Genomic DNA, 57,671 nt, shown 5'->3' with positions numbered 1-57,671 from the left:
TCTCCTGTCGTGCTGCAAGAACAGAAGCCTTCATACGGTTCCGCTTGAGTTCAAACAGAAGAACAGATTTATGATCTTTGCGTTTCCTGGCTTCTGTTGCTTTCTTGCCAATATCAGTATATTCCGCAAGCAAAGGTGCGAATTTCTTCTGACTCTTGTCTGCTTCCGTTTTCAACCTGTCGAGCTTCTCCTTGTCTATATGCTGTACTTGAATATTGATTTCTTTTAGCTTCTCATTGTTTTGCTTGCGCAGTACCTGAATTTGCTGCTTATCCTGTTTGTTGGTTAATTCTAAAGCGGAAAAGCTATCATGCAATTGATCAATGCTTGTTAACGCACTATCCCACCCAGTATCTGAAGCTTCTACAAATGGGGGTCTAACCAGGAACAGCAAGAAACATAAAATTAGAACTACTAGACCGACCTTATATCGGTTAAATGCACCTCTTCTTTGCAACAAATCAATCATCTCCCTAATCTCATATGATCTTATCTTCAAAAGAAGCGCAAAAAAGCACCCCACAAGAAAGGCTCGATAGCCAATCCTGCGAGGTGCTTCTCCCGCACTCTTTCGATTTGTTAATAGTATATATTCGATGAGATGGAATGTCAACTAATTTTCGGAACGTGTGTTCTCATCGTTATTTCCTACATGGTTTGGAACGGAATTTGATAAAAGACGTTACGATCAGAATAAGCAGGACTGCAAGGCAAGTCCCTATGCTAATTCGGTTCTGACTGTCTAACAGGAACATGGTTGCAATAACAGCGAGACACAAAACTACAAATCCTGTTACAAAAGGATATCCCCAAACCTTGAAGGTAGGCTTAACAGGATATTGCTTACGCAGCTTCAACTGGGATAAAGCGATACAAATCCAAACCAAAATCACAACGAATCCCGGAACAGCCATCAAAATACGGAAAAGCTGATCTTGTGCGATTAGCCCCAACAAGGAGCCGGCAAGCAAAATGACCGCACACAGCAAAAGCGTATTTACCGGACTACCCTTCCGGTTCGTCTTGGCTAGTGATATAGGAGCTTCTCCTGCTGCAGCCATGGAATATAGCATTCGTGATGCACCGTAAATCCCAGAATTGGCCGCCGATAGAACAGCCGTGACCAGGATGAAATTCATAATATGAGCTGCGCCCGACAGCCCGGTCGCTGAAAGCACTTGTACGAATGGACTGCTCTCCGATCCCAACTGATTCCATGGAATTAAACCGCAGATAACCAGAATCGGCAGGGTGAAAAACAGAATGATTCGTAAAATAAAACTACGAACCACCTTGGGTAATAAACGTTCAGCGTTCTCCGTTTCATTAAGAGTCAATCCGATCAGCTCAGACCCACCGTAGGAGAACATTACGACAAGCATTGCAGATAATACTGAAGTCCAGCCATTCGGAAAAAACCCTCCGGAATTCGTGAAATTTTGCAAATAAGGCGTATTATCACTTGGAATAATACCGAATATCAGACATCCACCCAACACGATAAAAATGATAATCATGGCAATTTTAATGCCCGCCAGCCAAAATTCAAATTCTCCAAAGGTACCTACGCTCATCAAATTAATAATAATAATAAAGGCGGCACAGACCAGACTTAGCAACCATAACGGCGCATCTGAGAACCAGTATTGCAGAAAGCTGCCCGCAGCAATAACCTCTATAACACATACAGACAACCACATAAAGCAGTACATCCAACCCATAGTGAATGAGACCTTTTCTCCGAACGCTTCTCGGATAAAGTCCTTCATATTCCGATTTGGATATACAGTCGCCATTTCTGTCATTGCAGCCATAACGACTAGCAGCAGCAATCCTGCAACTACATAGGATACGATAACCCCCGGACCTGCCAGTCCGATCGTTTCGGCGCTGCCTTTAAAAATTCCTGTTCCGATCACGCCGCCCATAGCCATAAAACTGATATGTCTAGGTTTTAATTTTTTTTGTAATGATCCCTCTGTTTGTCCCATCCATATCCTCCTGATGTGCAATTCATGTATGTTATTTAAAACGCATATACCAGTATAACCTTATTTGCAAATTTGTGAATATGCAGGATGTCGGATGATGTCAAAATGTAAACAAAATTTGCGTCCGTGTGATAGGTCTTTTAAAATGAATCAAATTTAAAATCTTGATCTAAGGCAATACATAATAACCATATATTCTTTCAGCGACTGGCTTATACACTTCCCATCGATATTCAAAATCAAATAAATCTTTGATTAACGTCCGATCCCATAATAAATTATCGAGCGGAGCGAGTATACTAGGTCTCTTATCGGTTGTGTTATGTTCTATGGCCTTATGTAGAATGTTGATGTCTATGGATCGTATAAAAAATGGATATTGGAGTCCCTCCACTTTAACTTCAATAATCCACTGTTCATCCATTAATTTCTCAAAAGCTTGGTTTCTCTGAAGACTTATTTGTCGATGATCAATTCTTAGAGCGTGGTGATGTTTTCATGGGACATTTCAAATAAAATATCCCGTTAAGTCAGTGACTTAACGGGATCAATGAATTCGTTGTACGTTCCATATCTTTCGAGTTCTTACTGTATAATCTTGCTCGCCACAAACACAAGGTCCTCAATATCAATCTTCAAGTCTTTGTTCACATCCATATGTTTGACGCGTTCCCAATCCGGGCTTGTGGAAGTTGTACCGTAATTCGCTGCGATCATCGCTAAATCTCCGATACTTACCTTGCCGTCCTGGTTCACATCACCCGGAATGCCTGGATGGACGATCTCCGGCTTGATCTGAACAGAAATCGCAATAGGAGATGCCTTGGTTTCCTTTCCGGTATCATCGCCCAGTATGGCATCTTTGACTGAGATGGATGCTGCAGCGGCTTCTTCAACCCTGGCTGCCTTGAACTTCAGCTTCAATAGCTGTACATCACCCTTCATGCCAATTTCGGTTCCGTTACTTGCTATAATGAAGCGCAGTTTGCCAGGCTGGTCTTTGACGGTCGACACGAGACTGATTCCATCCTTAGCTGGTTCGGCAGAGATAAATTTGAACAACTTCGAATCGTACTCCATCGTCATGTCCAGCGCGTATACGCTCTGGGTTACGTCGCGAAGTCCGAACTTCATACCGAACTCCTTGCCGGATTCAACGCTGCTATCAGCCGTAAGTGTTGTTTCGGGTTGGTTGGATCCGGGTTCTTTGGCGTATGCCGTACTGTACTTGAGACTTTCATCAGATCCATCGCTTTGCACCGTGTAATAGATTCTTCCTGCTGCCAGGCCGAAATCCAACCCTTCAATCGTTAAGGTACCGTCTTTGGGAGCAACTTTCTCCGTTAATGCTTCCTTCGCATCCAATGATTTGTATAATCGAACCGTCTGACCCTGACGAACGCGTTCCAGTACAACTTGATCCTGAGCCCCTTCCAGATTCTTAGCGGTTACGAAATGCATCATGATGTTCTCGGTTTTCGGCAAAGCTCCCCGCTCGAACATCTGCCATTCATAGATACGGATCGCTCCCCATGGGGATGAACCGCTATTGTATACTTGAAGTTTGAATTCACGGGCTGTCACAGGCTGATCCAGGATAATATCTGTCACTGCGCTGTGATTATCACGGATCCGCTTGGCGCTGATCCAATTTCCTGATTCATCCTTGTACAGCAGCTCGAAATCAATCGTGTTCATGTCCTTGGCTTCACCGCCATATTCGGCATGCTCCACACGCCAACGGCGAATGGTCTTCGTCTCGCCAAGATCAATCGACATGTAACCGCTCTGTTTATTCGTAGCGCACCACTTACTGTTCCCTGTCTCTGTTCCATCCAGTGCCTTCGCAGCTGGCTCAGCTTCATTCTCAGCCGATACCCCTGTTACTTTGGCGTGCAGCGCGACATTCGGCGAGGACGAATGGTCACTGATTTCCGTCGCTGAAGTGTCTATGCCCCACTGGAATGCCACTCCAGTTGCTGTACCACGTTTATAGTCCTGATTCACTGGAACAATTTGTAGCGTTGTAATATTATCTGGCGAAGCATTCGCAGCCGTTCTCGTCATATTCGATGCATAGAAGTGGGTATTCGGCGTGACACCTAGGAGTGTTGCAGCCCCATCCGCATTCTTTTGATAAATTTCGTAATGGAGCACGTTCGGCTTCGGCGACCAGCTCATTCGAGCTTCTGCATCATAGGCGGTCCGTATCAGTTGCTCATCAATCTTGACGTTCTCCGGTGCGGATATTATTGGTGCGGTTGCATCATAGACAGAAATTTGGCCTAAATGAATCGCAGTATTCTCCAGGTTATCGGTATTACTAACACGAAGACTTAGGGCATACGCAGTTTTCCCCGATTCTCCGCCCAGGTCGATAACTGTCGATTGCCATCCTTCACCGGTCTTCGGCAGCGCATAATACTTCATCTGGTCCTGTGCATAATCCGCACTGTAAGCCACGCCAAGCGAAACATCGGCTCCCGCCTTGTTCTGATACACCAGTCGAACCCTTGTCTTGTCTCTGACCGGAAGCTTGGTGCTGTACAGCATGACGTCATTCACGGAAGCCGCATTTAATGGACCGCTGAATTTGAGCGAATTCCCGCCGTTATAAGCCATATCAAAGTCATAGGATACATTGATTCTGCTGCCAACACTACGAATCCACCAGCGCCAGGTTGGCATAATATCTTGCACGGAGCGGTTGTTCCACTCTTGTGAACTGGCTATTTTTCCATCGGCAAAATATTGTTTTCCGTGTCCGCTATTAAAATTGGTTGTAAAAGGTATCTCTTGAATGACCGATGAATCGGTCACAAATCGGGCCATCCCTTTCCAATTGGATGAATCGTCGGCAAGCGTTGGATCCCCTTGCGGACCTGTCCATAAATATTTCTCTTTCTCATGAAAGTCTGCTGGATTTGCGGCTAATCCCATCGTGGAGTTCGGTGTATAGAGGGCGATCGAAACTTTGGGCTGTTTCTGCTCATTGAGGAGTGGCGTTGTATTAATATTGGTATTATACGAATTCTGTTGGATTTCAAAGCCTGCATAAGCGTCATAAGGATCACGGTTATGACTTTTCATGGTGCTAACGGTTGTATTGATCTGACTCGTCCCCCAGTTGTAGTTCAAGAAGAACTCGTCAACCGCATACGCCCCATCGGCAGCTGGCTTCACATACATATCGTTATTGCTGTTGACTGCATTCTGGTAGGATACGTTACCATTATTGGACTGAGCATCATACCAGCTAAACCGAAGGTTCGATTTCCGCTTGACGTACCGCATCATTTCATTCATACGCTCTGCCGTCGCCTTGCTCACACCATAGGTCTCTTGGTTCACGAAATAACCGTCGAACCCGTAGTATTGAGCGACTTCGATCATTTTGTCGGCCACGGGGAACGTTCCATCCGGATTTTGCTGTGTGAACGCCGTCACCTCAGCCAGTGCGCCTAGGGTTCCGGACCCCCAAGGGAAGCCCACTGTTGCGTAGACAGGTACGCCATTACGATGCGCAGCATCGACGATGTCCGGGGATGGGATGGCGAAAATGCCTTCATTGGTTCCTGCCCAATAAATATAGGAATCTAACAGCTGCCAGTTATCAAATGCATAGACATTGAACTCATTGCTGCCGACGGAGCTTGCTTCATCATGATTCCATGTGGTGATTGCAGCCGAGGTAATGCCTGCCTGTGGATGTGCAAGTGGGTTTATCTGAGAGCCTTTGAATCGTTTCGTGTTCAAGGGGATGCTTGCGCGGTTCAAATCTGCGTCTGGATCGGTGTTAGGAGACCATCGAAGTAGGGTTTCAACTCGGAAAGCCGGTGCTAATGGCTGAAGGCTCAGCCGATCGGCATAATTCTCATTAATGACATCCGTTCCGTCTCCATTCACTGCGGCATAAGCCTCGGGTGTTATCATACTAACGACAAGGGGGAGTAGTAATACAAAAGATAAAATACGCTTATATCTAGCATTTTTATTTTTCATGTATTCCTCCTAGAATTGTATAATATGCTTCCAACACATCGAATCAATATGTACGAGCAGATTGTTCCTCCCTTCTATCGGCCTTAGCTACATATTAATCGATGTAAGCACTTTCATCTACCCAAAAATTTGTAGACATTACACTTTTTCCATATAAAAGAGCCCCTTCCAACGTTGAGGCTCCTCTTGTACGCGTATTCTCGGAATAACGATACACAGGTATCCATTGACTCCCACAAGACTTCGATAGAGCCCATGTTGCACGTCGACAGCAAAGGATTCCTGTAACACGTACATGAATGAGCCCCGAATCAATCCGGGGCTCTCGTTAACTGATCTTATCCTAGCATAGCAGCTTGCCGCTTGTAATGATCTTCCAACACCAAACATGCCATCGCTTCGACGACGGGCACAATCCGCGGACAAATGCATGGATCATGTCTACCTTCCGTCTTAATCTCTTGTTCCTCTCCCTTGACGTTGATCGTTCTCTGAGGTACAGAAATCGACGAAGTCGGTTTAACGCTGATCCGAAATACGATCTCCTGCCCGGTGCTAATCCCACCAATAATTCCGCCGGAATGATTACTTAGAAAGCCGCCGCTGCTCATCGCGTCATTATGCTCACTTCCCAGCATGGAAGCTGCGGCGAATCCCGCTCCGAATTCGATGCCTTTGACCGCGCCAATCGAGAGCATGGCCTTGGCGAGCTCGGCATCTAACTTATCGAATACTGGTTCCCCAAGACCGGGATTCACCCCACGAATCCGGCATTCTACGATGCCTCCGCAGCTGTCGCCAATCAGAGCCAACTGCTCAATCTTGCGAACCATTTCAGCACTTGCTATGGGATCACAGGCGCGCACAGCATTCTGTTCAATAGCTTCTTCGTCGAATGTTTGGCAAGCAATGCCCCCGATCTCTCGAGTATATGCCACCACCTGTACTCCTCTGTTCTCTAGCAACTTACGGGCCACTGCACCACCAGCAACTCTCGCAGCTGTCTCTCGGCCCGAAGCGCGTCCACTCCCCCGATAATCCCGAATACCGTATTTCTGCAAATACGTAAAATCCGCATGACCTGGTCGAAAGGCGTGCTGGATATCATCGTATGCACTAGGATTCATGTCGTGGTTATGAAGCATGACCGCGAGCGGTGTTCCCGTTGTTCTGCCTTCGAATACACCAGATAGGATCTGGACAATATCATATTCTTTGCGAGGTGTTGTCACGGAAGATTGACCAGGCTTTCGTCTGTCCATCTGTCGCTGAATATACAACTCGTCGATCTCGACGCCAGGCGTCACACCATCCACGATGACACCGACCGCCGCACCATGAGACTCGCCAAAGGTTGTTATTTTGAATATTTCACCGTAAGTGTTCCCTGCCATTTGCAATACGCCTCCTTGTTCAATACGCGATGTCTACGCCGAGTGCAGACAATCGTTCAAAATAATCTGGACAGGTCTTCGACACGCACCCTGGATCCGTAATCCGTATATTTGGTACCCTCAGACCAATCAAGGAAAGCGACATCGCCATCCGATGGTCGTCATGCGAATCTAGCAAAGCCGGATTCGGCTGGCCTGGATATATGGTTAATCCATCGTGATGCTCCTCTACCCGAATACCGAGTTTGCTTAGCTCCTTACAGATCGCGGCAATACGATCACATTCATGATGCCTAATATGCGCAGCATCTTTCAGTGTAATCGGTCCATCGGCAAAAGGAGCCATCGCTGCGATCGTTAGCGTCTGATCCGACCACTTCTTCATGCTCAGGGTAAAGCCGCCTTTGAGCTGGCTCGGCCCTTGCACTTCGACAAAGCTGTCGCCACGGAGAACGCTGCATCCCATAAGCTCTAATGCATCTAAGATTTCAATGTCTGGTTGACTCGCGTTCGCTGCGTTCACCCCTTCAATCCGAACGCACCCTGATGTCAGTGCTGCGGAGGCCCAGAAGTAACAGCATGTAGAAATGTCTGGCTCAAGCAAATAAGCCTGCCCTTGATAATGTCCTGTAGGAATCACGATGGATTGCCCGTCATTGGATATTTCCGGTGTTATCCCAAAGGAAGCCATCATATCGAGTGTCATTTGGACATAGTCCCGTTGAACGACTTCACCATCAATGTGTAGGGTGATCTGTTCAGAGGCATATGGAGCGGCTAATAGCAGCCCGCTTATAAATTGGCTGGATGTAGAGCCTGGCAGATGGACTTCACTACCTTGTAGACCTTTTGCTTGGAGCGTAAAGGGTAGACAGCGTTCGGACTGCTGATAATCAAATTGCGCACCTAAGGTCGTCAAAGCACTTAACAATGGAGAGAGCGGCCTTTCGCTCATTCGTTTACTCCCTTTCAAGGTCCAGGCTCCATGACCTACGGCTAGCGCTCCCGGCAAAAATCGTGCCACCGTTCCTGCAGCACCGACATAGAGTTCACCAGCATTGTTCGGCCAGACCCCTCCTGTGCCCTCGACATAAGCGGTCTCACCATCTATGACGACCTTTACACCAAGCTTCGTTAACGATTCGATGCACCAATACGAATCATCGCTTTTTAAGATTCCATGAAGTTGTGATTTTCCGTCAGCTAGTGATGCAATGATCAAAGCTCGATTCGTAAGACTTTTACTCCCAGGTACACGAATGCTCCCATTCACGGGTGATTTAGGAGGATTGATCTTCACTTCCTGTTTATCGTTGTGGGTCGACCACGGGGAACGCGCTTCCCAGTCCGGCTGATTCAATATCATTTCCGTCCACCTCTTTTGTTTTATCGGTTAATACCAATTATAATAAGGAAGATGTAATAAGTGAAATCGGAATTTTAACATATTGTCATAGAGGTGATCTATATCATGATAAATCTTGAATGGTATCGCATCTTTCTGCATACAGCCCAATGTAGAAATTTAACGAAAGCCGCGCAGCAGCTCCATATTACGCAGCCCTCTGTGAGCTATGCGATAAAACAAATGGAAGAGGCGCTCGGACTGAAATTGTTCCATCGACAATCCAAAGGCGTGGAACTCACGGAAGAAGGACGTGCATTGCTCCAATATGTGGAACAGTCGCTTGCGATGCTGGATTCAGGTCAGAAACATCTTCATAATCTAAAGCAGCTGCACGAAGGAGAAATCCGTATCGGGGCGAGTGATTCACTTATCAAACATCTGCTGTTGCCGCAGTTGAATGCTTTTCATCAGGCATATCCGGGCATTCGCATTCGTCTTTCTCATGGGAAGACACCAGAAATCACGCAGCGCCTAATAGAAGGCGAGATCGACTGTGGCGTCTTGCACATGCCGATTCAAGAGCCAAAGCTGCATATTCAACCGCTGGCTGTGCTGGAGGATTGTTTTGTCGTTGGGGAGGCGTATCAGGAGCTCGCAGGTCGATCGCTTACAACGGAGGAACTTGCAGCGCTGCCGTTAATTCTGCTATCTCCGGGGAGCAGTACGAGGATATTCATCGAACAATGGTTTGCGGATAGAGGGCGTTTGGTCAAGCCAGATATTGAGCTCGGGAGCGTTGACTTACTCGTTGAATTTGCAAGATTAGGTTACGGGGCCGCTTTCATTAGTCGTTCATTCGTACATGAAGAACTTCTACGTGGAAAGCTGTTTGAACTGAGGCCCATTGACCCCCTCCCTCCTCGTAGCATAGGCTTTGCAGTGAGACATGATATGAAGTTATCCGTAGCAGCCGACATTTTCGTAGCGCTTCTTCGTAACTCTTCGGAAGGAATGTAATTGCCAGAACGCCAAAAGATCACCATCCTCCTATCAAAACAGGGAGTTGGCGATCTTTTCGCTGTAACGCTTCTATCTACCGCTTCGCTGCATATTTCCGCATGTCGAAGGCAACCGCTGCCACAATAATGGAGCCTTTAATGATGAGCTGCCAATATGGACTTACGCCGATAAAGGTTAGACCATAGTTAATAACAGTGAAGATGAGTACGCCTGTGACAACGCCGGGCACCGTTCCAATCCCGCCTGTCGTCGATACGCCGCCGACAACACAAGCTGCAATGGCATCGAGTTCGTACATGTTGCCGTAGTTATTCGTTGCCCCGCCTGTACGCGCAGCTTCGAGCACACCCGCCAAGCCGTATAAAGCCCCTGCAATCGAGTAAATATAGATGAGATTTTTACCGACGTTAATACCGGATACCTTAGCTGCTTGCTGATTGCCACCGATGGCGTACATATTTTTACCCAGCTTTGTTTTGTTAAAGACAATCCAGACGAAGACCGAAACGATGATCGCAATGATCACAATATTCGGGATCGAGACACCTCCGAATCCGACACTACCCGTACCGAAAATTTCTTTAAAATCTTTGCGCAGACCGCCAATTGGCTGCGAATTATTCGGATCCATATCGAAATAGAGCGAGTTCACCCCATAGACAGCGACCATCGTACCTAATGTCGCAATGAACGGCGGAACCTTGAACTTCGCGACAATGACCCCGTTGATCAGTCCGAAGATCAGACCGACCAGAATAGCTAATGCAATAGGTAGGAGAAAATTGATCTTCCCCAAATCCGGAAAAAATTTGTGTGTATAATCCGTCATCTGCAGCATAGAAGCCGATATGACGGCAGTAAGCCCAACAATGCGACCTGCGGAGAGGTCTGTTCCGCCTGTAATTAATATAAATGCAACGCCGAGCGCGATAATAATCCGTGTTGACGATTGATTCAGGACATCTCGCAGTGGACCAAGTCCGAGGAATGATGGATCATAGATTGCGATAGCCACAATCAGTAGGACAAGTACAATATAAATGGCGTTTTGTGATATTAAGCTTTGAATTCGTTTGGTTTCCATATTTCGCTCTCTCCCTTACACACACTAGTGCTGTGCAGCTAACCGCATAATTTCTTCCTCTGTCGCTTGCTCCCGATCGACTGTGCCTGTTAACTTCCCTTCACTCATCACGATGATGCGATCTGACATCCCGATCAATTCTGGCATCTCTGAAGAGATCATAATAATGCTCTTCCCTTGCTTCGCAAGCTCTACAATAATGGAATAAATCTCATATTTTGCTCCGACGTCAATGCCGCGCGTCGGTTCGTCTAATAGTAGAATTTCCGGCTCTGTTAACAGCCATCGTGCAAGCAGCACCTTTTGTTGATTGCCGCCCGATAGATTCATGATGAGTTCCTTCGTAGAAGGCGTCTTCGTACGCAATTTTTCTACCATAGCATCCACGGAACGTCTCTTCTTCTTTTCATTCAATAGAAGGAATCGTCCACGGTAATTGTCGATATTAGCAATCGCGGCATTCTCATGGACCGATAAGACCGGAAAGATCCCCGTTACTCTTCGTTCTTCCGTTAACAAGGCCATGCAATGCTTCTTCGCGACTTCGGGAGACTTGATCTGCACCTGCTGTCCATTGATATGAACTGCTCCAGATTCAATCTCGCGAAGTCCGAATAGCGCCTCGACCAATTCTGTCCGCTGCGCTCCGACTAATCCACCGACGCCAAGTATCTCTCCGCGCCGTAGGTTGAAGCTTATATCTTTGAAAGAGTTCGCAAGCGGTGAAGTGAGTCCCTCCACCTGAAGCAGCACCTCGCCGGGAGTATGCTCACGTTCTGGAAAACGATTCGTCAGATCTCGTCCAACCATACGCGAGATGATTAAGTCGGTCGTTAACTCAGCCGCTGGCCAAGTGCCGATTTTGTTCCCATCCCGCATGATCGTCACTTCATCGGAGATTCTCAGAATCTCTTCCATCTTGTGCGAGATATAGATAATCGAGACCCCTTGTTCCCGGAGTCCTCGTATAATCCGGAACAATTGCTCCACTTCCACATCGGTCAAGGAAGAGGTCGGCTCATCCATCACGATGATTCGAGACTGGAGTGAGACCGCTTTCGCTATTTCCAAGGACTGCACCTTTGATACCGATAACATATGCACCATCGTCTCGGGTGACAGATCGATATCCAAGCCGCGGAATAGCTCTCGTGTATCTTGAGCCATTTTCCGATGGTCAATGAATTGAATCGGGCCGATGCCGCGTGTCGGGAATCTGCCTAGCCACAAATTCTCCATCACGTTCCGATATGGAACGGGATGTAATTCTTGATGGATCATCGAGATGCCTAGGCCCAAGGCAACCTTGGAATTCGGTATTATGACGGGTTCTCCACCCAGTTTGATCTCTCCGCCATCCGGTGTATAAATTCCGAATAGGCATTTCATTAACGTTGATTTCCCCGCACCATTCTCACCCATTAAGGCATGGACGGTGCCCGGACGCACTTGAAGCGTGACCTGATTCAATGCTTTGACGCCAGGGAACTCTTTGACAATGTTGTTCATTTCGAGCACATATTCATTCTGTGGCATCCCTATTGCCTCCCATAATCCGAAATGAAGAGGAGAAATCTCGACATTCGAGGCTTTCATCCTCCTCAGCATTCATTTACACTTTAAGGCGGAATAACCGCTTACTTCGCGTCTGCCATATTGTCTTTCGTAATTTTCTTATAGGAAATCCAGATGTATTGGTTGTCTGTAATATCGAATCCGACATTCTCTTTGGACGGCTTCTCCCCTTTGGCAAGGACGCTAGCCAGCGTAATCGATGCTTTCCCTTGGTTCTTCGCGTCATTCAAGACGGTACCGAGCAACGTTCCTTGTTCGAGCGCTAGTAGAGCCGGTGCCGTTGCATCAACGCCTACGACCGGCATGTATTTATTGTCTTTGAAATAGCCGTTCGCCTTTAGAGCTTCAATCGCGCCTAGTGCCATATCATCGTTATTCGCAAGCACGGCTTCGATCTTATCGCCTTTGGAAGCGAGGAACGCAGCCATCTTCTCTTGTCCTTTCACCAGATCCCACATCGCCGTATCTTCAGCTAGTTTCTCGACTTTGATGCCTGCATCCTCAATCGCTTGCACAGAGAACTTCGTCCGCAGCTCCGCGTCTTGGTGCCCAGGTTCCCCTTTTAACATGACATATTGAAGGACGCCATCCTTGTTCTTATCCGCTTCAGGATGTGCTTTCCAGTAATCCGCGATCAGCTGGCCTGACATCGTACCGGACTCTTCCGCCTTCGCGCCAACATAGTAGACTTTATCCCATTTCTTCATATCTTCTGGCAGCGGTTCACGATTTAAGAAGACCACAGGGATATCCTTTGGTTGCGATTTGTCAATAATGACACCCGCCGCTGTACGATCTACGGGATTGATGATGAGCGCCTTGGTATTCTTCGTAATGAAGAGATCCACTTTATCATTCTGTGTTGGCTGTGAATTCTGGCTGTCTACAATTTCAACCTGGGCAATCCCTTTGGCATTTGCTTCGATCGCGTTCCGAACGCCTGACATGAACGTATCATCGAATTTGTAGATCGCAACCCCGACCTTTGGTTCGCTTCCACTGTCCCCGGCATCTTTGCTTCCCGTCGAACAACCACTAATCACCGTAACGAATAGCGCACTAGCTAATAACATCGACGTTAATTTCTTCATCTCTGTTGACCTCCTCCATAATTAAATCCATTTGACCTACGCTTACATTATCTCGCGCCAGCCCATCGTAATGAATCCAAAATCCTCATCATTTCTATAAAAATCCTCATTAAAATAGTTATCGCACAAAAGGAAATAATAGCTTCTGATTCTCCGGCCATAGCATGTTCTCCAGATCAATAACTTTAATCCCGGTGTCGATGCGGTCTGCAATTTTGCGACCCTCGATCAATTCAACCGCATATTGTACAGCTAAGTATCCATTATTAAAGGGATTCTGAACGACCAAGGCCTGCAGGGTACCATCCTGAAGCATCTCCAGTGTCTCTTGCGGACTATCGAATGCAATCACCTTCACCATCCCACCTAATCCCGCCTCTTTTACGGCTCGGCCTACTCCAATGGAGGCTTCCGCGTTCAAGGTAATGATCCCATCGAGATCCGGATAGTCCCTGAGCCAATCCCTCGTCATTGCAGAGGCCATCTCCCTACTAGATTGGCAATAGGCTATATCCAGGATTTGAACATTCGGATAGCGAGCGACATAATCAAGCAGACCTTCCTCACGTTGATTCGCGTTACGCGCTTCTTGCACGAAGTTCATCACAGCAATTTTCCCGCGACCGCCTAACAAATGAATCATTCGTTCAGCAGCACGCTGTCCGGCTTCATAGTTATCCGTGCCAATATAGCTCTTCACTCGTGCCGAACCGACCTCGGAGTCTATTGAGATGATGGGTATGTTATTATTAGCCGCTCGGTCTGTAACCTGTGCGAGCCTCATATAATCACTTGCCGCGAGCAGCAAGGCATCGGGATGTTTCTGAATTGATTCATTCACGAGGTTTATCTGACCTTGAATATCATCTTCATTCGGAGGTGCAAGGAAACGGAGATTTACGTTAAATTCCTTCGCAGCGACCTCTGCTCCCATCCGCAGCGTACTCCAATAATCACCGTGATTCATCTTCACGATCAGATCAATATGCCGATCATGATTATCCCTGAGCAGCCCCCCATCAACAGAACATGAGGTTAGCAGAAGGCAGCCGATCATCCATGTGACGAACATGCCTTTCCTAAGCATTATGCCTCACCTTCTTCCTGCGATCGTTCTAATGGAAGAGTGATCCGTACGGTCGTGCCTTCTTCCAGCTCACTCTCGAATTGGATTCCGTATTCCGAACCATAATGCAGCTGAATCCGTTGATTGACATTGCGCACTCCAACACCGGACCCCTGCGAATTTGGTACCCCATGCAACAATAGTCGATCCAAGACGCCCTGCGACATGCCAAGTCCATTATCCGTAATTTCAAATAGGAGATGACCTGCTTCTACTCTCGCTATAATTCGGATCATTCCCATATCGGCCATTTGTTCAATACCATGCACAATCGCATTCTCAACAATCGGCTGGAGAATCAGCTTCATCGTGAGGCAAGGCAAGACCTGCTCCTCTGCTTCAATCGTATAATGGAATTTATTCTTATACCGGATGGTCTGAATAATCAGATAATGCCGGACATGTTCCAGCTCTTCTTGTACGGTAATGAAGTTCTTACCTTTGCTAAGACTAATGCGAAAAAAACGGGATAAAGAAGTAATTGCCGAAACCGCCTCGCCGCTATGCCCTTTCTCGACCAGCCGGATGACAGAATTGAGCGTATTATAGAGAAAATGGGGATTGATCTGCGCTTGCAGCACATCAAGTTCGCTCTTCCGCTTCGCTTCCTGCTCGACGATGATCTGATCCATCAGATGCCGAATCTGCTGCAGCATGACATGATACCGCCTTGAGAGCTCTTCAACTTCATAGATCCCGGATACAGGGATCGGTGTATTCAGATGGCCTTCACCCAACATCTTGACGGATTTGGCTAATCGCTGAATCGGTGATGATATTCGCGCGGAGACGAAGATGGCGAGGAGTAGAACAAAAATTATCACAACGATCAAGAACCAGAGCAGAAACGTGCTCAGCTCCGATTTCGTCGTGAGAAGCTCATCTTTATAAGCGACGCCAATCACCTTCCAGCCAATGGGATTCACGGTCTTGATCGTGATCATACGCTGCTCCCCATTCAATTCATCTTGGTAACTCCCGTACGAATAGGTAAGTACACGCTCCAAATCCTCGTATTTCAGACCGGCATAAATGAGCTGCTGCTGCGGGTGATAGACAATATTCCCGTAGGAATCAATGATATAGACATATCCTCGCTTCCCGAATACCACTTGTCTGCTAAGCTCATCAATCGTCTTGAAATTCATGTCTACGACCAATACCCCTTTGCTGTCCATACCATTCTGCTGATAGGCTATTTGTTTACTGAGAGAGACAGCCCATTTGTACTGTGTCTTGAACAGGTTCTGAATATGGGGTGAGGATACGGATAATTTATCCGGATCTTCTAATGCTGAATTGAACCAGCTCTGCCGCTGAAGCAACGTATTAGGCCTCATCGCAAGCTTCGGAATATTCACCACACGCTTACCATCCCTGGTGAATACGGCGATGGATATCAAATCTTCACGCGTCTTCATGATTGAGTTCAATTGTTCTTCGAGTATAGGGTTCGAAAAGGAAGAACTGCGATCGATCGTCTCTTCTACAACTTCAAAAATGCTCGTCAAGTTCTTGACGTACATCTCCAGATTGTATTTCACCTGTTCGACGACCTGTCCCATATTTAATTCTGCAGTGTCTTCTGCCGTATTCGAAAATTTGTTATATAACATGAAGCTGACAATCAAGACGGTAACGACCGTAATGAGTATGAAGAAAAATGCAATTATGAATTGTATACGATTGAAATACTTCATGCTCGGGCACCATTCCGATAATCTTTCGGCGACATGCCGAACTTCTTGCGGAAGCAGAAGCTGAAATAATTCGGGTCACTATATCCAACATACTCCGCAATTTCAAACGCTTTCATATCTGTCGTGCGGAGCATCTCCTTCGCGGCTTCCATACGCAGATCCAGCAAATAATTCACGAACGTGGTTTTGACTTCTTTCTTGAAGATACTACTGAAATACCCCGCGCTAATATGGAGATGCTGGCAAATTCGCTGAATTGACATGTCGCTCTCAGCAAAATGAAGCTTGATATACGCCTTTGCTTCATCAACGAGTTTTTTGTAGCTGGTCTGGCGGTCAACAGCGATATGATCCATTAATTGCAGGCATATATCCGTGATCCATTGCCTCGCTTCCAGTACATTATTGCACTTGTAGATTTCAGCAATTGGCAATTGTGCGCTGCCGAACAGAGTCACGAGTTCAACCTCCATATCCTTAGCAACCCGGATGATGGCCATCAAGATTTCAATACAATAGATTTGAAAATCTTGAATCGAAAATGTTGCCTCTTCTACAATATCAAATAAAAGCTGAATCATTTCCTGCGCTTCCTCTGCCATCCCTACTTTGATGCACCGTACGAGCGCCTGTTCTTTCATCTCATCGAATAAAAGCGGGTTACGACGCTTCGTCTCAACGTCTTGGATCCAGATTACACGATCATTTCCAAGAAGCAATCGATAATTGAGCGCTTGTAAGGCATCAGGATATGATGCGTGTAATGCTGTCAATCTGCCCTGAATCGAACCTACGCCAATCGTCACCGTTAATTTCAAGTATTTATATACGTTCAATCGAATTTCTTCTAGCATCTCCATCGTGACTTGACTGAGGAAATCATCTTGAACATTGTTCAGCATGGTCAAGACAATGACATGATTGTGATGGATGAACACATATCCGAGATGATGATTCCGTACAATCTCGTCTGCAATATTTAGCATCGCGAATTGCAAGAGATAAGCATCCCTCTGCTCCAAGCGATGGTTATCGATTTGAATGACTGATATCATATAACAGCTTCCCATAAGCTGAAGATCGTACTGAGTGCACTTCTCACTAATTTCGTGCTCAGAACATGGGCGCGTGATCAAGGAGGATAGGAACACACTCTGCAGCACAGGCAAACTCTTCTGATACTTCTCTCGCAATGCATTTAGATTCTGCATGTCGAATAATTCTTTATCCATCTGCTGCTTTACTTTCGTAAGCGCTTCCATCAAGTCGGAAGCGGAGAACGGCTTAAGCACATATTCATCAATATGAAGCTTAATAGCTTTTTGCGCATATTCGAATTCATCATACCCGGTCAGAATAATGATTTTGATCGATGGATACGTCTTACGAACCCATTCTGCCAGCTGGAGACCATTCATAAATGGCATATGGATATCCGTCACCACAATATCAGGCATGACCTTCTCAATTTGCTCCATCGCTTCTTTTCCGTTCTCCGCCCGCTCTACCACTTGGAAGCCGTACGATTCCCAGTCGATCTCTTGCAGCAATCCTTCTCTAACGTCTTCTTCATCATCCACGAGTATCAAATTGTACATGTTGCGGCTCCTCTTCCTGAATTCGAAAAAAAACATGAACCTAAGAGTAACCTCTGTAAGTTCATGCCTTGAACACTACTATATAAAAATAGGGGAAAATACGCCTTTCGGCAATACCTTTTGCAAAACTTCCGAAATTATTTCCATCATATAACGTTCTGGCTTCGCAATCTAGCGAAATACATCGCTCCTGAACATGGTTTGTGCTATGAATCGTTGTGATCTCACTCATTCGCATAATCCTCTTTACGTTGATGATGTATCATCGGATTGAGGCTTCTTGTTGTTCTGCAGCACTTGCAAATACGCATCTAGCCGGTCATATCGGTCCTCCCACAAACGTCTATAAGATATGAGCCAATCATCCATTTCTTGAAAAGGTTCTTGGCGCAGTTTATATATCCTACGGTTGGCGTCTGCAATCACATCAACGATCCCGGCATCTAGAAGTACGCGTAAATGCTTGGAGGCTTGAGGCTGCCGGATACCTAACCGTTCACTGATCTCTCCAACAGTAAGAGGACTGGATTGCAGCAATTCGACTATTTGAAACCGGTTCGGCTCGGCAAGGGCACTGAATATGCTTGCTTTCATCGATGAACCCGCTTCCTTCCTAAATAAAACTCATGATTTGATGTACTAATAATATATCACGATCGGAATATTCCTGTAAAGGAATATAATGGGATCGTCATTCATCTTTAAATCAAAAAAACTGCCTCAACGAATTGAGACAGTTGACAACCGACGAATTATTTCTTCAAATGATACGGTACAGTCGTGATTATCACATTTCGACGGAACAGCAAGTGTGCACGAATCATCAAGCTCGACTGGTTATGCAAGATATTATGCCAGCCTTTCTTCGGAATAAACTGTGGGATAATGACCGTCACCTGATAGTTGGATTCGCCGGCTTTACGCTGAACGGTATCAATAAATTTCGTTAATGGATTAATGATATTTCGATACGGTGAATGCAAGGTCACAAGTCTCACGTCAGGCTGCCATTTGTTCCACTTTTCCTCGAAAATCAATTCATCTTCTCGTTCGAAAGGAACGTGTACCGCAATGATCTGGTGAGGTGACAATGACTTCGCGTAATTCAGCGAGTTCTCAACCGCATGTGTAATCCCTGCGACTGGAAGAATAATGACATTTCCCTCAATCGGTGGGGCAGGCTCACAATCTGTAATGCGAAGCTGCTCGCCCACCGCATCGTAGTGCTTCCGAATTTGATGAAATATAGCAATAATTATCGGCAAGAAGATTAATACGGACCACACCTGTGTAAATTTGGTGACGAAGAACACGAGTGTGACGATCAAGCTAATCGTAGCGCCGGTCGTGTTAATAATAAACTTGGTAACCCAGCCTTTCGGCTTCTCACGGATCCACTTCAGCAACATCCCGGTCTGAGACAGTGTAAATGGAATAAATACTCCGACGGCATAGAGTGGAATGAGATGTTCCGTCTTCCCTTTGAATGCAACAATTAAGATAATGGACATGACCGCTAAGAAAATAATACCGTTCGAATATCCCAATCGGTCTCCACGCATGGTGAACATTCTTGGGATGAATTTATCTTTGGCTAGATTAACCGCTAGCAATGGGAAGGCAGAATACCCTGTATTCGCCGCAAGGATCAAGATTAATGCCGTCGTTCCTTGGATGAAGAAATACATAAAGTTCCTTCCGAAGGTCTGCTCAGCGATCTGTGATACAACCGTAACCTCTGCTTTAGGAGAAATTCCATAATAGTACGCTAAGAAGATGATCCCTGAAAATAAGAGCGCGAGTAATGATCCCATTGCAATTAACGTCTTCGCTGCGTTATTCGGTGCAGGATCCTTGAAGTTCGGTATCGCGTTCGAGATCGCCTCCACGCCTGTTAAAGCTGAACTTCCTGATGCAAATGCTTTTAAGAGCAGGAACAAACTGATTCCTGCGACCGGTGTCCCGATTGGGGCATGCAGATCAGGGGATACTTGACCTGTCAGGATATTATAAATGCCCACGCCCGATAAAATGAATAAAGCAAGTACGAACAAATACACTGGATAAGCCAAGATAGAAGCTGACTCCGTTACGCCCCTTAAATTTAAGATCGTAATAAACACAACAAATAGAATGGCAATCCCTACGTTATGTTCATGCAGACTTGGAAATGCGGACGTAATGGCATCTGTACCAGCAGATACACTTACGGCAACCGTAAGAATATAGTCAACTAATAGAGAACCGCCCGCGACCAACCCAGGGTACATGCCAAGGTTTTCCTTGGATACGACATAAGCCCCACCACCGTGCGGATATGCAAAAATAATTTGACGATAGGATAAAATTAGAGCGGTTAATAGAATTAAGACATCTATTCCAATGGGGATCGAATACCAAAATGCAGCTGAGCTAATGGTGATCAGAACAATTAAAATCTGCTCTGGACCGTATGCGACAGAGGATAAAGCATCTGAAGACAGAATAGCTAATGCTTTCGTTTTATTGATTTTTTGTTCGCCCAATTCCGTTGATTTGAGTGGTCTTCCAATTAATACTCGTTTTAAAATGGATAACATCGTAAGTATTGCTCCCCTTTTGGTTAATACAACTTGTAATCTGAATATGTGGCTATAATGCCTTGTATCGCAATGTTTTATCCATGTCAAAGACCAACCTCCAAGCCGTCATTTACGCATTTTGACAATAAAAAACCACAGAGGTGTGAACCTCTGTGGTCATATTGACACGATCACAGTATTCATATCCTCTCTCTCGATCAACGCTTACGAGGTTAGCTGTCGGATTCGGATGGCGAGAGTCACCCTACTGCATAACTGCAGATTCACCCCATGTGATGATACATTTATATCCATCACGTTGGTTCCCCCGTTTTCCCTAACGGAAAACTCAGCGAATATAAGAATTTATTGTAATGATTTATCTTGTAATGTTCATTTCCAACATTGAATATTACGCCATATTGATATCCTTGTAAAACGCGAAAAAGATGGCTGCAAATAAAAAAATGGGCGATTTTAATACCAAGAAAACGTTTACTTGTATCTTGCTCTTTCATTATCTATTTCACACGCCGTAATTCTTTATTTTTTATAAAAAATCCTCATCTGTCAGGTCAGCCTTGACAGTCATGGCAACTTTGCTCCCTGCAGCTGCAGCATAGATAACTTGAGAAGGTCTTACATAAGCCGCGTCTCCTGCTGCGTATAGACCTGCAACAGAGCTCCTACCTGCTGGATCGGTCACAATACCCCCGTATGCTGTCGTCTCATAGCCAAGCTGTTCACCAAACACAGCTTTAGGTACGAAGGTAGGGGTAATAAATCCTCCGCTCCGCTTGATCCAAGTGCCATCAGTAAAATGAACTTCTTCCAACATTCGATTCTTACCTGTAAAAGCTTTGATTGGTTTATTCATGATGCGAATTCCTTTGGATGAGAGGATATCTTGTTGCTCCTTCGTTAAGATTTCAAGTCCATTCGTACAGACAACTAAATCCTGACTCCAGTTATACAGAATTTTAGCCGTATGAAATATTCCAGCTTCTTCTGACACAATGACCAGTGGCTGATCCCGAAGCTCCCATCCGTCACAATAAGGGCAATTAAATAAACTTGTTCCATAAAAGTCGTGCAGACCTTCAATGTCAGGGAAGACTTCCCTCAACCCTGTAGCCAAAATAACCTTTCTTGCTTGGATGATTTCATCCGACTGGGTACTGATTTCGAACCCCTGCTCTGTCTTGGATATATGGGTTACGTCAACTTGCCAATGCCGTACGGATGGATAACGGAGTACCTCTTCGTAGGCAATACGCCTGAACTCGGCAGGTGTGACGTTATCTCTCGTAATAAACCCATGAGATGCATGTGTAACGCGATTCCTTGGCTGATTATTATCTATTACCGCTACACTCCGCCTAGCTCTTCCCAGTACTAACGCTGCATTTAACCCTGCTGGACCTCCGCCAACAATAGCACAATCGTACATCATAAGAATCATCCCTCCGAAATTTAAAAGATATCAAAGACATATTATATCTACAATTGAAGCCAAAAAATAACGATGCCTTACTTAGACAACGTTATTTCTTGGGCAAGATCGAAGATTTTTTTGCTGCGAAGCTGCTGCTCCATCGCTTCTTCGGCAGATATCATCACGCTTTGAATCGCACATTCCGTATCATCATGAAGGCCGCAATGGAACAAAGATGCCGTACCTTCAATCGCATGAATGACGTCCAAGAACGAGATTTCTTCTTTCTTTGCTTTCAGTCGATAGCCTCCGCTAGCCCCTGAAGCCGATTCAATTAACCCGGCCTTTACCAGCTTCGTCAAGATTTTCGACAGATAGGTAGAAGATACGCCCTGCCTTTCAGCAAGCTGTTGTACGCCGACGGGTTTATTCGGTGCGAATGCAACCAAGATAAGCATCGTATGAAGGGCATAGTTTGTCGCTTTAGAGAACTTCATCTTCTCACCTCAATCAATTATAGACTTTATTTATCTACAATAACCTTGATGCAAAGATTAGTCAAGGATTGTTCCTAACACCTGGAGCCAGGCCGCCGGTACGATCAGCATGTCACATGAGCAGAAGTGAAATTACTGTACCACCGATCGCTCCAGTCATCACGACGCTCCAAGGAGGTAGCTTCCAGAAGACGAGCATCAAGAACAAGATGGAAGTAATAGCAAAATCAACAGGCGTAAGAATTGCCGATATCCAGAGCGGATTATATAACGCTGCCAGTAAAATGCCGACAACGGCTGCGTTAATGCCAATTAATGCGCCTTGAAGCTTGGGGCTTCTCCGAATGGAACTCCAGAATGGTAATGTCCCAACGATTAATAGGAATGCAGGGAGAAAAATGGCCACCGTCGCGATGATCGCTCCCTTCACCCCACTCGTCATCACGCCCAAATAACTAGCGAAGGTAAACAACGGACCTGGCACAGCTTGTGCAGCCCCATATCCGGCTAAGAAATCAGCTTTGGTCACCCAGCCTGTCGGCACGACTTCGCGTTCGAGCATAGGAAGTACGACATGCCCGCCTCCAAATACAAGCGATCCTGAGCGATAGAAGCTATCGAATAAGGACAACCCGGTTCCATTTACGATTGGCCGAAGGATAGGCAATATCACTAATAGAACTACAAACACCGTCAAGCAAACGACAGCTGTTTTACCACGAATCGGAATGAAAAGGCTTGTGCCAGACGGTAGTTCTGATTTCCGATAGAACAACATCCCGATAAGGCCCGCCACGAGAATGATAAGAACCTGACTCCATGCTGTTGGCCATATGAGTGTAATCGTCATTGCGATAATTGCCAATGTCGCGCGGCTGCGGTCTGGCGTTAGCTTCTGACCCATACTCAGGAGGGCCTGCGCGACAATAGCGACGGCGACGAGCTTAAGACCGTGAATCCATCCGGCGTCACCTATATCATAGCCTTGCACGAAGAAGGCAAACAGAATCAACACAAGGACCGATGGTAGTGTAAAACCAATCCAGGCTATGATCCCCCCGAGCAGGCCTGCCCGAATCAACCCGATGCCCATACCAACCTGACTGCTGGCTGGTCCAGGTAACAACTGGCAAAGCGCGACCAGATCCGCATAGCTGCGTTCATCCATCCATTTACGACGACGAATGTATTCATCATGAAAATAACCTAGATGCGCAATTGGGCCACCGAATGAAGTGAGTCCGAGCTTCATGGATACCAGCAACACTTCGACCAATCTCTGTAATTTGAGTCCTGGTTCGTGCTTCTTTGGATTCTTTTCTTTTTCCACTTGCGATGATACCTCCCTTACTTTTGTAACATTAGCTGAGAAGATACCATTATAACGATTGATTGTTTGGGGATTGTTAAATAGCGAAAATAACTGAATAATCCGCATGACAGAGAGATAGTCTCAATATACGGGTCTACTCCATCCCAAGCTGAATTCTACGCGTTTGAGCAATCCCCTTAAGCCCTGTCGGATCCTCTAGAACTTTATGATTAACAAACCGTTCCGCTGCTTCCGATGTCCGGATTCGGAGCGGTTTTGTTTCCATTTGAGTAAGTTCCAGCATGAGATCGGCTATCGACTCCGGCGACTGTGATACGGCATTGCGTTTTGTGAACATATCGATATACGTCTCGACAATCGGCTTATATTCATCATCGAGCACACCGCCCGTCGCAGCAACTTGGTCCAGCGCAGTTTTCACAAATTGGGTCTCAATCGCGCCAGGTTCAATCAGCGTAACATCAATGTTGAACAGAGGTTTATAGTACGTCGCTAGACTTTCCAATAAGCCTTCAACGGCAAATTTGCTTGCACAATATATCTCGTTCAGCGGTTGACCCACTAAGCCACCAACGCTTGAAGTCGCGATGATATGTCCTGATTCGGCTTTGATTAGCAATGGAAGCGCAGCGCGAATCGTGTGCATAACGCCATATACATTCGTATCGAAGACGCTTTGAATTTGCTCGAACGAAGCTTGACCGAGCGTACGAATAAACCCATAACCCGCGTTACAGAACAACAGATCAATTCGACCCTGCTCTTCTGCTATAACATGCATGGCACGTTCTATCAAATCAGGATTGACCACATCGATTTCCAGAAAATGAAGGTTTTCTTCCGTGGCGAACTGGGCTAGATCACGCTCTAAGTTCCGAGTTCCTGCATATACAGACCATCCGTTCCTTGCGAAAGTAAGAGCTGTTGCTAAGCCTACACCTGATGAAGCACCCGTAATACAAATAATTTTATTCATAAAAACACCTCTTTGTTCAAAATGTATATTGTATAGTAACTAAACAGTATATGAATTGAACAAAAATGTCAAGGTCGTTTTCTTTGCTTAGATCGGTAACTTGTCTAACAGCAGGCGAAGTGATCTCAACTCTTCTGCCGTGTAGTTCACAAGTAAACGCTCAATCTTATTGTTATATTCATTCAAAATCGAGTCACTAAGACGTGTACCTTTGTCAGTCACTTGGATGAGAAGGCTTCTGCGGCTTACGGGATGAGGTTTGCGTTGTACGAGATCATCCTGCTCTAGCTTATCGAGCAATTGTGTTACGGCCCCGCGTGTCAGACCAAATTCGTTAGCGATATCGACAGCAATCGAATCCGGATTTTTACGTAAAAATTGTATCGTATACATCATAATGGGCGTGACTTCATATTGAGGCAGTACCTGCGTAAAATAATTAGACAATTCGTTCTTAATTTCTCTGAACTTTGCTGTCACGAGTTGTAATTCTTCCATTCTGATCCCCCTTGGATTTGTTAAGGTTCTATACAGTATAGCAAAAGAAACAATCATTTTGTATAAAGGAAAGAGGTATCACTCTCACCTTGTATGGTGATTTGATACCTCTCTTGATTATCTATCGATTTATTCTCAAGATATTTTCCGTTAACCGATGATTTCAACGACATTGCCATCGTTGTCCTTGATCTCGGTTTTGTCGATTTGAACGACCGTTCCTTCCAAAGAAGGAAAATCGAACTTACTCTCCTGCGGCTGCAGTCGCTTACGAAGCTCTGTCACGGTCTTGCCATCAAGGATGATTCGAACTTCACCGTCTTCAACTACGCAAGATGGATGGTCACCCGGTTCAAATATTACTCGAACATCTGAACCGACAAGCGTGAGATTTTTCCCCTTCAGAATACGCCCGTGAAGTAACGTTCCAATGATTCCAGCTTGCTTGGCACCTAATTTAAGAATGTCCGGCGTTTTTTTCAACCAGCCTTTCTTCCCTGCCTCCCAGCCCAGCTGACCGACGAATAGATAACCGGTGTTAGATCCCTCTTCTTCCATCCCTTGTTGAACGGTTTCGGCAATTGATTCAACTTGGAGTAGCGAATCTCGCGATAAGTCTGTTATGTATTGAGGCATATAGGCTTGGCAAGCAGATAGCACACCAAGCGTATTCCATATCTGCATCGCTTCGAGCTCGTCCACTGTAATACCTACCATCTGCAAAAAATCAACCCTACCATTGGGCGTATCGATTGCTGATAGCTCCGGATCTTCAATAAAGGACAATGCCTTAAGCTTGGTATCGGAATTGAGACAAATTGGACCATTCGCATCCAAATAATCACCTGCCCGAAAAACATTGCCGCTGCTAAACACATATCTCCCCATATTCTGAAGCAAGTTGAGTGCCCAAGCCGGAGGTTCTTCTTCATCCATTGCACGTGCTAACCGAAACGTCAATTCAAATCCATAACCGCTCACATCGGAATCCTCGAATTCTTTATCGTAGAGCTCAGAAAATCCATACGTTACAAAATGCCAATGCGGAACAGGCGAGTCTGATTTGTAAGCACTGATTCCATCTAGAGGGTCATTGCCTCCCAATGCGTATGGAATGAGTGTCCCATAATGTTTCGGCTCCTGTTCTCCGAATATCTTCGTCACTTCCTGGTCTATGGCGTCCCAGCCTGGTGTGTTCACTTCTTCTGTCATTTCTCCATTCCCTCCACTAATAAACGCGTCCACATCTCCTAGGAATCGCTATATTCCCACATCATATTCTGACGCATGTGATTGGGAAAAGTTGCATGAACCATGTATACCGTCGATGACAGCAAAAAAGAGCCGCCAAACTTAAACTGGCAAGCTCCGTTAGGTTCATTTTCGTCTTCTACAAGTTCTTTCTCAGCTTGTAATAATGATATTCCCGATCTTCAATCGTTAGATCGTGTTGAAATGCAAACCCACATTTTTGTATTACTTTATTGGAAGGCACGTTTCGGGTTTGTGCAATTGCAATAAGCTCAGAGGTGTTAGTGTTCTCAAACAAATAGGTGATGAGTCCTCTCGCCGCTTGAGTGGTGTAGCCTTTATTCTGATAATCGGCGGAAATGCCATAATAAATCTCTCGGTTCGGCGGTGATACGCGATCTAATATCCCTGTGCCACATACACCGATAAACTCACCTGTTGCTTTAGAGATAATACCGAGTCGCAACCGAAGTTCCCCGATATCTCTGTCTTTAGACACAGCGTTGAGAAACTGTTCGTTCTGGGGTATTTCATAATGGACGATCCACTCTTCCCGTTGCTCCCTGGAAACATTCCAATCCAGCAAAAACGCATGGAAATGTGGCTGCCAGGTTAGGTTGTGAAGCGCGTCTAAATCCTCGATCCGATATTCGCGTAAAATAACATCTTCACATTCAATCGTGAAAACGTCATGACTATGGTTAGGTGAATGACTCACAGATACCCTCCTTGAATTCATCTTCATTTTTCAATACGATCATTTGCAAGGTGGCATCCCTTCTATCCCCTTTCCTATCCATCTAAGTACATATTGTATCAAACGCACTGGGACTCATTCTATGTCAAGAATCGTTATAAATAACTCTTCGATAAACAATAATATCAGCCGATTTCAACCAGAAGTTCCATAAGCGTTTCGACACAATAAAAAAACAGGCTGCCAAGGCAGCCTGCTTTATATGCGATTATGCAGAATACTTCCCTCTTGCGATCTGCGTCGCTTCAACCATGTTACGCAAGGATTCAACCGTCTCTTCAAGACCGCGCGTCTTCAATCCGCAGTCTGGGTTAATCCAGAATAGGTTCGGATCGAGGACTCGCAGAGCGCGATCGATCATCCCCGTCATTTCCTCCACTTGCGGTACACGTGGACTATGAATATCGTATACACCAAGTCCAATGCCTAGTTCATACGTGTTCTGCTCGAAGCTATGAATCAGCTCACCATGACTACGGGATGTCTCGATCGAGATTACGTCCGCATCCATCGCTTCGATCGAATCGATCATGTCATGGAACTCGCAATAGCACATATGCGTGTGAATTTGTGTCGTCTCTTGAACTGTGCATGTAGTCATGCGGAATGCTTTGACAGCCCAAGCCAGGTACGCCGCTTGATCTTCTGCTTTCAAAGGAAGCCCTTCACGAACGGCCGGCTCATCCACCTGAATCATGCCTATGCCTGCTTGTTCAAGCGCCTCAACCTCTTGTCTTAATGCATAGGCCAGTTGATAGGCAATTTGCTCACGTGTGATATCATCACGGACAAATGACCAGTTCATAATCGTAATCGGACCTGTCAGCATGCCTTTAACCGGACGTTCCGTCTTCGATTGCGCATATTTGGTCTCCTCGACGGTCATCGCTTCCTCGAAGGCAACATCCCCAAAAATAATAGGCGGCTTCACACAGCGGGATCCATAAGACTGTACCCAACCGAATTGTGTAAATGCGAAGCCAGCAAGCTTCTCACCGAAAAATTCCACCATATCTGTACGTTCAAATTCGCCATGGACGAGGACATCCAATCCAATCTCTTCTTGCAGCTTGATCCAAATATCAATCTGATCCCGAATAAAGCTCGCGTATTGCTCTGGTGTCCAATCCCCTTTGCGCCATAGTTGACGCGCCTTGCGTACCTCTGCGGATTGGGGGAAGCTGCCGATCGTCGTTGTCGGGAATATCGGCAATTGCCATTTTTCCTGCTGCGCTGAATGACGATCAGCGAATGGGCGACTGCGCTCTGGATGCTGTGCACTAATCGTCGCAACCGTCTGCTGAACGTCTTTGCGGTTACGTTCACTCGATTGCTTAAGCCCGAGAAGCTCCTTATCACATCGTGCTAATGCATCTGAGATGCTATCCGCACCAGCAACAACCGCTTTGGTCAATAGAGCAATCTCATCCAGCTTCTCATCGGCAAATGCGAGCGCATCCTTCAATTCAGGCAGGAGCTTCGTCTCATTCTTCACCGTCACGGGAACATGCAGCAGACTGCAGGATGTCTGTACTAGGAGACGATCCTCCGTTACAATCTTCGACAATACCTCAAGGAGGCCTAATTTCTCACGCAGATCCGCTTTCCAAATGCCACGACCGTCAATGATCCCTGCACCTAGGAACTTGTCCGCTGGAAATCCTGATTCTTGAATCGACTTCAAGTTGCCAGCCAATCCATGTACGAAATCGAGACCAATCCCTTGGACCGGCAGTTGCACGATATCATTATAGTGCTCTACCGATTCAAAATATGTTTGCAGCAAAATGTTCAGATGAGGCACAGCGGAAGCGAATGTCTCATAAATCTTCTTCAACCGCGCAATGTCATCTCCGCCTAATTTCGTTACCAAAATCGGTTCATCGATTTGAACCCACTGAACGCCTTCCTCTGCAAGCTCTTGAAGAATCTGAACATAGAGGGGGACGAAACGCGCCAGCCATGCATCTGTCTCTTCGAGCTTGTAGCCTTTGGACAATTTCAAGAAGGTTAAGGGTCCAAGAATAACAGGCTTCCCTTCAATCCCTAACTTCTCCTTCGCCTCGCGGTATGCGATCAGCGGTTTATTCTCCGTTACCACCGGTTCCGTTCCGCCCAACTCAGGTACAATATAGTGATAGTTCGTATTGAACCATTTCGTCATTTCACTTGCCGTTGCATCCTTCGTCCCGCGGGCAATCCCATAATACAGGGACAACGGTACAACACCGCCTTCATATGGAAAACGACTCGGGATCACCCCGAACATGGTAGCTGTATCCAATACATGATCGTAGTAGCTGAAATCATTGACCGCGATGAAGTCAATCCCTTTTTCTTGCTGCTTCTGCAAATGATTCAGTCTTAACTCCTGCAATTGACTCTGAAACGTGGATTCGTCGAGCTTGCCCGCCCAGAACGCTTCGAGCACCTTCTTCCATTCCCGATTCTGACCAATCCGTGGATATCCTAGTACACTGCTTATCGCCATCTCGTAACACTCCTTGCCAAATGTTGTTACAAGAAAGATACCATGTTTTCTCAGGTATAGCGTAACTGATTAATACTATATCTAGCTATAGCCATTAGCTATATCAAGAAGCTGATCATAGAACATATAGATTAACGTTATTGGCGAATCGCCTCGATGAGTGCATCCACATAGGCCAGCCCCAGCTTAGACATCGATGTATTGCGATGCGCAATCCAGCCGACGTTAATCGTCTCCTCGCAATCCAGCGGAACAGGTATAATCTCATTACCGTTAAGGTCCTTGCTGAGTACCCCCGTCGAGATCGTATAGCCGTTCAACCCGATCAATAGATTGAATAAGGTCGCACGATCATTGACGCGAATACTCTTCTTATGTGACATCGTACTCAGAATCTCTTCCGAGAAATGGAATGAATTATATTCCCCTTGGTCAAAAGATAAATACGGATAATGCTGGAGCTGGTCGATCGTTACGATCGATTGCTTGGCGAGCGGGTTCTTGATGCTGATGAAGATATGCGGTTTGGCTGTAAAGAGGCTATGAAACTCAAGATTTGCGCTTTTTAGCAGCTTGTTGATGACTTTTCCATTGAATTCATTCAGATACAATATCCCAATTTCACTACGCATGCTTTTTACGTCTTCGATGATTTCATAGGTTTTGGTCTCTCGCAAGGATAGTTCATATTCATCATGACCATATTGTTGAACGAGACTAACGAAGGCATTCACGGCAAAAGCATAATGCTGCGTCGATACCGAAAAATGCTGCGGAGACGGCTTCGCATTCAAGTATCGGCTCTCGAGCAGCTCCGCCTGTTCAACAACCTGTCTTGCATAGCTTAGAAATTCCACGCCCTCCTTCGAGAGTGAAATCCCTTTATTCGATCGATCAAAGATCGCTATTTGCAGTTCTTCTTCCAAATCCTTAATCGCATTGGATAGACTTGGTTGCGAGATAAACAGCCGCTTGGCTGCTTCATTGATGGAACCGCGATTAGCGACCTCAATGACATATTTCAGTTGCTGCAACGTCAATTCGATTCCCCCTTACTACTAGATCATAACTTGTTCTGATCTAGTAGTATAGTCGAATGTTCCATCTATTCTCCCTCGTTTTTGATTAATAATTGCAGTATAAATGGTTTGAGGTCAATGATCCGAAGATGCTTCGGCTTCTGATCCGTCCCGCATAAGATGAGCGGAACCAATGATTCTTCATTCCGTAGAGATCCATGACCCCCTCCGCCTTTATGCGTGGGCGAGCTGCGATCAACCAATTCATACCCAGGCTTAGCTCCTACCACAATAAATTCACCAGGATGTGAATGAAGCGCGCTTTGCAATCGCTGCAATGCATCAGGATATTGACCAAAATGCAAGGTATGGTTCGCGTGATCGACTTGTAAGTCCAACACGCCAATATCTCCTTCTATCGACCATTTTTGTTGATATGGATCGCTAAAATCACCTTTCACCTTGTACCTAAGTTCCCGATCTGAATTGCCTTGCTTCACATAGATCCATCCGTCTTCTTTCCAAGCAATATAATCCATCCGTGGATCAAGACTTAACTTCGTAGCCAAGCCTCTGAGTGAATGCCGCTGCCCAATGTTATATACATACGCCATTGTTTCATTCACGGCAAGAACGATTTCCGTGTCTGCTGTGACAGCTTTTCCTGGTCGTAATACATGATCATTCTGTAACAAAGCAGGTAAATCGATGAGCGGATTTTCATTGGACGGCAAAATTTGTGTCATCCCGCTATCCCCAGCAATGATTATTACAGCTTCGCTAAGCGCTTTCTCTGATGAACCGAATGCCTGCAGCATGGTATGAAGTTGTTGATCTACGTCTCTGATCCCTTTGACATCCTTCATGTTCGCAGGACCTTTTCGATGAAGCTGCTGGTCGATATCTGGCAAATACACTAACGAAAAATCTGGCAAAGTATTGGCTCGAATTAAATAATTCAGCGTTTCAATCGAATAAGCATTATTCACTCCCATTTTACGGAAGACGCTCTTAGGCAGACTTGTCTTTCCCTGCAACGGATTAGATAATGCGCCTAGGGCCATAAAATCCGGACCATGGACCTTGATTTCTTTTGGAATGGAGGTTAGCCCTTGAACCCAAGAAGGGATCGTAAGCGTATGAGGCGTCCTCCCTCGAAAGATCAATCCATTGATGGAAGCCGACTTTAATCCGTGACGTGCCAAGTCTTCATAAATGGTGGGCAATTGAGGATTCAGGTGGGTTGCGTTCAAATGAATTAAGCCATCCAACATAACGGATTCGATACCATGCTTGAAGATTTCCATGGGACCTGTACCATAGTTAATGACCTTCCTTGCTTCTGTAGAATACCACGTGAGTCCGGGCACATGATGTTCATTCGGATAGCTTCCCGTAAGGAGTGAGCTGTCGATCGTAACCGACATGGTTGGATATGAACTGACCATGTCCTTATAATATTGACCATGTTGAATGAGATATTGGAATGTCGGCAGTTCTTGTCTCTGAATCCCCTGGTCAATAGCTTGAGCCATCAGTGCATCAACCAGTAAAAAAATAACCTTCTTAGAAGCTTGGTGCTTGGTTGATTGAATATGTAATAGATCTTGCTCGTTAGACTTTGCGGCTTGTTGTTGAGGTCGACATCCAATGATAGCTGATACCAATACGATGATCATCAGACATGGCATTATTTTTTTTCGCATATGTATCCCCTTTACCTATCTTATATGGGATATTGTCTCAGCTTACCTACGTCGTTATACATCTTGTGCGATTCGAAGTAAAAAAAGTAAAACCGCAGCACGATGCGCACTGCGGTTAGCTGAAGTTATTTAATAGGCATAACCAATTTGTTGACCACTTTACCTGTTTCTTGATCGATTTCATAGAGTTCAAATGTTAATGGTTTATTGCCCTGCAATTTGTTCATCGGAATGCTTACTTGCTGCGAGAAAGTTCCCCAATCCGGGCCGCCGATCGATGCTGTACCATACCCTTTTGCGAGTGTCTTGCCATCCTGCTTCACGGCATATTGATACGTACCTTCAAATGCACTCGCTTCACCTTTCACCGTGAAAGTTACGACAGGCGAGGATGACTGGACATTACGGAATGCTTTATTCCCAAACGTTAGCGTTTGTTCTGCTTTTTTCATTTGAATCGTCTTTTTGTTCACGATTTTACCCGTCGCTTGATCGACTTCATACAATTCTAAGAGCAGTGATTTATTCGCAGCGATTTTGCTGCTTGGAATTGTAATTTGTTGCGTAAAGGTTCCCCAGTCCGGAGCGCCAATGGACGCTGTTCCGAAACCTTTCACTAGCGTTTTACCATCTTGCTTAACCGCATAGTGATACGTTCCCTCGTTCACTTTAGCTTCCCCTTTTGCCGTATAGGTTACGGTGGATTCCGACAACTTCAAATTGCGAAACACTTTATTTTTTGCCGTATTATTCGACTTATTGAGTGGAACAGTGACATTGTTAACCTGATTGCCTGTAGCTGAATCGACCTCGTACATTTCCAAGGATAATCCCTTGTTACCTGCTAATTTACTGCTCGAAACCGAAATCTGTTGGTTAATCGCACCCCACTCAGGTGCCCCCATCGAAGCTGTACCGAACCCCTTGGCCAGAACCTTCCCGTGCTGCTTCAATGTATAATGGTATGTTCCTTCGTGGACTTGTGCATCCCCTTTGATTGTGTAAGTGACTGTAGATTCCACAATTTTAACATTCCGGAAATTCTGATCTTTGACCTGCTGCTGCATCAGTGCTGTAGGCTGCTGCGCCCAAATGGTGTTCATGGAACCGACAACTGCCGTACCTGCTATAAGTGTTGCTGCTGTGAATAATGCGATCGTTTGTTTTTTCATGACTATATAATCTCCCTTGTGAGTAAATTTTTGTGTTTTAATACTATGCATTTGTTGTAGCTTCATGAAGTTTACATGCGTTAGACGGGAGATGTTATGAAAAAGTCTCAACAAATTATTTGTAATCTTTCCCATTTTAGAAGGCACTCTGAATATGACATTCTTCTGAGATTCTTGCTATAAAACAGAAATACACCACCCCACATGAATCGAAGGTGATGTATTTCTGTTCCTAATTTCATATTCGGGTGATCACGTAAGTTAAGTTTACGTCAAAATTTTACCCGCTACTGTCGCTAGATCCGTAATATCAATCTTGCCGTCTCCGTTTATGTCTGCGCGTTTCGCTTGCTGCCAATCTGGACTGCTCGTATTTTTACCGTAATGGGATGCTACGATAGCTAGGTCACCGATGGTCACTTTGCCGTCGCCATTGACATCCGGTGGATGGCCAGGCTCAACCGTGGCAACGATCTCAATCTCCGTCTTGGATACGCTAGCATCTACTTCACTTCCCTGATCATCGGCTAATACGGCGTTTTTTACCGCAATCGTTCCCTTTTCGGTCTTGGATACTTCCTTCGCCTTGAAGGACAATTCAATTACCTTCCCACTGTCCGTTATCCCATGATTTGCTCCTTGGCTGGCTATGATCAAACGAAGCGTTCCAGCAGGTTCTTGCTTCGCTTCAACTACACTAACGCCATCCATGAGCGAAGTATGGTTCACGAATTCGAACCGGTCAGCGTCATACTGAATCTGAATATCTTGGGCATAGACGGATTGACTTACGCTATCGAGTCCTAATTGTACTTTGAACGTCTTTCCCGACTGGATTTCTGTTGGACTTGTTAATGTCGTTGCTGGATCAGCTAATTTCTTGAAAGGTACATATTCAAATGCATCGACCATCGCGATCGTATCCAGAGAAGAGCTATTCTTCGATCCTTTGACGACGATTTTGATCGTATGTGTTCCTCGCGCTAATCCTGTTTTCTGAAACAGTACTTGCTGTTTATTCGTTGAAGGCGCATAACCGTCGATATTCTCGGCCACGCGTTCTCCATCTAGATACACATCGAATTTGCCGTGATTACGCTGCAAGGCGCTAATGAATTTAATCTCAGAACCTTCGAATGACAACGATGCTGATGCATTCACAGCATTACTGTATGTTTCTGTTCCTTGATAATCGCCACCATCTTCATAATGGTTCCATGTTCCGTCGTATACAACGAGTGGATCGCGATCGTCGACCTTAATCGGCTTCACCGGTTCCTCAGGTGTTTTCGCGTTAATTACGATGCGATACTGCTCTCCTGTGGATGTTGCAAATTGAATGGCATCTTTATCAGCCGTATGGTTGATCGTTTTGCCATCGCTCACTCGGGTTACCTTGATGGCATCTTGTTGGGTAAACACTTTGTTGCGAACCTTTGCTGTGTTGCCTTTCTTGGACGTAATCACTGCACCTATTAATGTAGATGCTTGCCAGTTCATAGCTACATCGAAAGCTCCTCGAGCTACCAGCCCTTCTACGCTTCCCTTCGCCCATGCATCTGGCAATGCAGGCAGGAGATCAATGCTATCCGTGTGACTCTGCAGCAGCATCTCGGCGATGCCTGACGTTGCACCGAAGTTGCCATCGATTTGGAATGGCGGATGCGTATCGAATAGATTTTCGAGTGTGCTGCCCTTCAATTGTTCCCCGAGCAGCTTGTGCGCTCGATTGCCATCCAGCAGACGCGCCCATAAATTGATCTTATTCGCTTTACTCCATCCCGTTCCTCCATCTCCACGAGCGTTTAATGTAACTCTCGCTGCGGCGAACAGATCAGGTGTGTCGACGTTATTAATGAGTGTGCCTGGATATAGCCCCACCAAGTTCGAGATATGACGATGCTGATTGTTCGGGTCGTCGATATCATTTTTCCACTCTTGCACTTGGCCCCATCGACCGATTTTCGGCATCGATAGTTTGCTGCGCATCGTACTTACTTGAGCTCGAAGATCTGGGTCAACACCAAGGGTCTCGCTGGCCTTCATAAATTGCGTGAACAATTCCCAGACCAACTCTTGGTCATAGGCTACACCAATCCCAACATCCCCTTGCTCCGGGGAATAAGACGGTGAGGATACGAGTGTTCCATCTGTATCTTCTACCAAATATTGAACCCAGAACTGCGTCGCTTCTTTAATGATGTCGTAGACCTTATCACGGAGCAGATCTTTGTCCCCACTAAAAGCGTAATGATCCCATGCTTGTTGGACCATGAATGCATTTGCCGCAGGCGACCATCCCCAATAGAAATCAGAACCTGGCGCTGTATACCCGAACGGATTATTGACCGTATGGATGACCCATCCTTCCCCTTGAATACCATGATGTCTCTTCGCAGTCTCCCGTCCTGGATCACGAAGTGCGTCGATATAATCGATGTACGGAATATCCGTCTCTGCTAGATTGACAACCTCTGATGGCCAATAGTTCATCTGTACATTGATATTGGTATGATAATCACTATTCCAAGGCGGATTATTGACCTGATTCCATATGCCCTGCAGATTGGCTGGAAGGGAGCCTTCACGTGAAGAAGTAATTAATAAGTAACGGCCATACTGGAAGAATAGCGTCTCAAGACTGCGTTTTTCCGCATCGGTACCGTTCGTTTTATATTTGTTTAACAATTCATTGGTAGGCAATGACGAGGTTTCCCCACCCAAATCAAGTGACACACGGTTGAATAATTCAGAATAATCTGCTACATGTGTATCACGAAGCTGCTGGAATGACTTCGATGTGGCTTTGTTCATATAGGACTGAACGATTTCCTTCGGCGTCTTATCCCCGCGATAGGTCGGATATTTATTCGCGTAATTCGTTGCGGCTGATAACAAAATTGTGACAGCGTTCGCATTACTGATCGTAACTTTACCCGAATTCGCCGCTACAGACCCTCCATCATTCAACACCTTTAGCTGCGCTTCATAAGCCATTTTATTACTAGGAACAAGCCCGCTTAATACAAGTGAATTATTCCCTTCCGTAATGACCGAATTGGAAGGCTGTGCACCAGTAACGCGGACATCGAAGCTCATTGGGGTATTATTTTCTGTCGTAATACGCATGACCATGACTTTATCCGGATAGCTGACGAAGAATTCTCGCTTATAGCGTACACCTTCGCGTGTATAGGCTACCTTCGCTGTTCCATCAACTAGATTCAACTCCCTGCGATAGTCCGTTACCGGTTTATTTTCCCCTGCTGCCCCAACAAAGCTAACCTCGGACATTTGAATTTGCGTTCCACCCTTGCTGACGAGATCAAATTTGAAAAATTTATACGCCGTCTGGTTGGTGAACGTGTATGACTTTTTCATTTTACGTGATGCGAATTCTTCATTTGCGCGGGTATCCAGTATCGTCCATTGCTGCCCATCCATTGATCCTTTGAGTGTCCAATCCTTCGGATCTCGATTCGGCACATCGTTCGCGGAGGTAAATGAATATCCGGTAATCACTTTAGGCTCACTATACTCCCATTGCAGCCAAAACGGCGGAGAGCCATCGCCAGAATACCATTTCGTATCCACGGAACCGTCCATTACATTTTCAACGCCTTCACCGTAAGGCTTCTGGTCGGAGCTTGCTGTTAATTTGTAGGTGGACTGCTTGTCAAAGTCCAGAAATACGTCACCAAATGCTTGATAGGCGCCAAAAGCGGAGTCGTTCGCACCCATAACACCTGTGATTTTGCCGAGCAGCGCCTTCGCTTCATTGATTTTTCCGTCCTTCAACAATTGTCTAATCGAATCGACGTGAACTTGAGCGCCGTCTTTAATCCCATATTGATAATTCGGGTCCGACCCCGGTCCCCCGCTCCATAACGTCTTCTCATTAAATTGGATGTGCTCCTGCTCCACCCCGCCGAACACCATCCCACCCATATGTCCATTACCGATTGGGAGGGCTTGTGTTTCCCATTGTGTGGCGGGTTTGTTATACCAGAGCGATACATTATCATTGACGGTCGCTGCGGCAGATGCGTAAGCCTTCGAACCTAATCCCTGGGATTCGGGATGGATCCAACTTGTTAGTACCGAATATATCATGATCAAAGATAATACGGTCGCAATTCTTGCGAAACGCTTCGTTGCATGAATCTCTATACTCATCTCATCGATTCTCCTTTTTTTGTTCGTCTCTATGCCCTACACATCGTGTCGATTCCTTATACCGTGACTTGGTGATTCTTACCTATGTATAACGATTTCCCACCTCCTTCAACCTACAGTTTGTTATCATTATAAGTCTTGAAAATAGTAATAAAAATAGAATAATCTCCTCATAAAGATTGAAAATATTACGTTCTGACACAAGCATAAACGCCTGCGGCGTCCTTTCAAGGACGGGAAGCGTTTAAGCGAGAAATATAAGAACAATTTATCAGTGAAACTTATAAATTCTTATATTTCAAAAAGAAACCGCAACCCCCGTCTTCCGGTAGGCTGCGGCTTATTCAACGACAGTCTGTATCACTTATTCAGGACTTGCGTTGCTCATCCAATGATCGACGTGCAGAGGTTCGAAGTAATCTTCCCTTGCAGATAATTTCTGCAGAAGCTGTTCAGCTTCCTCACGTGTTTTGAATCCACCCATTGCAACGATGAATTTGCCTTGCTTGGTCTTGATAACACTGCTATCATCTGCTGCATATTGTTCGTCGAGAACGGCGATCGATTCACCTTGCTCCATCGCTTGGCTTCGCACATAATAGACATCGTGAGCTTGCTCCGGCTTCTTCGCACCGAACAATTTCAACTGAATGTATCCAGGCTGCTGGTACTCCGATACGGAATAATCGATATTCTCCTTCAGCTCCACGACAAATCGGAACGCTGAGTCATCCAGAATCACATTGTTGTAGACATCTTTGACATTCGACAACCCCTTGATATCCTCTTGCAGCTTCATATAGTCGAGATTACGTACCCCATAGAATGAGAATATGAGGCGATCCGGTGCTGCTTTGTAATCCACCGTGTAAGCGGGCGCACTCGACGTTTGTTCCCCATTCAAGCTGAAGTTGATATTTAAGGTGTTCTCTTCGGCTGTTGTCGTGACGGAGACACCGTCTGTACGTTGCCCCCCACTGCCAATCTGCAGCACCTTTACAATCGAACCGATGACAGGCACATCAGACAATGCCATGGCCACATTCGGGACATTGACCGTGATCATGATGGCAGCAGCACAAGCAGCTGTTAAGGTAGATCTTCGCAGAACGTTTCTTCTTCGCTTCTCCATTTGTCCCCGTTGCTGCGCTTGCTGAATGACTTCGGATAGTCGGGCAGGTATTTCAATGTTGTCATATCGTTCTTTTCCTGTCATAGGGCGTCTACCTCTTTTCTTATGAGATTTTTCTTGAGCTTCTCAATGATTCGGTAAAACTTCGTTTTGACCGTGTTCTCCGGCATCGATAATACGCCCGCCATATCCTTAAATCGCTGATCTTCAAAAATTTTGAGAATAATAATGGCTCGATCTTCTGGATCCAGTTGATCCAGCGCATCATACAAATCCATTTTATCTTCAAGTGATACTGCGTTTTCTTTGGCTGCAAATTCAACCTGATTGTCCTCAAGATAGGTGACTTTCTTGTTCCGACGGATATGGTCCAACGCGCAGTTGATGACGATTCGCCCCATCCAGCTCTCAAAGTATTCTGGATTCTTCATTCTTTTATAGGCTAAAAAAGCTTTATATGTTGCTTCCGATACAATATCCAGCGCTTCCTGTTCATTCTTCACATAGCAATAAGCGAACCGATACATTTTTTCTTTACAGGCTTCTATACGTTCACCGAACTCTTGCTCAGTTATCTTCGTATTCACATTGTTCACCTCTTTAATGACGTTAGCGATAGTTAGACTGTCGGGCGTGTAAAATAGTTTCAAATAAAATTAATAGCATACACCATACCCCTATTCTTTCCCTCATTATGGGATTAAATAAAAAAAACCGACTCATGGAAATATCCATCGAATCGGGATAACAAGAACTTTCATAACTATTGGTAAACGTGGCTTCCTTCAATAATTTCCTTAGCGGATAATCTCGTAGCATCATAGATGGTGGCGTTGGTATTCTTCAGAAATGACTGAACGATATGATAGCCTACCGCGTATCCAGCTGCATAGGACAGTCCAACAGGTTGGTACCCTTGTTCTCTTGCAATGTCGTCACCGAACATATAGCTGCTTACTTCGGCGAAGCCTTTAACATCGATTGCTTGCCGCATCACTTCAATGGAATATTCGAGATCCTCTTGATCCATAGAAGTCACCCATGGCCCCAAGCTATCCTCGCCATAGACAGAACTAGCGAATGAATCCGCTAATCCTTCGATGATCATATAATCTCCTACACTTACATGGCCGTGATCCCAACCGAAATACGAGAAACGAATATTGTGATGAAATTCATGAGCAATAATGGCTGGAATTCTAAGGATATTGTAATCGTTCGGATATAGGATCAATTGAATAAACCCAGGAATCCCCCCAAACCCGGTATAGCCTTTGGAATATGCTAGCTTATCGGGATCGGCTAGATATGCCCCGAAGCGTAACGAATCCGACTTGACCTGCAATCCAGCTTGTGCCATGCAATCTATGCAATGGAGAATGGTCTTGTTCGCCGTTGACAGAATATCGATTTGCTTCATTTTCTTTAAGCCAATCCGTCCTAGATCTGTTTCTTGGATATCAAGGTAACCCAACATTTTCGTAGCCATCATCACATCATATCCACCCATTTGGCTCGATTTCATCGGAACGTTGATGATGTTCCACATTCGTTCGAAAGGTCTCATCATCTTGTTACGAAAAAAAAGCTCACGTTCATCATCAGGCAAGTCAAACAACGATTCATACGCTTCAATTGTATTCTCAATGTATAATTTCATTTCCTATCCCTCCATTAGTGACAGGATAAAGCATGACGTAACGACAAGGTCAACAGATAGCGTTAAAATAATCTTGCGTCCATTGAGATCAGCCTTATCGCTTGTTCCACGAGTCCTTCAACGGTACAATTCGGTTAAATACAATTCGATCGGCCGTTGTATATCTTGGATCGACGCTGAAATATCCATGGCGGAAGAATTGAAATTTTTGTTCCGGAAGGGCTTCCGCGATAGATGATTCTATCTTAGCATCTTGCACGATCATGAGTGATTCGGGATTCACTCGATCGGTCCAATCCCCCTCATCATCCTGAGCCGCAACTTGATCCATCAGAAGATTCTCATATAAGTGAACATCTGCCGTCACCGCATGATCTGCAGAGACCCAATGAATGGTCCCTTTTACCTTACGGCCCGTGAACCCTGTGCCACTCTTCGTAAGCGGGTCATACGTGCAGCGGAGCTCCGTGATTTCGCCGGTATTGACGTCCCTAACGACTTCCTCGCATGTGATGAAGTATGCACCTTTCAGTCTTACCTCGCCATTCAGGGTTAGTCGATGGAAGCCTTTCGGAGGGTTTTCCATGAAATCACTCCGTTCAATATAAATCGTTCGAGAGAATGGTACTTCCCTTCTTCCGAGCGATTCATTTTCACTGTTATTCTCAATCGATAACCATTCGAGCCCATCCTCCGGGTAATTGGCAATCACGACCTTCAGAGGTTGCAGAACGGCCATAACGTTATCCGTTTTGTCCTTCAGATCCTGTCTGAGACAGTGATCCAACAGTGAAATATCCACGGTACTATACGCACGGATGCTGCCAATTTCCTCAATGAAGCTTCGAATACTATCCGGCGTGAAGCCTCTCCTTCTGAACCCTCGAATCGTAGGGAGCCTGGGATCATCCCATCCATCGACATGGCCTCCTTCAACGAGCTGTCTTAAGAACCGTTTGCTCGTCACGACACCCGTTAAATTCAATCGGCCGAATTCCCTTTGCCTTGGAGGCTCTGGAAGCTTGAGCTCATGCAAGACCCATTCGTATAACGGTCGATGATCTCTGAATTCCAGGGAGCATAACGAATACGTAATTCCTTCAATCGCGTCTTGAATCGGATGCGCAAAATCGTACATCGGATAAATGCACCAGTCATTCCCTGTTCGATAATGCGCTGCATGGATAATTCGATAAATGACGGGATCCCGCATCGTCAGATTCGGGGACTTCATATCGATTTTAGCGCGGAGAACCTTGGCAGACGCTGGATAAACTCCTTGTTTCATATGCAGGAATAGCTCCAAATTCTCTTCGATGGAGCGGTCTCGGTAAGGGCTGTTCTTACCAGATTCCGTCAAAGTCCCACGGTATTCTCTCATCTCATCCGGTGACAAATCACAGACATAAGCCTTCCCTTGCTTGATCAATGTAACTGCAGCGTTATAGATTTCATCCGAATAATCTGATCCATAATAGATGTGTTCTCCGGGATCGTAGCCGAGCCACTTGATATCCTCGATAATAGCGTTCACATACTTAAGATCTTCTTTCAGTGGATTCGTATCGTCAAAGCGCAAATGAAATGTCCCGTTAAACTTCTTAGCCATCGTATGATTCGTATGGATCGCGTAGGCGCTTCCGATATGAAGATAGCCATTAGGCTCTGGCGGAAACCGCGTACACATCTCCCTGCCGAAGGTGTCTTTCTCTAACTCCTCGCTGATCAGTTTATATAAATAATTTTCGGTTAAATGACTATTCTCATGATCCATGGTGGACGCCTCCTAATGAACTGGAATTGTGGCTATAAAAATAAAAAAACTTCACCTCCAAGACCTCTGTCTTGGGGACGAAATTTTCGTGGTACCACCCCAGGTTCATTAATATGTCGCCATATTAACCTCTTCAAGTACGGCATTGCAAGCGATGCTTATACTCTAGCTCTGTAACGGGAGCTCCCGTCACACCATCCCCTACAGGTTCCGGTATGCTGCTCAGAGGCTTGGTTCGGGGAATGGTTCTTTGCTCCTTCTCAGCTGCCGGAGCTCTCTGTACAAGAACGTCTTCCCTTACTCTTCTCGTCATCGCGTTTGAATATTGTTTATTATAATAGCAAATGACTCCTAGTGTTGTAAACTACGATTCTTCGGAAACAAAAAATCACCCCGAAGGGTGATTTCATGATGATCTACGCATGAGAAACAACTTGTATATCGAATATACAATGGTTAGGAAACCAAGGTAAATCGCAATGACCATGACCCATTGATAAGCACCTGACCACAGATTATCCCCCACATAGGCGTATACGACCATGATCGGAATTTTACCAATGAACGTTGTCATAATAAATGTACCAAATGGAATACGAAACACACCGGCATAGATATTAATTGCAACCGCAGGGAGAACCGGTATCATTCGCGCAATGATTAGTGACCAGAACAGATGGTTATGAATCATTCGATTGCATCGTTCGATCATATTCGATTTTGCCAGAAGAGCCCTTCCCCAGGATTGTAATAAATATCTCGTTACCCCGTAAATCGCGGCAGCTGCGAGAGAAGAAATGATCAAGTTGTATATACTGCCCTCAATAATCCCGTACTTCGCTCCAACAATACCCCCAACAATCCCATACGGTATTCCTGGGACCGCTGCAATAATGGTCAGAATCAATATCATGATCATAGGGTTTCGATCTTGATCGGATGCGATCCAGCTGAACAACTGGTCTCGATACAACCAGATCAGGGATAGAACCAAGATATTGATCAATGCTACAATCCACTTCCTGTACTTCATAAGTAAGATTACTTAATCGGCACTTCAGCTTGTACTTGTGTCGGTTCCACCAACGTAAGGTTAATAGGTTCCGCAGTCACGCGACGAGCACCCGTATAACGCTGTTTATAATAGGTATCGGATAATTTACTGATGATAACCCCTTTCGAACTTGAGGAATGAGCAAATTGATCGTCACCTAAATAGATACCAGCATGGGATACCCCTTTACCGTCCGTGTTGAAGAAAACAAGATCGCCCGGCATCAAGTCCACTTGTTCCACCAATGTGCCAAACAAGGATTGTTCTTTGGATGTACGAGGCAGTTCAATCTTGAATTGGTTAAAAATATGCAAGATGAACCCGGAGCAATCGAACCCCTCTGTTGTCGTACCACCCCATTTGTAAGGGGTTCCTATCACTTCGTTGACTGCAACCTTGAGATCAGGCTTTTCCGACGCATACATGGTTCCAGCACTTGCACCAAACAGGATAGCAGCCGAGAGCATTGTGATTAGCAGCTTCTTCAATGTATTAGTTACTCCTTTCGTAGATGAATTCGCCGTTATTTACCAAAAAAATTACGACGTCAGGCTGTAAGATTCGACTTTCGATGCCAATTTCCTTCTTTTTATAAAAAAAAAGAAACGCCATTCGATGAAAAAAATCGAATGGCGCTGTATTTTCGTGTGAAATCCGACGAAATAGACTTTAGAAATTAAAGAATTAGTTGCCTGTTGTACCAAATCGTCTCGCGTTACGTTCACGCGCTCGTTCAAGTTCCGTCTCACGGTTGCGTGGTTCAGCTTGTGTAACGAGCGACTCTAATAGCTTCTTGGCTGATTCAGATACTTCAACTATTGCACGGTTAAAGGCTTCTTCATTGGCCTTGGACGGGCTGTTATATCCCGAAAGCTTACGTACAAATTGTAATGCAGCCGCTTGAATTTCATCCTCTGTCGCAGGTGGATCGAAGTTAAATAACGTTTTTATGTTCCGGCACATAACCATTCTCCTTAAATGAAGTAGACTCGTGAATACCACAAATTATACAATAAAGTACATCCTTTGGAAAATATGAAAATCCCAGCCCACGCATGATCGAATGGGACTGGGATCTAAATCGAACTTAGTTCATTGTATAGCCTTTCGATGTTCGAACACTTGGAAGATGGTTTCTGGTTGTTCTCTGTACGAACACTCGATGATCCAAGGTGGTTAGTGATACGCCTTCAAACTTAACAGAAGTAGAACCCATCGTCACTTCCTCGGATGTGGCGAGCGGCGTATCTGCCGTAAGAGAAGGATATAGGGAAACAACGTCCCCTTCTTTCACATGCTGTATCGTGATTATACCTGATGGTTCAATCTGCACATCAGAACTTAACACTTTATCCGACAACTCTGGATAGCGCTCATCGAATAATTCAAACGCATAAATCCGTGTATGTCCGCTGCCATCTATGCTGATTTGCGCCGGCTCTATAATCTGTAATCGAATGTATCTGGCTGTCACTTCTTGCAAGAGAATGCGATTAATCGTATGTTCCTTGTTATCCAGAATTTCATCTATCATTGTGAAGTTCTCACCGTCATTGCTAGCCAGAATTTGTGCCTGCCTTGTATTCCAGAATGGTGTCTCTCTGGCCTCTGGATGACCACAATTAATAATCCGATATTGCTTGATCGTCTGAGGATGCTGCAAATCAATCGTCAAATGCGGTCGAAGCTCTGTCGAACACCATTTACCGCCCGCAATCGCCCCCGTAATCACCTTATCCGCATTTTCGCTCTCGTTTGCACTGCTCGTAGCTGTCGCTGTAACGCCAAGCGAACTCAACGCAATATTTTTCATATCATAGGTCGGTTGTACCTTCATCTGTTCTGTTCCAGCAGCAACGGCTGTCAAGACGACCATATCCGTAATAAATGGCTTGATCACATGTGTTCCAACATCAACGGTAAAATCAGTCGGAACCCCTTCCTTCAGGCGGTTGACCTTGCATTCTTCCATTGAACTTAGTAGTGCTAACGCTGATTCATGCTGCGTTTCCATGGCTAGAAGGTTACCTGAACGCATGGAGATGATCGCATGAACCACTTGCTGCGCGGCACGTGCCATCCGGTGGAAAGCTTCTAAGAATGGAGCCAATTCCTCTAGCAAATTTGCATTATGACATTTTGCCCGGATGTTATCAACGGCACCCTCCATACGATTGAACTGCGCCAGAAGTCTGTTCGCTGCAATACTTACGTCCGCTCCTTGCAACATGCCTTCTTTGACCGCACGAACATCATCCTTAAGCATCCAGCTCTCATCGAACAGAAAATCGCCGCTTACGCCGCCATCATCGAGCAAATAACAGCTGTTCGACGCGAAAATTTCAAGATCTTCTGCGACTTCAGGAGCAAGCGCCTTGAAGGAAGCGGAGAAGCTTAAATCACAGTTAAATGCATCGGTGTTCCAGTTATGATCCGCGATGCAGAACAGTGCTTGCTTGGAAGCTTGAGCCTGATTCATCGGGTTTGAGAAAAAACCGTTTACATTATCTAAATTCGAGCTTACATTTTCTATTTTTCCCATCAGGATTTTGTTGTCGCAGTAATCATTGACCGGGTAATTCCACCATACGGAAAGATTCTTGTCTGACCCGATTGTTCGTTTGGGTGAATCATATTGTTCTCTCGATATATTGGACATCGTCGCAGCCCCGGTCCACATAACCTCTACATCATCATGAAGGATCTCAACGAAAGGCTTCAGATATTCTGTCATAGACGGTCCCCAAGCTTCGCAATATCGCGTACCAACCGTGAGAAGTGGTCGAATATCGCCTTTTGCCTTGATAAATTCCGTATCGATTCGGTTGAGGAATTCCGCTTGCTGAGGTCCATTCGGAATGCCAACAAGATCATCGAACAACACGCCGAACTGACGGACGCCAAGGCTGTAGAGCTGCTCTAATTTGATGATACATGATTGGAAATCTTCTTCAAGAGCAAGGTCGATCGAATCCCCTGGATGAATGGTCCATACGAAATTCAAATTATTCCGATGTCCAGCAGCTGCTAGTTCCTCGATTTCCTGTCCTTTCACTACTGGGTATAAGTCTCTCCAGCTCTTGCGGTGATACGGATCATCCTTCGGGGCATAAATATAGGTGTTCAGCTTCTGAGCACCGCCGAATTTCATCAGATCGATACGATCTTCATGACTCCAAGGATACCCGTAGAAGCCTTCGATATAGCCACGATATAAAATTTCAGGATAGTCTGTAATGCTCATATGATGGACGGTGCGGTCAGGCACCTGGCTTAAGATCTGATTTAAGGTCACAACACCATAATGAACTCCATCGGCATCATGCCCGATAATGGCAATTTGACTAGTAGATGAAACGCCTTGAATGATGAGGCTGTATCCTTCTTTATGAGATAACGCTTCCAAAGTACCTGCATACAAGTGTGTCTTCAATAGCGTGTCGTTCAGCATCCCTTGTGTCGTAAGGTATATATTCGTTACATTGTCTTCGAGTGTATCGGATACCGTATATTTGTAGCCAAGTTGAATTAACAATTCTTGCAGTGTAGGCAGCGTTGCCTCTTTCAATCCCTCTTGGGCAATGATATGAATGCGATCTGTGAGTCGGGTTTCACCCCCAAGCTCATTCATTTCTTGTGGAACGGGGGAAATTGAATAATGCTTGCTTAATGCTTCATTCTTATGTTTCATCATCGCTGACCTCTTCTCCCTACCGTGACATTGGTTACCATTCTAAGTGCACGCTGCACGGGCTAATCGATTTTTCTTTATTGCTGACGCATTTTTGACAGGAACAATATAACATACCTAACAAACATGTCAACAAAAATGACTAGGTCACTGTTAAAGAGAATGCACAAATCGAACAATTGACGACATGAAAATAACTATTGTATCCTATAGAAATTAGATGACGGAAAGAAGGATATCGGCCTTGAAAGAAAATCAAAATCATCCCCTTACGAATCTCGAAGAGCGAAACGCCCAGCTGCGAGCGGATTGTGAGAACTGCTTCGGATTGTGCTGCGTGTCACTGGCTTTTGCTGCATCAGTTGACTTCGCGATCGACAAAAGTGCAGGTCAGCCCTGCCACAATCTGCAAGAAGATTTCCGGTGTGGGGTTCATACGAATCTAGTTCATTTAGGATTTCGAGGATGTACGGTATTCGATTGCTTTGGAGCCGGCCAGAAGATTTCACAGCTGACTTATGAAGGAAATGATTGGCGACAGGACAAGCAAGCTGCAAAAGAAATGTTCGAGCTATTCCCGAAAATGTGGCATTTGCACGAGTTGTTATGGTATTTGAGTGAAGCGTTAATGCTGCCTGCTTCTAGGTCGATTCATCCAGATCTTCGTTCGATGTTGGAAGAGACGGAGCGACTTACGATGCTAACCCGGAGCGATCTGATGAAAGTGGATGTTGCCTTACATCGCATGGATGTAAATGTATTGCTGCTTCAGACTAGCGAACTCGTCAGAACCGAAGCACTACGTGTACTTAAGAATCCACCGCGGTATCCGAAGAAAGTCGGTCGGGGAGCAGATCTCATGGGTGCAAATCTCCGAGGTGCGAATCTGATCGGTGCGAACTTAAGAGGTGCTTATTTGATTGCAGCGGACCTGCGAGACGCTGATCTTCGTAAGGCGGATCTCATTGGTGCCGATTTCCGCGATACTGACCTTTGTGGTGCCAATTTAAGCGAGAGTTTATTCCTAACACAGTCTCAGATCAACGCAGCTAGAGGAGATGCAGCAACGAAGCTGCCTTCATCTCTTATTCGTCCATCGCATTGGTCCAGGGCTGAAGCAAAAAGTAGTGTACAGCGATAGTTTCGTCGGCAAAAAGAAGACTTCGCCATCCGGGAATTCGGATGATGACGTCTTTTTTATTCTTCACGATTGTTAATGTTGAGATACTTCCTACCAGGAAACACGCTCCCAACCCGCTTGGCGTTCACGTTCAATCTATTAAGAATACTCAATAATACTTTTTGCCATGGCTATAAAATCTTGTTTCGTCAGATCGCTGGATGCGGAGTCATACAAGTTGTAAGCAACGTTCGTCTTCTCGTTGAACCAGCCCATCTTATTCTTGCCTTCGCTTACTTTCGTATCTAGATTGCGATTATCAATATATATGAGATCTTGTCCGTCTATCGTTAGCTGTTCAGCTTTAGCCCCTTTGGGTTGAGTCATTGTACTACCAATCGCCTTCGAAGCAATTAAATAAAGGTAGTTATTCTCATCTTTCTGGTAGATCAACATAGCTGTACCTGAAGTCTTCCAATCCAGTTCTTCTGTAAATAACTTTTCTTTCCCTTTAGAGGATTCAGCTCTGGCAATGAATCGATTTAATAATTCCTTGTATTCTGGATCATCTCCAAAAAGAAAACTTGGAACGACCTGTCCAAGGCTAAATTCATATCCTTTAGGCATTCGTTCCGGCTGCAATAACCTTGGCGCCGAAGTTCGCTCCATCTCCTGGACGTAATCATCGTATTGCTTGAACTCATTTTTATAGACAAACTTGACGAGATTACTATCGTAAGCATTGAGCGTTGGGTTATCAATATAGTATGCAACCAATTGTCCTTGCTTCAGCGTTCCACTTACTTGTTCATAGTAATTTGATAGGACCGTACGATTGTGATCAGGGGGTAGTGGAGGCCAATATTGGGCGGTTCGCATCACAACCTTACCCTTCGCATTCCGAATTTGAATATACTCTGCTGCCGCATAAGCTGTAGCAGAAGCGACAAGGGTGAGAATAATCGCAGTAAGCAATACACTAGAGCGCTTCATCGAGCGAAATCTTTTAGGGGAAGACTGTAAATTTCTCACTTTCGCCATCACGCGATCTGTCAAATCAATCGGCGGGAGATTATCGGGATGCGATGCATAGTATTTTAAATCTGCGTGTCGATCATTTGGTTGTGGTCTGTCCACGTTTCTTCCTCCTCCCATTTCGCCATTCGTTTTCTCACTTTCTGTTTCAAACGTCCAACTTTTTTCTTCACTGCATCCGGACTCTTACCGACGATCTCGGCAATTTCTGCATAAGTCATTTCGTCAAATACATGCAGAATCAGCAAGCTTCGCTCATCGGCCTGGAGCGAAGTCAACGCTTGATCCAAAGGTGCGCTGAAAGCAGTCATCTCCAAAATACGTTCCGGGCTCTCCGCTACATCTTCCTTACGCAAAAACCATTGCAGTCTAGCTTGCCGCTGCCTTCTTTTTAAGAGATTCAGACAATAATTATGGGCGATCCGATATAACCAAGCCGAGAAACTAACACGAGCCTTGTATTGTTGTATCGAAGTATAAGCTTTCATTAGAATCTCCTGTGCAGCATCCTCCGCTTCTTCCGCATTCCTAAGCAAACGGTAGCAATAGACATAGATTGGACGTTGGAAGCTCTCCACGATGAAACGATAAGCTTCTACTTCGCCTTGCTGTACTGCTACAATATGCTCTTCAATCGATTTGTTCGTCGTCATCCTCACCTCCCAATGCTTATACTGATATAACAATTGAACTCGCTAAAAAGGGACACCTCCTCCCGACTTATTTTCTACGATTGGTTCATGAACGCTTCAAATCGCTTATAGACTTTCAGTGCAATCTCAACTCGCTCTGGCAAATCGCGCTTTAGTTGTTCTAAATACTCATTGCCGCTATCTGTGATTTCATAGAATCGGTTGAATCGGTTATCTGATTCCCACTGGCTCTTAACATGGCCTTTCTCTGCGAGAACCTTTAGGCGTTGAGCCAAATAAGAATCGTTCACTCCTACGCCGCCTAGAGATTTTGTAATCATCAAATCTAACTGTTTACCATATCGACGACCATGTCTCAGTTCGGTAAGCACCATAAAATCCATAACTTGCTGGACCTTCACGATATGTCCGAGAGAATTTGTTTTGACCATTTTATCTTCCGAATTACGCATTTTCGTTGTCCTCCTTCAATACTCAAAATTCTATAAATCTAGTATATTCCATTTCGTATGCATTAAAAATACGTGGTACCTTCTGTGTTCAATGTCTACGCATTCAATACGAAAAATGTCGATTTTTCTTTTCGTGTTTCTCTTCTTTTGTACATGATTTAATGATGCGTACCGATTTCGTAGTAAATAGATACGTCTTGCGTATGGTTTGCTGAAACATAGATAGGTATCGCTAACGTATGGTTGATGCAAGCGAGCGAAGTCATTGCGTGCATACACGTATTTTTATATCACGCAAATTATCAGATTTACGTCTATTTTCATCGTTTTCGTTGCAACTACCATAAACTTTTGTTATATTAGAACACTTGTTCCTGTTTTGTCAAATTTATAGTCAGTTCTGCCTTTCAGACATAGAAAAAAAACCTAGCAGTCGCGCACCAGGTTTTAATCTCTGTAACATATGTTTTATTTCTGCCTACGCAACCGCATCTTCACTCGCGAGTACGAAGAAAATCACGAAATTGATTCACCGAGTTGAACTGAAGAATCTTAAGCCCCTTCGCTGTTAGAACTTCTACGAACATCGATTCAAGCCGTTGAACAGCTTGTTCTAAAGGCAATAAATTCTGAGGATCAAAAAGTGCGACTAAGTTCGGAAATCCGGCATTTTCGTAATAGACTTGATAGGTTAGACTTGCTTCCAGTTCCACAGGCCAATAACCTCGTTCTGAATAATACAGGAACTTGGCTATGACATCTTGTAAGCCGGTTGACCAATAATAGGCGGTGTCAATATCATTCTTTTCACACGCTTCAGCTAATTTATTGAATATCCCTTTGAACTCTTCATAGAACCCATTCATTCGATCGGTGTAGGAAGGCCCATCTGTATAAGATTCCTGCTGTCTTGTGAGGAGTTCTATGGTCTCCTGTGTGAGCAGCTCACAGTTCGTTTGCATTTCTCGGCATGAATTAGAATGAATCAAGGTATGTATGTAATCTTCAAGTCGAGCCGGTCTAATCATGAAATTCATGATTTGCTCTGTGTTCTTTCCCCACCCTTTTCGCAAATACGTACGATTGATCAATGCCAGACTATAGAGCACCTTCGTCAATATCCCTCGAGATTCTGTTCGATAAAAAGCTAGGTTATCCTGATCGGGTGTCGATCTCATTTTGTACAAATGTACATAGGAACCTTGAAGTTCAGACTCTGCTCGTTCAAGTAATTTCAGACCAGGAGGATTCGTAATTTTCTCTTGCAACTGGTCAAACCGGTCACGATCCGCATCCGAGCGGACATATAATAGCCTACAATCCGCAATAATCGAAGTGTTCGATTCTTCATAATTCGCCATCCGTTCAGCTCGTTCCCAGCTAATCGGCCAGAAATCAAAGCTAATGCCATCAATAATGAACTGGATACTCGCGCGATAACCATCTGAATTTGCAGGAATGAAAAAGAAATCCAAATCCGATCTCGGATTGGCTGAACCTTGTACATAGGATCCATAGCAGGCAACAATCGCAACATCATCCGGGTATTGCTGCTGGATATTTTCCACTATCGCACTTGAAACATCAAATACGTTAAACATATAATTATCAGCTCCGTTACGTTTCATCATTCGTCATCCTTAAACTTCTACCCTCTCGCATAATTAATCAGGCCAAGCATATGCATATAGGGATAGGGGGCATCGTATATGTTAATAGCTGTGTTAACAGGTTTAATCGTAATACTCTCTGTATGGCTCACAGGTTTCGTAATTACATTCCGCCGGCAAATATCTTGCATGGTAGGTATGATGTCAGCCATGACGCTTGGTATGACTGTTGGCCTTGTTATGGGAACCTTTGTGGCTGTATGGCTGCCCGGTCAATTCTTCCAATCGACCATGATCAGTATGTTGATTGGCGGCCTCGCTGGCGTTATCATCGGGTGGCCTATCAGTCTTATGGCGATCATGGATGGACTCCTGTCCGGCATCATGGGCGGGATGATGGGCGGGATGATGGGCGCGATGTTGATGTTCATGATGCCTGCGGCTTATATAACCTTCACTGTGAAAATCATGGCGATTCTATGCAGCGGCATTCTATTCTTGCTGTTCATCATGCTCCAAGGCGAATTGAAAGCTGAACAGCTCCGTCAGAAATCATCCTTATTCGCAAAACCACTTCATATGTTCATTGTAATTATCGCCGTACTTGGAGGTGGGCTGCAGCTGCCGTTTAGTTCATCCGCAACGAATCCACCACTCGCAAATCCTACTCCTGATCATGCCAATACGGGTCATCACCACGCTGCTTTACCTGGAGATCAGAGCATAGTAGCCGCTCAAGAACTATATGTTGCTGCTAATGAATTCAGCTTTTCACCTAACGACTTTCAGATTCACGCAAACCAGCGTGTTCGTATTACACTCGACAATGCCGGTCAGTTGGAGCATGATTTTGAGATCGTTGGCACTGACATCCATGTTCATGCTGCCGCCGGTGAGAAGAGCAGCCAAGTCGTCTTCTTCGAAGTAGCCGGCACCTATGAGGTACGATGTACGCTGCCCGGACATCGAGAATCTGGGATGACTGCCACGATTCAGGTGAATGCTTAGATCAGCGAGAGCAAGCTCGACTACGCACGCAAAAAAGCCGTAATGAACAGCGTTCACCACGGCTTTGTCAACAATTACAAGCAACTACACTGCTATTGAGGGATTGTTAAAACAAACAGATCGGATGATATCGCTCAAGAACTTTGTACACGTTATTCTGTTGGTTAACAGAGTTCAAGAACATATCCATCTGAATTGTTGCGTTATTTGCGAACGGAGAGAATGAACTTCTCCAGTGCTTCTGTATCGGTAATGCTCTGATTACATCCATGGTTCTCAATACATACGTATTGACCAATAGCAGAATAATCATCCGGCGAAGCGTTCGCAGGCTTGGTCTTGACTGTGAAGAATGCAAGCTCTTGATGCCGATTGCAGAACAGGCAATACCCTTTCTTATGTGTCGGCGTAATTCTTCCCTCGATGCCGATGAACTGTCCTTCGAACGGATATACAATGAATAATTTGTTCGTGGCAACATCTACCCAGCTCAGATACGTCACACGACGAAAATCGGTGGATGAGAGATCAGGAGCTTTCAGTTTCTTATTCTTAGGGAATAGCTTCTGAATCTGCTTCAGCGTAATCGGCGGATATGACTCTAGGTATGGTTCTAATCCGCTAAGATATCTCTGGAAATCATATGCCGTCTCGAAGGTCGTAATTTGTTCCAGCATCTTCTGCTGATTCTCTGTAAGATCGGGTATTGCTTCCATAATGATCGATGCAGCACGATATCTTACGGTCTCCAAGACTCTCCGATCTGCGACGGTTCGCAGTGTATTCTGAAGGAATTCCGATTGTTTCTTAATCACGTTGAATTGATGGTTTCTAATAAATGGTGTACTCATAGCTCTTCAGCCCCTTATTTGTTATGAAAGATCATAAGGTGCAAAGCCCACTATTAGAAACGATAAAGTTAAGTTTGGGCGATCGAATCTATTCTATCGCACCTCACGCAAAGTATCGCCCTAGATTAGGCTTTGCATGAGGACTTCCTAGCTAATGAGCAATTCTGAATTGCCATCTGCACCACCCCCAATGAATATCACGCAAAAATTATAACAGAAAATCCCAAAAGACGCAATTTTTCTTGGGTAGATGAGTCACCATTTCCAAGTCGCCTAATCCAAGATTTACATGATGTAGATCATATCCTTTCTACACCATTATCTTATATGCTTCATTCGTATAACCAACTGGAGGTGACATCAATGAAAATGAAAGTATTTGCTGTTCTTATGACCGCTGTAATCACAATAGGTATTGGAACCGTAGCCTATGCGTCGAATAATCTACCCGCTTCTTTCAAGGACATGCTTCCTTTCATGAAGGAAGTGCATCCACAGATGAATGATACGGAATTAGAACAACTGTACAATAATTGCCACTCGATGATGAATCGTTCCATCTAACCACTTCACCCAACAAAAAGACCTGGCCATCGGCCAGGTCTTTACTAATAATTTTTCATTTGCAACTGATCCAAACTCTTAAACACATAACCCTGTCGTTTCGCTTCGGCGAGAATCGCACCTAATGCCATCGTATTGTCTCGAGACACCGAGTGAAGCAATATCACTGCGCCCGGATGAAGTTGGTTCATCACCGAATCATATGCATACCGCCAACCGCGCTGCGCGTTCGTATCCCAATCTTTGTAAGCAATCGACCAGAATACGCTCGTATAACCGAGTTCCTTGCTAGCCTGAAGGATTCGCTCATTAAAAATCCCCCGCGGCGGCCGTAAATATGTCATCGATTGTTGATTCGTGATTCGCTGCACTTCGATCCTTACCTTGTCCAATTCCTCACGCAGCTTTGCATTCGATATTTGGCTCATATCTGGATGACTCCATGAATGATTACCAATCAGATGACCTTCAGCGACCATCCGCTTAATTAAATCCGGCTCTTCTTTGACATAATGCCCTGTAACGAAGAAGATTGCAGGCACTTGATGCTCCTTGAGAATATCGAGGATCTTCGGTGTAAAGCCGTTCTCGTATCCATTGTCAAAGGTTAAATATAATTCCTTCTTCGACACATCGCCGAGGAAAATAGAATTTTGGCGCATCAAGATATCTTTAAATCCTTCTTCTTGAATGGAGGCCGACTGATGATTTTTGCTCTTCTTAAATCCAAAATGGTACGGATTGGTGCTCGATGCATAAGCTGCTTGATTCGTATATGGCACCGCCGTCATGACGAACAGCAGGATCATAACGGTCAGATATCGTGCATGTTTGATGTTTATTCCCCTTTCTATCCAATCGTGATGTCAATCAACCCATAGATAATATCCCCGTTCCAGACAATGCTATTCCTAATCATGGTAAAAAAAAGGCACAAATGCAATCCAGGAATCCCTTCATGCATTTTGTGCCTTTGATTCATTTGCTCGAAAAATAGCGTTCCCTACCATTGATTTCCTTAGTTGCCCGCTGTCCGTTTCTCCTGCTCACGCAATGCAATACGACGAATTTTGCCCGAGTTCGTCTTCGGTAAATCTTCAACAAATTCAATTTTGCGAGGGTACTTATAAGGTGCCGTCAGCTGCTTCACATGATTCTGAAGCTCTCTTATTAGATCCTCAGAACCTTCTACATTCTCCTTGAGAACAATAAAGGCCTTCACCACATGGCCGCGAATTTCGTCAGGACTAGCAACCGCCGCACATTCTTTCACAGCTTGGTGCTTCATCAAAGCGTCTTCCACTTCAAACGGTCCAATCGTATACCCTGAACTAATGATGATGTCGTCCCCGCGTCCTTCGAACCAGAAGTATCCGTCCGCATCTTTGGAAGCACGGTCCCCTGTGATGAAATAATCGCCGTGAATATTCGCTTCTTTCTTGTCCGGGTCTTTGAAATAGGTTTCGAATAATGCAGGCATGTCGCGATGAACGGCAATATCCCCTACTTCTCCAGCAGGAAGGACACTCCCCTCCGCATCAATAACTTCGACCAACCCTGGAGAAATGGATCTTCCCATGGATCCCAATCGGAAAGGCGCATCTTTCAGAGCTCCGATTAACAACGTGCTCTCGGTCTGACCATAACCGTCTCGGATCGTAATCTGGTGCTGCTGTTGGAACGAATGGATAACTTCTTGATTCAGCGGTTCTCCAGCTGATACAGCACTTCGGAGTGATGTTAAGTCAAATTGGCCTAAATTCATCGATTTCGCCATCAGTCGATATTCCGTCGGCGTGCAGCACAAGACCTGAATCCGGTAACTCTGGATAAGCTCCAAATATCGGTTCGGTTGGAATCCACCGTCATAGACAAACCCAGTCGCTCCTCGGCCAAGTACCGATAAGAAAGGACTCCAAATCCACTTCTGCCACCCAGGTGCAGCCGTCGCCCACACCATATCATTTTCTTGAATATCAAGCCATGGCGTCGTGATCCGCAGATGTGCATAACTCCAACCATGACGATGCACGACTCCTTTCGGATTGCCTGTCGTTCCCGAAGTGTAAGCTAGAATAGCCATATCATCACGGTGTGTTAATACTGTCTCGAAGGAATCTGGCTTGTCCTCCATCAATTCATCCAGAATCAACCAATTAGATGGTGCTGTATCGCGCGTCTCGAAGGCAGCAATCCGGAAATCTAAGGCAGGTAGTTCACTGTCAATCTGATCCACTTCTGTGATTCCACTGGCACACGCGATCACGGCGCGAGCTTCGGAGTGCTGAAGCCGATAAGACAGATCCTTCGCACGCAGCATCTCTGAAGATGGAATAATGGCAAGTCCTTGCTTCAAACACGCTAAATAAATGACATATGCCGTAATCCGACGTGGAACCATCACGAGAACTCGGTCTCCTTGACGCAATCCGAGATCCTTCATCCCTTGAGCCAATTGATTCGCTTGCTGCAGCAAGTTTCCATATGTAATCTCCTCGTAATCTCCAGCCGCATTCAGCCATTTGAGCGCGAGCTTGTTCGGATCGTGACGATCCATCTCCGAGGTCAAATTATAATATTCTGGTGCAATCCAATCCTGGTAATCCATTTTAACGTCTCCCTATGTTACAAAATGAAGTCTTTAACTTATTTCATATTATAACACGTTATACCACGTTAATTTCCAAGAACGTTCACGATTTGATGCGATTGGGAGAGAAAAAACAAGAACCACGCTCTTAGGTGCTACCCCTTCACGTGGTCCTGCTGATTCTTAAACTGATATTCTAGCTATTCACGACTTCCTCTAATTTTGGCTCTGCATCCGTCTTCGCCTTCGACATATTCCGCTGCGCCATGACGAGTTTATAATAAATGCCTTCCTGCTGCATTAATTCATCATGGGTACCCACTTCGGCGACAGCCCCTTTCTCCAGAACCAGTAGTCGATCTGCATTCTTCAGGGTAGCCAGACGATGCGCGATCGCGATTGTCGTACGGTTCTTCGTCACCCGCTTCAGCGCTTCTTGAATTTCAGACTCTGTCTCAATATCCAGAGAAGCCGTAGCTTCATCTAGGATGAGGATGCGTGGATTGTTCAACACAGCACGAGCAATGGCGATCCGCTGTCTTTCGCCGCCCGAGATATTATTACCATTCTCTTCGAGCTTGGTATCATAGCCATCAGGCGATTTGATAATAAAATCATGCGCGTTCGCAATCTTCGCCGCCTGAATGACCTCTTCCATCGTTGCATTCGGCTTCGA

The 57,671-nt window shown here is 45.2% G+C and carries 46 protein-coding genes, 1 riboswitch and 1 other annotated feature (2 of these 48 running past the window's edge); of the genes, 4 read left to right on the top strand and 42 right to left on the bottom strand.

Translation table 11 applies throughout. From position 1 onward, the window contains the following. The 6 genes from AC3WU2_RS15495 to aroA form a co-directional block, all read right to left on the bottom strand. Positions 1-469: the 5' portion of a hypothetical protein gene (locus AC3WU2_RS15495; RefSeq protein ID WP_492455614.1), read on the bottom strand. The gene continues 332 nt to the left of window position 1, outside the view; the window shows 469 of its 801 coding nt (coding positions 1-469); its start codon is at positions 467-469; the stop codon falls past the left edge of the window. Positions 470-641: 172 nt separating this feature from the next. Beyond that, complete coding sequence (locus AC3WU2_RS15490; protein WP_492455612.1) at positions 642-1,991, bottom strand: amino acid permease; 1,350 nt, start codon at positions 1,989-1,991, stop codon at positions 642-644. Positions 1,992-2,160: 169 nt separating this feature from the next. Next, positions 2,161-2,451 (bottom strand): DNA glycosylase AlkZ-like family protein, encoded by a 291-nt coding sequence (locus tag AC3WU2_RS15485; RefSeq protein ID WP_492455856.1) that lies wholly within the window; start codon positions 2,449-2,451, stop codon positions 2,161-2,163. Between the two features lie 125 nt (positions 2,452-2,576). Next, a complete protein-coding gene (locus tag AC3WU2_RS15480; protein ID WP_492455610.1) occupies positions 2,577-5,993 on the bottom strand; it encodes an endo-beta-N-acetylglucosaminidase in 3,417 nt (1,138 codons plus the stop codon). Positions 5,994-6,331: 338 nt separating this feature from the next. After that, positions 6,332-7,387, bottom strand: coding sequence for a chorismate synthase (gene aroC, locus AC3WU2_RS15475; protein WP_492455608.1), 1,056 nt, complete (start codon positions 7,385-7,387; stop codon positions 6,332-6,334). 19 nt (positions 7,388-7,406) lie between these two features. Then, complete coding sequence (aroA, locus tag AC3WU2_RS15470; protein WP_492455606.1) at positions 7,407-8,753, bottom strand: 3-phosphoshikimate 1-carboxyvinyltransferase; 1,347 nt, start codon at positions 8,751-8,753, stop codon at positions 7,407-7,409. Between the two features lie 105 nt (positions 8,754-8,858). On the opposite strand from aroA, the gene AC3WU2_RS15465 reads away from it, so the two are divergent. Continuing rightward, on the top strand, positions 8,859-9,752 hold the full coding sequence (locus tag AC3WU2_RS15465) for a LysR family transcriptional regulator (RefSeq protein WP_492455604.1): 894 nt from the start codon (positions 8,859-8,861) through the stop codon (positions 9,750-9,752). Positions 9,753-9,828: 76 nt separating this feature from the next. Here AC3WU2_RS15465 and mglC read toward each other — a convergent pair whose 3' ends face one another. From mglC to AC3WU2_RS15325, 28 genes are all read right to left on the bottom strand, one after another. Beyond that, positions 9,829-10,839, bottom strand: coding sequence for a galactose/methyl galactoside ABC transporter permease MglC (mglC, locus tag AC3WU2_RS15460; protein ID WP_492455602.1), 1,011 nt, complete (start codon positions 10,837-10,839; stop codon positions 9,829-9,831). Positions 10,840-10,863: 24 nt separating this feature from the next. Next, positions 10,864-12,375 carry a sugar ABC transporter ATP-binding protein gene (locus tag AC3WU2_RS15455; protein ID WP_492455600.1) on the bottom strand — a complete coding sequence of 504 codons (1,512 nt, stop codon included), beginning with the start codon at positions 12,373-12,375 and terminating at the stop codon, positions 10,864-10,866. A gap of 101 nt (positions 12,376-12,476) precedes the next feature. Beyond that, positions 12,477-13,505: a galactose ABC transporter substrate-binding protein gene (locus tag AC3WU2_RS15450; RefSeq protein WP_492455598.1), complete on the bottom strand. Its 1,029-nt coding sequence runs from the start codon at positions 13,503-13,505 to the stop codon at positions 12,477-12,479. A gap of 118 nt (positions 13,506-13,623) precedes the next feature. After that, the gene (locus AC3WU2_RS15445; protein WP_492455596.1) at positions 13,624-14,592 is read right to left on the bottom strand and encodes a substrate-binding domain-containing protein; all 969 of its coding nucleotides are present in this window, start codon (positions 14,590-14,592) and stop codon (positions 13,624-13,626) included. Then, positions 14,592-16,331 carry a sensor histidine kinase gene (locus tag AC3WU2_RS15440; RefSeq protein WP_492455594.1) on the bottom strand — a complete coding sequence of 580 codons (1,740 nt, stop codon included), beginning with the start codon at positions 16,329-16,331 and terminating at the stop codon, positions 14,592-14,594. The genes AC3WU2_RS15445 and AC3WU2_RS15440 overlap by 1 nt, the downstream gene beginning before the upstream one ends. After that, positions 16,328-17,929, bottom strand: a complete 1,602-nt coding sequence (locus tag AC3WU2_RS15435) for a response regulator (protein WP_492455592.1) — start codon at positions 17,927-17,929, stop codon at positions 16,328-16,330. Before AC3WU2_RS15435 ends, AC3WU2_RS15440 begins: the two co-directional genes overlap by 4 nt. Positions 17,930-18,175: 246 nt before the next feature. Further along, on the bottom strand, positions 18,176-18,523 hold the full coding sequence (locus AC3WU2_RS15430) for an ArsR/SmtB family transcription factor (protein ID WP_492455590.1): 348 nt from the start codon (positions 18,521-18,523) through the stop codon (positions 18,176-18,178). A 158-nt stretch (positions 18,524-18,681) separates the two neighbouring features. Then, positions 18,682-20,508: an APC family permease gene (locus AC3WU2_RS15425; protein ID WP_492455588.1), complete on the bottom strand. Its 1,827-nt coding sequence runs from the start codon at positions 20,506-20,508 to the stop codon at positions 18,682-18,684. 188 nt (positions 20,509-20,696) lie between these two features. Then, positions 20,697-20,855: riboswitch (cyclic di-AMP (ydaO/yuaA leader) on the bottom strand. A gap of 185 nt (positions 20,856-21,040) precedes the next feature. Beyond that, positions 21,041-21,943: an NAD(P)/FAD-dependent oxidoreductase gene (locus AC3WU2_RS15420; protein ID WP_492455586.1), complete on the bottom strand. Its 903-nt coding sequence runs from the start codon at positions 21,941-21,943 to the stop codon at positions 21,041-21,043. A gap of 77 nt (positions 21,944-22,020) precedes the next feature. Continuing rightward, a complete protein-coding gene (locus AC3WU2_RS15415) occupies positions 22,021-22,422 on the bottom strand; it encodes an RrF2 family transcriptional regulator (RefSeq protein ID WP_492455584.1) in 402 nt (133 codons plus the stop codon). Between the two features lie 112 nt (positions 22,423-22,534). Next, the gene (locus AC3WU2_RS15410) at positions 22,535-23,752 is read right to left on the bottom strand and encodes a chromate transporter (RefSeq protein WP_492455582.1); all 1,218 of its coding nucleotides are present in this window, start codon (positions 23,750-23,752) and stop codon (positions 22,535-22,537) included. A gap of 136 nt (positions 23,753-23,888) precedes the next feature. Continuing rightward, positions 23,889-24,731, bottom strand: coding sequence for an SDR family oxidoreductase (locus AC3WU2_RS15405; RefSeq protein ID WP_492455580.1), 843 nt, complete (start codon positions 24,729-24,731; stop codon positions 23,889-23,891). 87 nt (positions 24,732-24,818) lie between these two features. Further along, a complete protein-coding gene (locus tag AC3WU2_RS15400) occupies positions 24,819-25,229 on the bottom strand; it encodes a MarR family winged helix-turn-helix transcriptional regulator (protein WP_492455578.1) in 411 nt (136 codons plus the stop codon). Between the two features lie 150 nt (positions 25,230-25,379). Next, the gene (locus AC3WU2_RS15395) at positions 25,380-26,441 is read right to left on the bottom strand and encodes a suppressor of fused domain protein (protein ID WP_492455576.1); all 1,062 of its coding nucleotides are present in this window, start codon (positions 26,439-26,441) and stop codon (positions 25,380-25,382) included. 178 nt (positions 26,442-26,619) lie between these two features. Next, on the bottom strand, positions 26,620-27,198 hold the full coding sequence (locus tag AC3WU2_RS15390; protein ID WP_492455574.1) for a GNAT family N-acetyltransferase: 579 nt from the start codon (positions 27,196-27,198) through the stop codon (positions 26,620-26,622). Between the two features lie 247 nt (positions 27,199-27,445). Continuing rightward, the gene (metE, locus tag AC3WU2_RS15385; protein ID WP_492455572.1) at positions 27,446-29,728 is read right to left on the bottom strand and encodes a 5-methyltetrahydropteroyltriglutamate--homocysteine S-methyltransferase; all 2,283 of its coding nucleotides are present in this window, start codon (positions 29,726-29,728) and stop codon (positions 27,446-27,448) included. 137 nt (positions 29,729-29,865) lie between these two features. Further along, positions 29,866-30,768, bottom strand: coding sequence for a LysR family transcriptional regulator (locus AC3WU2_RS15380; protein ID WP_018758250.1), 903 nt, complete (start codon positions 30,766-30,768; stop codon positions 29,866-29,868). 65 nt (positions 30,769-30,833) lie between these two features. Beyond that, on the bottom strand, positions 30,834-32,453 hold the full coding sequence (locus tag AC3WU2_RS15375; protein ID WP_492455569.1) for an alkaline phosphatase family protein: 1,620 nt from the start codon (positions 32,451-32,453) through the stop codon (positions 30,834-30,836). Between the two features lie 125 nt (positions 32,454-32,578). After that, positions 32,579-33,625: a Gmad2 immunoglobulin-like domain-containing protein gene (locus tag AC3WU2_RS15370; RefSeq protein ID WP_492455567.1), complete on the bottom strand. Its 1,047-nt coding sequence runs from the start codon at positions 33,623-33,625 to the stop codon at positions 32,579-32,581. Positions 33,626-33,892: 267 nt separating this feature from the next. Further along, entirely contained in the window at positions 33,893-37,801 is a 3,909-nt protein-coding gene (locus AC3WU2_RS15365) for a glycosyl hydrolase family 95 catalytic domain-containing protein (RefSeq protein WP_492455565.1), read from the bottom strand. 364 nt (positions 37,802-38,165) lie between these two features. Then, a complete protein-coding gene (locus tag AC3WU2_RS15360) occupies positions 38,166-39,017 on the bottom strand; it encodes an SPOR domain-containing protein (RefSeq protein ID WP_492455563.1) in 852 nt (283 codons plus the stop codon). Then, entirely contained in the window at positions 39,014-39,520 is a 507-nt protein-coding gene (locus tag AC3WU2_RS15355) for a sigma-70 family RNA polymerase sigma factor (protein ID WP_018758245.1), read from the bottom strand. Before AC3WU2_RS15355 ends, AC3WU2_RS15360 begins: the two co-directional genes overlap by 4 nt. Positions 39,521-39,696: 176 nt before the next feature. After that, positions 39,697-40,593 carry a DUF2268 domain-containing putative Zn-dependent protease gene (locus AC3WU2_RS15350; RefSeq protein ID WP_492455560.1) on the bottom strand — a complete coding sequence of 299 codons (897 nt, stop codon included), beginning with the start codon at positions 40,591-40,593 and terminating at the stop codon, positions 39,697-39,699. A 94-nt stretch (positions 40,594-40,687) separates the two neighbouring features. After that, entirely contained in the window at positions 40,688-42,367 is a 1,680-nt protein-coding gene (locus AC3WU2_RS15345; RefSeq protein WP_492455558.1) for a glutamine--tRNA ligase/YqeY domain fusion protein, read from the bottom strand. A gap of 70 nt (positions 42,368-42,437) precedes the next feature. Beyond that, positions 42,438-42,689: a binding site (T-box leader), on the bottom strand. An 84-nt stretch (positions 42,690-42,773) separates the two neighbouring features. Continuing rightward, on the bottom strand, positions 42,774-43,373 hold the full coding sequence (locus AC3WU2_RS15340) for a TVP38/TMEM64 family protein (protein WP_492455556.1): 600 nt from the start codon (positions 43,371-43,373) through the stop codon (positions 42,774-42,776). A 35-nt stretch (positions 43,374-43,408) separates the two neighbouring features. Beyond that, entirely contained in the window at positions 43,409-43,909 is a 501-nt protein-coding gene (locus AC3WU2_RS15335; protein ID WP_492455554.1) for a C40 family peptidase, read from the bottom strand. 196 nt (positions 43,910-44,105) lie between these two features. After that, a complete protein-coding gene (locus tag AC3WU2_RS15330) occupies positions 44,106-44,384 on the bottom strand; it encodes a DUF2277 domain-containing protein (protein ID WP_492455552.1) in 279 nt (92 codons plus the stop codon). Positions 44,385-44,508: 124 nt separating this feature from the next. Next, the gene (locus tag AC3WU2_RS15325) at positions 44,509-47,115 is read right to left on the bottom strand and encodes a glycoside hydrolase family 84 protein (protein WP_492455550.1); all 2,607 of its coding nucleotides are present in this window, start codon (positions 47,113-47,115) and stop codon (positions 44,509-44,511) included. 241 nt (positions 47,116-47,356) lie between these two features. Here AC3WU2_RS15325 and AC3WU2_RS15320 point away from each other — a divergent pair, with 241 nt between their 5' ends. Then, the gene (locus AC3WU2_RS15320; RefSeq protein ID WP_492455548.1) at positions 47,357-48,253 is read left to right on the top strand and encodes a pentapeptide repeat-containing protein; all 897 of its coding nucleotides are present in this window, start codon (positions 47,357-47,359) and stop codon (positions 48,251-48,253) included. Between the two features lie 138 nt (positions 48,254-48,391). On the opposite strand, the gene AC3WU2_RS15315 is transcribed toward AC3WU2_RS15320, so the two are convergent. The 4 genes from AC3WU2_RS15315 to AC3WU2_RS15300 all read right to left on the bottom strand — a co-directional run bounded on the left by AC3WU2_RS15315 (position 48,392) and on the right by AC3WU2_RS15300 (position 52,003). Further along, entirely contained in the window at positions 48,392-49,369 is a 978-nt protein-coding gene (locus AC3WU2_RS15315; protein ID WP_492455546.1) for a hypothetical protein, read from the bottom strand. Continuing rightward, entirely contained in the window at positions 49,330-49,920 is a 591-nt protein-coding gene (locus tag AC3WU2_RS15310) for an RNA polymerase sigma factor (RefSeq protein ID WP_492455544.1), read from the bottom strand. Before AC3WU2_RS15310 ends, AC3WU2_RS15315 begins: the two co-directional genes overlap by 40 nt. Positions 49,921-49,994: 74 nt before the next feature. Next, positions 49,995-50,372 (bottom strand): PadR family transcriptional regulator, encoded by a 378-nt coding sequence (locus AC3WU2_RS15305; protein ID WP_018758236.1) that lies wholly within the window; start codon positions 50,370-50,372, stop codon positions 49,995-49,997. Between the two features lie 494 nt (positions 50,373-50,866). Continuing rightward, positions 50,867-52,003 carry a kanamycin nucleotidyltransferase C-terminal domain-containing protein gene (locus AC3WU2_RS15300; RefSeq protein WP_492455542.1) on the bottom strand — a complete coding sequence of 379 codons (1,137 nt, stop codon included), beginning with the start codon at positions 52,001-52,003 and terminating at the stop codon, positions 50,867-50,869. Positions 52,004-52,081: 78 nt separating this feature from the next. Here AC3WU2_RS15300 and AC3WU2_RS15295 point away from each other — a divergent pair, with 78 nt between their 5' ends. After that, positions 52,082-52,990, top strand: a complete 909-nt coding sequence (locus AC3WU2_RS15295; RefSeq protein WP_492455540.1) for a cupredoxin domain-containing protein — start codon at positions 52,082-52,084, stop codon at positions 52,988-52,990. Positions 52,991-53,193: 203 nt separating this feature from the next. Here the strand turns inward: AC3WU2_RS15295 and AC3WU2_RS15290 are convergent, their stop codons facing one another. Continuing rightward, complete coding sequence (locus tag AC3WU2_RS15290) at positions 53,194-53,841, bottom strand: FusB/FusC family EF-G-binding protein (protein WP_492455538.1); 648 nt, start codon at positions 53,839-53,841, stop codon at positions 53,194-53,196. 363 nt (positions 53,842-54,204) lie between these two features. Between AC3WU2_RS15290 and AC3WU2_RS15285 the strand changes: the two genes are divergently transcribed. Continuing rightward, positions 54,205-54,405: a hypothetical protein gene (locus AC3WU2_RS15285; protein ID WP_492455536.1), complete on the top strand. Its 201-nt coding sequence runs from the start codon at positions 54,205-54,207 to the stop codon at positions 54,403-54,405. Positions 54,406-54,449: 44 nt separating this feature from the next. On the opposite strand, the gene pdaA is transcribed toward AC3WU2_RS15285, so the two are convergent. The 3 genes from pdaA to AC3WU2_RS15270 all read right to left on the bottom strand — a co-directional run. After that, positions 54,450-55,214, bottom strand: a complete 765-nt coding sequence (pdaA, locus tag AC3WU2_RS15280) for a delta-lactam-biosynthetic de-N-acetylase (protein WP_379347255.1) — start codon at positions 55,212-55,214, stop codon at positions 54,450-54,452. Positions 55,215-55,423: 209 nt separating this feature from the next. Further along, a complete protein-coding gene (locus AC3WU2_RS15275) occupies positions 55,424-57,013 on the bottom strand; it encodes an acetate--CoA ligase (protein WP_492455533.1) in 1,590 nt (529 codons plus the stop codon). A gap of 178 nt (positions 57,014-57,191) precedes the next feature. Beyond that, a protein-coding gene (locus tag AC3WU2_RS15270) for an ABC transporter ATP-binding protein (RefSeq protein WP_492455531.1) crosses the window boundary here: on the bottom strand, positions 57,192-57,671 show its 3' portion. Its footprint extends 1,755 nt past the window's final position; 480 of the gene's 2,235 nt are visible here — the last part of the coding sequence; the start codon falls outside the window, past its right edge; it ends in the stop codon at positions 57,192-57,194.

It is taken from the genome of Paenibacillus sp. EB106-05-06-XG162 (genome assembly GCF_058791655.1).
The sequence above is the reverse complement of the archived record's forward strand: the minus strand, read 5'-3'. Positions and strand labels throughout refer to the sequence as shown.

Coding starts and splice junctions, on each gene's coding strand:
- aroC (WP_492455608.1), bottom strand. CDS start 7,387: ATGGCAGGGAACACTTACGGTGAAATATTCAAAATAACAACCTTTGGC.
- AC3WU2_RS15415 (WP_492455584.1), bottom strand. CDS start 22,422: ATGAAGTTCTCTAAAGCGACAAACTATGCCCTTCATACGATGCTTATC.
- AC3WU2_RS15435 (WP_492455592.1), bottom strand. CDS start 17,929: ATGTACAATTTGATACTCGTGGATGATGAAGAAGACGTTAGAGAAGGA.
- AC3WU2_RS15430 (WP_492455590.1), bottom strand. CDS start 18,523: ATGAAAGCAAGCATATTCAGTGCCCTTGCCGAGCCGAACCGGTTTCAA.
- AC3WU2_RS15455 (WP_492455600.1), bottom strand. CDS start 12,375: ATGCCACAGAATGAATATGTGCTCGAAATGAACAACATTGTCAAAGAG.
- metE (WP_492455572.1), bottom strand. CDS start 29,728: ATGGCGATAAGCAGTGTACTAGGATATCCACGGATTGGTCAGAATCGG.
- AC3WU2_RS15400 (WP_492455578.1), bottom strand. CDS start 25,229: ATGGAAGAATTACAACTCGTGACAGCAAAGTTCAGAGAAATTAAGAAC.
- AC3WU2_RS15290 (WP_492455538.1), bottom strand. CDS start 53,841: ATGAGTACACCATTTATTAGAAACCATCAATTCAACGTGATTAAGAAA.
- AC3WU2_RS15295 (WP_492455540.1), top strand. CDS start 52,082: ATGTTAATAGCTGTGTTAACAGGTTTAATCGTAATACTCTCTGTATGG.
- mglC (WP_492455602.1), bottom strand. CDS start 10,839: ATGGAAACCAAACGAATTCAAAGCTTAATATCACAAAACGCCATTTAT.
- AC3WU2_RS15275 (WP_492455533.1), bottom strand. CDS start 57,013: ATGGATTACCAGGATTGGATTGCACCAGAATATTATAATTTGACCTCG.
- AC3WU2_RS15285 (WP_492455536.1), top strand. CDS start 54,205: ATGAAAATGAAAGTATTTGCTGTTCTTATGACCGCTGTAATCACAATA.
- AC3WU2_RS15440 (WP_492455594.1), bottom strand. CDS start 16,331: ATGAAGTATTTCAATCGTATACAATTCATAATTGCATTTTTCTTCATA.
- aroA (WP_492455606.1), bottom strand. CDS start 8,753: ATGATATTGAATCAGCCGGACTGGGAAGCGCGTTCCCCGTGGTCGACC.
- AC3WU2_RS15305 (WP_018758236.1), bottom strand. CDS start 50,372: ATGCGTAATTCGGAAGATAAAATGGTCAAAACAAATTCTCTCGGACAT.
- AC3WU2_RS15480 (WP_492455610.1), bottom strand. CDS start 5,993: ATGAAAAATAAAAATGCTAGATATAAGCGTATTTTATCTTTTGTATTA.
- AC3WU2_RS15490 (WP_492455612.1), bottom strand. CDS start 1,991: ATGGGACAAACAGAGGGATCATTACAAAAAAAATTAAAACCTAGACAT.
- AC3WU2_RS15370 (WP_492455567.1), bottom strand. CDS start 33,625: ATGAAAAAACAAACGATCGCATTATTCACAGCAGCAACACTTATAGCA.
- AC3WU2_RS15425 (WP_492455588.1), bottom strand. CDS start 20,508: ATGTTATCCATTTTAAAACGAGTATTAATTGGAAGACCACTCAAATCA.
- AC3WU2_RS15345 (WP_492455558.1), bottom strand. CDS start 42,367: ATGGATCATGAGAATAGTCATTTAACCGAAAATTATTTATATAAACTG.
- AC3WU2_RS15310 (WP_492455544.1), bottom strand. CDS start 49,920: ATGACGACGAACAAATCGATTGAAGAGCATATTGTAGCAGTACAGCAA.
- AC3WU2_RS15420 (WP_492455586.1), bottom strand. CDS start 21,943: ATGATGTACGATTGTGCTATTGTTGGCGGAGGTCCAGCAGGGTTAAAT.
- AC3WU2_RS15375 (WP_492455569.1), bottom strand. CDS start 32,453: ATGCGAAAAAAAATAATGCCATGTCTGATGATCATCGTATTGGTATCA.
- AC3WU2_RS15360 (WP_492455563.1), bottom strand. CDS start 39,017: ATGACAGGAAAAGAACGATATGACAACATTGAAATACCTGCCCGACTA.
- AC3WU2_RS15330 (WP_492455552.1), bottom strand. CDS start 44,384: ATGTGCCGGAACATAAAAACGTTATTTAACTTCGATCCACCTGCGACA.
- AC3WU2_RS15450 (WP_492455598.1), bottom strand. CDS start 13,505: ATGAAGAAATTAACGTCGATGTTATTAGCTAGTGCGCTATTCGTTACG.
- AC3WU2_RS15300 (WP_492455542.1), bottom strand. CDS start 52,003: ATGATGAAACGTAACGGAGCTGATAATTATATGTTTAACGTATTTGAT.
- AC3WU2_RS15395 (WP_492455576.1), bottom strand. CDS start 26,441: ATGACAGAAGAAGTGAACACACCAGGCTGGGACGCCATAGACCAGGAA.
- AC3WU2_RS15325 (WP_492455550.1), bottom strand. CDS start 47,115: ATGATGAAACATAAGAATGAAGCATTAAGCAAGCATTATTCAATTTCC.
- AC3WU2_RS15365 (WP_492455565.1), bottom strand. CDS start 37,801: ATGAGTATAGAGATTCATGCAACGAAGCGTTTCGCAAGAATTGCGACC.
- AC3WU2_RS15465 (WP_492455604.1), top strand. CDS start 8,859: ATGATAAATCTTGAATGGTATCGCATCTTTCTGCATACAGCCCAATGT.
- pdaA (WP_379347255.1), bottom strand. CDS start 55,214: ATGATCCTGCTGTTCGTCATGACGGCGGTGCCATATACGAATCAAGCA.
- AC3WU2_RS15350 (WP_492455560.1), bottom strand. CDS start 40,593: ATGAAATTATACATTGAGAATACAATTGAAGCGTATGAATCGTTGTTT.
- AC3WU2_RS15445 (WP_492455596.1), bottom strand. CDS start 14,592: ATGCTTAGGAAAGGCATGTTCGTCACATGGATGATCGGCTGCCTTCTG.
- AC3WU2_RS15405 (WP_492455580.1), bottom strand. CDS start 24,731: ATGAATAAAATTATTTGTATTACGGGTGCTTCATCAGGTGTAGGCTTA.